48 protein-coding genes and 2 tRNA genes (1 of these 50 only partly in view) are annotated in these 56418 nt (G+C 71.6%); 29 read left to right on the top strand and 21 right to left on the bottom strand.

Annotated elements, in window-relative coordinates; translation table 11 throughout:
- On the bottom strand, window positions 1-933 hold the start of the coding sequence (locus ABZT49_RS08220) for a DUF4082 domain-containing protein (RefSeq protein WP_355285235.1). It extends 4248 nt beyond the left edge of the window; only the first 933 of its 5181 coding nucleotides appear in the window; its start codon is at window positions 931-933; its stop codon lies beyond the left edge, outside the window.
- A 952-nt stretch (window positions 934-1885) separates the two neighbouring features.
- On the opposite strand from ABZT49_RS08220, the gene ABZT49_RS08215 reads away from it, so the two are divergent.
- From ABZT49_RS08215 to trxA, 5 genes are all read left to right on the top strand, one after another.
- Window positions 1886-3160: a carbohydrate-binding domain-containing protein gene (locus tag ABZT49_RS08215; protein WP_355285233.1), complete on the top strand. Its 1275-nt coding sequence runs from the start codon at window positions 1886-1888 to the stop codon at window positions 3158-3160.
- 450 nt (window positions 3161-3610) lie between these two features.
- The gene (locus ABZT49_RS08210; protein WP_407943461.1) at window positions 3611-5350 is read left to right on the top strand and encodes a type I secretion system permease/ATPase; all 1740 of its coding nucleotides are present in this window, start codon (window positions 3611-3613) and stop codon (window positions 5348-5350) included.
- Complete coding sequence (locus ABZT49_RS08205; RefSeq protein WP_355285268.1) at window positions 5350-6657, top strand: HlyD family type I secretion periplasmic adaptor subunit; 1308 nt, start codon at window positions 5350-5352, stop codon at window positions 6655-6657. Before ABZT49_RS08210 ends, ABZT49_RS08205 begins: the two co-directional genes overlap by 1 nt.
- Before the next feature lie 449 nt (window positions 6658-7106).
- Complete coding sequence (addA, locus tag ABZT49_RS08200) at window positions 7107-10562, top strand: double-strand break repair helicase AddA (protein WP_355285229.1); 3456 nt, start codon at window positions 7107-7109, stop codon at window positions 10560-10562.
- Window positions 10563-10701: 139 nt separating this feature from the next.
- Window positions 10702-11022 carry a thioredoxin gene (gene trxA, locus ABZT49_RS08195; RefSeq protein WP_093564472.1) on the top strand — a complete coding sequence of 107 codons (321 nt, stop codon included), beginning with the start codon at window positions 10702-10704 and terminating at the stop codon, window positions 11020-11022.
- Between the two features lie 302 nt (window positions 11023-11324).
- On the opposite strand, the gene ABZT49_RS08190 is transcribed toward trxA, so the two are convergent.
- The 5 genes from ABZT49_RS08190 to ABZT49_RS08170 all read right to left on the bottom strand — a co-directional run bounded on the left by ABZT49_RS08190 (window position 11325) and on the right by ABZT49_RS08170 (window position 14450).
- Window positions 11325-11678: a hypothetical protein gene (locus tag ABZT49_RS08190; RefSeq protein ID WP_355285226.1), complete on the bottom strand. Its 354-nt coding sequence runs from the start codon at window positions 11676-11678 to the stop codon at window positions 11325-11327.
- A gap of 118 nt (window positions 11679-11796) precedes the next feature.
- Window positions 11797-12441: an alpha/beta fold hydrolase gene (locus ABZT49_RS08185; RefSeq protein ID WP_355285224.1), complete on the bottom strand. Its 645-nt coding sequence runs from the start codon at window positions 12439-12441 to the stop codon at window positions 11797-11799.
- Between the two features lie 59 nt (window positions 12442-12500).
- Window positions 12501-12576: transfer RNA gene (locus ABZT49_RS08180), tRNA-Lys, on the bottom strand.
- Between the two features lie 102 nt (window positions 12577-12678).
- Window positions 12679-12754, bottom strand: a tRNA-Lys gene (locus ABZT49_RS08175).
- Window positions 12755-12878: 124 nt separating this feature from the next.
- Window positions 12879-14450 (bottom strand): 2-isopropylmalate synthase, encoded by a 1572-nt coding sequence (locus tag ABZT49_RS08170; RefSeq protein ID WP_355285222.1) that lies wholly within the window; start codon window positions 14448-14450, stop codon window positions 12879-12881.
- Between the two features lie 386 nt (window positions 14451-14836).
- Here ABZT49_RS08170 and ABZT49_RS08165 point away from each other — a divergent pair, with 386 nt between their 5' ends.
- The gene (locus ABZT49_RS08165; protein WP_355285221.1) at window positions 14837-15166 is read left to right on the top strand and encodes a hypothetical protein; all 330 of its coding nucleotides are present in this window, start codon (window positions 14837-14839) and stop codon (window positions 15164-15166) included.
- A gap of 227 nt (window positions 15167-15393) precedes the next feature.
- Here ABZT49_RS08165 and ABZT49_RS08160 read toward each other — a convergent pair whose 3' ends face one another.
- Window positions 15394-16689, bottom strand: a complete 1296-nt coding sequence (locus ABZT49_RS08160) for a PLP-dependent transferase (protein ID WP_355285220.1) — start codon at window positions 16687-16689, stop codon at window positions 15394-15396.
- A gap of 173 nt (window positions 16690-16862) precedes the next feature.
- On the opposite strand from ABZT49_RS08160, the gene ABZT49_RS08155 reads away from it, so the two are divergent.
- Window positions 16863-17057: an Rmf/CrpP family protein gene (locus ABZT49_RS08155; RefSeq protein ID WP_355285218.1), complete on the top strand. Its 195-nt coding sequence runs from the start codon at window positions 16863-16865 to the stop codon at window positions 17055-17057.
- A gap of 9 nt (window positions 17058-17066) precedes the next feature.
- Entirely contained in the window at window positions 17067-18377 is a 1311-nt protein-coding gene (locus ABZT49_RS08150) for an MFS transporter (RefSeq protein ID WP_355285216.1), read from the top strand.
- Between the two features lie 209 nt (window positions 18378-18586).
- Here the strand turns inward: ABZT49_RS08150 and ABZT49_RS08145 are convergent, their stop codons facing one another.
- Window positions 18587-19588 carry an SDR family oxidoreductase gene (locus tag ABZT49_RS08145; RefSeq protein ID WP_355285214.1) on the bottom strand — a complete coding sequence of 334 codons (1002 nt, stop codon included), beginning with the start codon at window positions 19586-19588 and terminating at the stop codon, window positions 18587-18589.
- A 261-nt stretch (window positions 19589-19849) separates the two neighbouring features.
- Between ABZT49_RS08145 and ABZT49_RS08140 the strand changes: the two genes are divergently transcribed.
- From ABZT49_RS08140 to ABZT49_RS08120, 5 genes are all read left to right on the top strand, one after another.
- Window positions 19850-22855, top strand: a complete 3006-nt coding sequence (locus ABZT49_RS08140; RefSeq protein ID WP_355285213.1) for a response regulator — start codon at window positions 19850-19852, stop codon at window positions 22853-22855.
- A gap of 273 nt (window positions 22856-23128) precedes the next feature.
- Window positions 23129-24889: a hypothetical protein gene (locus ABZT49_RS08135; RefSeq protein ID WP_355285211.1), complete on the top strand. Its 1761-nt coding sequence runs from the start codon at window positions 23129-23131 to the stop codon at window positions 24887-24889.
- A 24-nt stretch (window positions 24890-24913) separates the two neighbouring features.
- Entirely contained in the window at window positions 24914-25480 is a 567-nt protein-coding gene (locus tag ABZT49_RS08130) for a histidine phosphatase family protein (protein ID WP_355285209.1), read from the top strand.
- 143 nt (window positions 25481-25623) lie between these two features.
- Window positions 25624-26679, top strand: a complete 1056-nt coding sequence (locus tag ABZT49_RS08125) for a patatin-like phospholipase family protein (RefSeq protein ID WP_355285208.1) — start codon at window positions 25624-25626, stop codon at window positions 26677-26679.
- A 248-nt stretch (window positions 26680-26927) separates the two neighbouring features.
- Window positions 26928-27080, top strand: coding sequence for a hypothetical protein (locus ABZT49_RS08120; protein WP_355285206.1), 153 nt, complete (start codon window positions 26928-26930; stop codon window positions 27078-27080).
- A gap of 187 nt (window positions 27081-27267) precedes the next feature.
- On the opposite strand, the gene ABZT49_RS08115 is transcribed toward ABZT49_RS08120, so the two are convergent.
- The 5 genes from ABZT49_RS08115 to ABZT49_RS08095 all read right to left on the bottom strand — a co-directional run bounded on the left by ABZT49_RS08115 (window position 27268) and on the right by ABZT49_RS08095 (window position 32927).
- A complete protein-coding gene (locus ABZT49_RS08115; protein ID WP_355285204.1) occupies window positions 27268-28563 on the bottom strand; it encodes a pitrilysin family protein in 1296 nt (431 codons plus the stop codon).
- Window positions 28560-29972: a threonine synthase gene (gene thrC, locus ABZT49_RS08110; RefSeq protein WP_355285267.1), complete on the bottom strand. Its 1413-nt coding sequence runs from the start codon at window positions 29970-29972 to the stop codon at window positions 28560-28562. Before thrC ends, ABZT49_RS08115 begins: the two co-directional genes overlap by 4 nt.
- A 76-nt stretch (window positions 29973-30048) precedes the next feature.
- Window positions 30049-30465: a DUF4864 domain-containing protein gene (locus ABZT49_RS08105; protein WP_355285203.1), complete on the bottom strand. Its 417-nt coding sequence runs from the start codon at window positions 30463-30465 to the stop codon at window positions 30049-30051.
- 253 nt (window positions 30466-30718) lie between these two features.
- Window positions 30719-32152, bottom strand: a complete 1434-nt coding sequence (pyk, locus tag ABZT49_RS08100; RefSeq protein ID WP_355285201.1) for a pyruvate kinase — start codon at window positions 32150-32152, stop codon at window positions 30719-30721.
- A gap of 25 nt (window positions 32153-32177) precedes the next feature.
- Window positions 32178-32927 (bottom strand): hypothetical protein, encoded by a 750-nt coding sequence (locus ABZT49_RS08095; protein ID WP_355285199.1) that lies wholly within the window; start codon window positions 32925-32927, stop codon window positions 32178-32180.
- Between the two features lie 188 nt (window positions 32928-33115).
- On the opposite strand from ABZT49_RS08095, the gene ABZT49_RS08090 reads away from it, so the two are divergent.
- Together ABZT49_RS08090 and ABZT49_RS08085 are read left to right on the top strand one after the other, a co-directional pair.
- Entirely contained in the window at window positions 33116-33520 is a 405-nt protein-coding gene (locus ABZT49_RS08090; RefSeq protein WP_355285197.1) for a hypothetical protein, read from the top strand.
- Between the two features lie 167 nt (window positions 33521-33687).
- Entirely contained in the window at window positions 33688-34203 is a 516-nt protein-coding gene (locus ABZT49_RS08085; RefSeq protein WP_355285196.1) for an ATP-binding protein, read from the top strand.
- A gap of 282 nt (window positions 34204-34485) precedes the next feature.
- Here the strand turns inward: ABZT49_RS08085 and ABZT49_RS08080 are convergent, their stop codons facing one another.
- Genes ABZT49_RS08080 through ABZT49_RS08065 form a run of 4 tightly spaced genes read right to left on the bottom strand, consistent with a single transcriptional unit; the run spans window position 34486 to window position 37208 of the window.
- Window positions 34486-35385 carry a VOC family protein gene (locus ABZT49_RS08080; RefSeq protein ID WP_355285194.1) on the bottom strand — a complete coding sequence of 300 codons (900 nt, stop codon included), beginning with the start codon at window positions 35383-35385 and terminating at the stop codon, window positions 34486-34488.
- Between the two features lie 2 nt (window positions 35386-35387).
- Window positions 35388-36290 (bottom strand): SMP-30/gluconolactonase/LRE family protein, encoded by a 903-nt coding sequence (locus ABZT49_RS08075; protein ID WP_355285192.1) that lies wholly within the window; start codon window positions 36288-36290, stop codon window positions 35388-35390.
- Window positions 36291-36294: 4 nt separating this feature from the next.
- A complete protein-coding gene (locus ABZT49_RS08070) occupies window positions 36295-36741 on the bottom strand; it encodes a cupin domain-containing protein (protein WP_355285191.1) in 447 nt (148 codons plus the stop codon).
- Window positions 36738-37208: a DoxX family protein gene (locus ABZT49_RS08065; RefSeq protein WP_355285189.1), complete on the bottom strand. Its 471-nt coding sequence runs from the start codon at window positions 37206-37208 to the stop codon at window positions 36738-36740. The genes ABZT49_RS08070 and ABZT49_RS08065 overlap by 4 nt, the downstream gene beginning before the upstream one ends.
- A 144-nt stretch (window positions 37209-37352) precedes the next feature.
- Here ABZT49_RS08065 and ABZT49_RS08060 point away from each other — a divergent pair, with 144 nt between their 5' ends.
- Together ABZT49_RS08060 and ABZT49_RS08055 are read left to right on the top strand one after the other, a co-directional pair.
- Window positions 37353-38924, top strand: a complete 1572-nt coding sequence (locus ABZT49_RS08060; RefSeq protein WP_355285188.1) for a GMC family oxidoreductase — start codon at window positions 37353-37355, stop codon at window positions 38922-38924.
- A 161-nt stretch (window positions 38925-39085) separates the two neighbouring features.
- Entirely contained in the window at window positions 39086-40372 is a 1287-nt protein-coding gene (locus tag ABZT49_RS08055) for an ArgE/DapE family deacylase (RefSeq protein WP_355285186.1), read from the top strand.
- A 201-nt stretch (window positions 40373-40573) separates the two neighbouring features.
- Here ABZT49_RS08055 and ABZT49_RS08050 read toward each other — a convergent pair whose 3' ends face one another.
- Complete coding sequence (locus ABZT49_RS08050) at window positions 40574-40942, bottom strand: hypothetical protein (protein WP_355285185.1); 369 nt, start codon at window positions 40940-40942, stop codon at window positions 40574-40576.
- Between the two features lie 145 nt (window positions 40943-41087).
- On the opposite strand from ABZT49_RS08050, the gene yciA reads away from it, so the two are divergent.
- From yciA to hemW, 4 genes are all read left to right on the top strand, one after another.
- Entirely contained in the window at window positions 41088-41507 is a 420-nt protein-coding gene (gene yciA, locus ABZT49_RS08045) for an acyl-CoA thioester hydrolase YciA (protein ID WP_355285183.1), read from the top strand.
- Window positions 41504-41815, top strand: coding sequence for a YkgJ family cysteine cluster protein (locus ABZT49_RS08040; protein WP_355285181.1), 312 nt, complete (start codon window positions 41504-41506; stop codon window positions 41813-41815). Before yciA ends, ABZT49_RS08040 begins: the two co-directional genes overlap by 4 nt.
- Before the next feature lie 363 nt (window positions 41816-42178).
- Window positions 42179-43459: an amidohydrolase/deacetylase family metallohydrolase gene (locus ABZT49_RS08035; protein ID WP_355285179.1), complete on the top strand. Its 1281-nt coding sequence runs from the start codon at window positions 42179-42181 to the stop codon at window positions 43457-43459.
- Between the two features lie 191 nt (window positions 43460-43650).
- On the top strand, window positions 43651-44814 hold the full coding sequence (hemW, locus tag ABZT49_RS08030) for a radical SAM family heme chaperone HemW (RefSeq protein WP_355285178.1): 1164 nt from the start codon (window positions 43651-43653) through the stop codon (window positions 44812-44814).
- Between the two features lie 229 nt (window positions 44815-45043).
- Here hemW and ABZT49_RS08025 read toward each other — a convergent pair whose 3' ends face one another.
- A complete protein-coding gene (locus tag ABZT49_RS08025; RefSeq protein WP_355285176.1) occupies window positions 45044-46255 on the bottom strand; it encodes a penicillin-binding protein activator in 1212 nt (403 codons plus the stop codon).
- A 163-nt stretch (window positions 46256-46418) separates the two neighbouring features.
- On the opposite strand from ABZT49_RS08025, the gene rsmI reads away from it, so the two are divergent.
- From rsmI to ABZT49_RS08010, 3 genes are all read left to right on the top strand, one after another.
- Window positions 46419-47384 carry a 16S rRNA (cytidine(1402)-2'-O)-methyltransferase gene (gene rsmI, locus ABZT49_RS08020; protein ID WP_355285174.1) on the top strand — a complete coding sequence of 322 codons (966 nt, stop codon included), beginning with the start codon at window positions 46419-46421 and terminating at the stop codon, window positions 47382-47384.
- Entirely contained in the window at window positions 47368-47754 is a 387-nt protein-coding gene (locus tag ABZT49_RS08015) for a YraN family protein (protein ID WP_355285173.1), read from the top strand. Before rsmI ends, ABZT49_RS08015 begins: the two co-directional genes overlap by 17 nt.
- 171 nt (window positions 47755-47925) lie before the next feature.
- Window positions 47926-48141: a hypothetical protein gene (locus ABZT49_RS08010; RefSeq protein ID WP_355285171.1), complete on the top strand. Its 216-nt coding sequence runs from the start codon at window positions 47926-47928 to the stop codon at window positions 48139-48141.
- A gap of 297 nt (window positions 48142-48438) precedes the next feature.
- On the opposite strand, the gene ABZT49_RS08005 is transcribed toward ABZT49_RS08010, so the two are convergent.
- Window positions 48439-48825, bottom strand: a complete 387-nt coding sequence (locus ABZT49_RS08005; RefSeq protein WP_093564427.1) for a response regulator — start codon at window positions 48823-48825, stop codon at window positions 48439-48441.
- Window positions 48826-49031: 206 nt separating this feature from the next.
- Here ABZT49_RS08005 and ABZT49_RS08000 point away from each other — a divergent pair, with 206 nt between their 5' ends.
- Genes ABZT49_RS08000 through ABZT49_RS07990 form a run of 3 tightly spaced genes read left to right on the top strand, consistent with a single transcriptional unit; the run spans window position 49032 to window position 51908 of the window.
- Window positions 49032-49964 carry a glycine betaine ABC transporter substrate-binding protein gene (locus tag ABZT49_RS08000; RefSeq protein ID WP_407943460.1) on the top strand — a complete coding sequence of 311 codons (933 nt, stop codon included), beginning with the start codon at window positions 49032-49034 and terminating at the stop codon, window positions 49962-49964.
- A gap of 55 nt (window positions 49965-50019) precedes the next feature.
- Complete coding sequence (locus tag ABZT49_RS07995) at window positions 50020-51156, top strand: ABC transporter permease subunit (protein WP_355285167.1); 1137 nt, start codon at window positions 50020-50022, stop codon at window positions 51154-51156.
- Window positions 51153-51908, top strand: a complete 756-nt coding sequence (locus tag ABZT49_RS07990) for an ABC transporter permease subunit (protein ID WP_355285165.1) — start codon at window positions 51153-51155, stop codon at window positions 51906-51908. Before ABZT49_RS07995 ends, ABZT49_RS07990 begins: the two co-directional genes overlap by 4 nt.
- 2 nt (window positions 51909-51910) lie before the next feature.
- Here ABZT49_RS07990 and ABZT49_RS07985 read toward each other — a convergent pair whose 3' ends face one another.
- Window positions 51911-53968 (bottom strand): M3 family metallopeptidase, encoded by a 2058-nt coding sequence (locus tag ABZT49_RS07985; RefSeq protein ID WP_355285164.1) that lies wholly within the window; start codon window positions 53966-53968, stop codon window positions 51911-51913.
- 146 nt (window positions 53969-54114) lie between these two features.
- On the opposite strand from ABZT49_RS07985, the gene ABZT49_RS07980 reads away from it, so the two are divergent.
- Both ABZT49_RS07980 and ABZT49_RS07975 read left to right on the top strand, forming a co-directional pair.
- Window positions 54115-54993 (top strand): extensin family protein, encoded by an 879-nt coding sequence (locus ABZT49_RS07980; protein ID WP_407943458.1) that lies wholly within the window; start codon window positions 54115-54117, stop codon window positions 54991-54993.
- 77 nt (window positions 54994-55070) lie between these two features.
- A complete protein-coding gene (locus ABZT49_RS07975; protein ID WP_355285162.1) occupies window positions 55071-56156 on the top strand; it encodes a L,D-transpeptidase family protein in 1086 nt (361 codons plus the stop codon).
- Window positions 56157-56418: the final 262 nt, after the last annotated feature.

Raw genomic sequence — 56418 nt, 5'->3', positions numbered from 1 at the left:
CTCGCCCGCCACGCCGTCCTGGCGCGTCAGCTTGGCGATGTAGACGCCCGAGACCGCATCCGTCGGGACGTTCCACGAGGCCGAGATCGACCAGTTGCCGGCATCGACCATCCCGGTCGCGGCGTCGCGCAAGGGGTTCGGCTGGTTCTGCACCCCGGTATGCTGGATCGTATCGATCTTGCGCGCGCCCAAGCCCCCGTAATAGCCGAGCCGGTAGATGTCGATCCGGTAGTTGTTCGAGTTCGTATTGATCTTGAAGTTGACGGTCTTGCCTATATTCGTGCTGATGTCGGTGGCGAAGCCCTCGATGTTGTCGTCGCCCGAACCGTCGATGCCCCACTCGCTGACCGGGTTGCCGACCTTCTGGTTCTCCAGGACGATCTTGTTGGTGGTCGAGGCCGTCGCGGTGGTGCTGAGCGAGCTGGCGGCCAGGGAATTGGCGGTCAGGGTGTTCGTGCCGGACTTCGACGGCGCGACGGCCGTCGTGATCGGGCCGCTCAGCTTGGCGATCTGGGGCTTGCTCGGGCCGGTCGTGGCGGTCTCGGCCCCGCCGGGCAGGGTGGTGACGGCGCCCAGCGGCGCGCTGCTGCCGTAGCCGGGCAATTGCCCGCTCGCCGACAGGATGGTGCTCGACGGCAGGTCGAGAATCCGCGACGGGCAGTTCACGTAGCCGCAGGTCCCGCAGCAGAAGATCGCGTTCGAGGCCGCCGACGGGGCGGACGTCGCCGCAGGATTCTGGAGGATCTGGGCCGCCGCCGGATCGGGTGCGCCGCTCGATCCGACCGGGCTCGCGCTGAGCAGGGTGGCGACCTTGCTCGCAGAGGCCGGATCCTCGACTCCGGAAGTCGAGGACGAGGCCGGAGACGAGGCATTATCGCCGGTCTGGACGGGATTGAGGACCGGATCGACGGTCGTCTCGTCGGAATAGAGCATGGCGTCTGCTTTCGACAAGAAAGATTCGCGTTGAACGGCACTGTCACACCCTGGCCTGGATTGTGGAAGGAGCCATAGGCCGGCTGCGCACACAGCCTTTCGGTGCCGACGACAACTGTCGCCTACGCCTTTCGAGGGTGCTTCACGATTGATCCGTGCGATGCTTGTGTCGCCGGTAAACCGGACCGGGACAGATCTGCTGGCCGTTAAGGATAGGGCGGTTGTCGCAAGTCGTAACAGGTATCGTTTTGCGGATGATCTTGCCTCTGCAAGATGCCGCACTCGCTCCGATTGCGGGCGAGTCCGGCCTGATCTGCGGGTGTTACGGGCGCCGCACAATCGACGGGCAGCTTCGCGGTCTTCAACATCCGCTCTCGTCGCCGGCCGCCAAGCCATGTCCCATTTCAGGACGATCATTCATCTTATGTACGGCGTCAGATACGGATCGTCCGACAGCTGTACGAACCAATCCGCCTGCACTTAATACGGCTACGTTGCTGCGCTGCATCATGGTGCCGAGAGTTGTCGCCGCCGATCTCTTGCCGCCGCGACCTCCGGGTGCCGCATGGATCCCAATTCACTGCGAAAATGTCGCCGACGAGAATCGGCGAATCGCCACCCCGTCCTGAATCGGGATCGAATTATTTGATGAAGTATCGACAAGACTACATTTATTAACACAGGCTTGACAGGGAAACGTTGCTACTTATTGTCCGCCTCGCACATCGGATCGAGCCCCTGACGGGCGCTGATCTTCTCACGATGACGCATCCCTGCCGCCGCGTCCTGCGGCCCGGCACCCGTTCCACAGATCTGGAAGTGATACATGGCTTTTCAAACGGTCGCGCAGCCTTTTGCGCCGAGCAGCATTTGGAACACCCCGATTGGGTCGAACGCCCAGTTCCAGTCTGCATCCGGAGCGCAGACCGCCTCCATCCAGCACCAGGCTGGGGTGAACACCTGGATCGGCCAGGACGCGATTCCGATCTACCAGGCCAAGTCGACCGATCCGATGGCGACCTGGAGCTACGACAGCCGCGGCACCAACGCCGACTGGACCTTCGGCAACACCTCGTCGATGAACGGCACGTTCCAGATGCGGACGCCGACCGACGTGCAGTTCAAGACCGGCGACGGCTGGGCGATCATCGTCTCGGAGGACGGCCAGCACTACATCGAGACCTGGCTCGGCTCGAAGACCGGCAGCAACGCCTACCACGCCAACTACGTCGTCGAGAACACCGTGACGGGTGACGGCATCGCCGACGTGCCCGGCGCGCACGAGGGCATCCGCGCCGCCGGCATGTCGCTGATGGGCGGCGTGGTGCAGAAGGCGGACCTCGACGCGGGCCACATCGACCACGCCGTGGCGATGGCGATCTCGACCACCCAGGCCGGCTCCGCCAAGACCCCCTACGTCTGGCCGGCGACCTCCGCCGACAGCTTCAGCGGCAGCTACTCGGGCTCGATCCCGCTCGGCTCGCTGTTCGCGATCCCGAATGACGTCGACCTGACCAAGATCGGCATCACGACCGCCGAGGGCATGGCGCTGGCCAAGGCCTACCAGAACTACGGCGGCTACGTCACCGACACCGCCGGCCCGAACACCCTGCAGCTCGCCTACCTCGAGAAGGGCGTGAGCCAGACCCAGGTCGACAACCTGTTCAAGGACATGGCCGCCATCCGCTCGCATATCGAGCTGGTGACGAACAACACCGCCGCGACCCCGGCGGGCGGCGGCGACCACAGCGTGCCGAGCACGCCTGTCACGACAACCCCGGTCACCACCGCGCCGGTCACGACGCCGTCCACCACGCCCGTGACGACGCCCGTCGCCACCCCGTCGACCGGCAGCACCGCGCAGCCGAGCGTCACCCTCGGCAGCGGCTCCGACCAGCTGCTGCTCAAGATCAGCCAGGACGCCTATAACGGCAACGCGCAGTACACCATCTCGGTGGACGGCAAGCAGATCGGCGGCGTGCAGACCGCGAAGTCCCTGCACAGCGCCGGCCAGTCCGACCTGATCTCGGTGCGCGGCGACTGGGGCCAGGGCGACCACGACGTGGCGGTCAAGTTCCTCAACGACGCCTGGGGCGGGACCGACGCGAAGGACCGCAACCTCTTCGTCGACAGCGCCACCTACCACGACCAGGACGTCTCGGGCGCCCACCTGACGCTGGCGACCAACGGCGCCAAGCACTTCACCTTCCACGACTACCTCGTCTGAGGATCGTGACGCCCCGCCCGCCGGCCGGCGGGCGGGGCTCCTCGCGTCTCGTGCGATTTCCGTGGGATCCGATCAAATAAAGATAAAGCGTATCTCCCCTCTCCCAAACGGGAGAGGGGATCCCGCCTTTGATCTTTATCTGAACGGATCAAGTGGAACTCGTCTCACTCGCATCCGCTGCGCCGCCTGCCCCGATCCGGGCCCGTTGCCGCGCGCCGTCGAACGGAGCCCAGCCACCCCGTGACATCCTTCGCTTCCCGCCTTCCGGGCACCGGCGCCGCCCGGCGCGCCCGCGACGCCGCCCAGAGGCTCGCCGCACCGGCCCTGCACCGGATGCGCGACACCGTCGCCGCCCCTGCCGGCGACCGCGAGACCCGTGACGACGGCCTTCGCCAGGACGCCCTGACGGCCTTCGGCCTCGGCCGGTCCCGGGCCGCCTCGGCACCGCCGATGGTGGCAGCCCTGGCGCGGCTGCGCCACGTCGTCATCGGCGTCGCGGTGCTCAGCGGCGCGGTCAACCTGCTGGCGCTCGCCGGCTCGTTCTACATGCTCGAAGTCTACGACCGGGTGATCCCGAGCCGCAGCGTGCCGACGCTGGTGGGCCTGAGCCTGATCGTGCTGGTGCTCTATCTCGGCCAGGGCTACTTCGACCTGATCCGCTCGCGCCTGCTCCTGCGGGCGGGCCGCGCCTTCGACGAATCCCTGAGCCGGCAGGTCTTCCGCGCCGTCGTCACCCTGCCGCTCCGCGGGCGGGCGGAAGCCGACGGCCTGCGCCCGATGCGCGACCTCGACCAGATCCGCGGGGCGCTCGCCGGCGGCGGTCCCGGCGCGCTGTTCGACCTGCCGTGGATCCCGGTCTATCTTGGCCTGCTCTTCGCTTTCCACGTCTGGATCGGGATGACCGCGCTCCTCGGCGCCCTGGCCCTCGTCGGTCTGACGATCCTCGCCGAGATCCTCACCCGCCACCACGCCCGCGACGCCCGCGAGGCCTCCGCCGCCCGCGGCTTCGTCGCCGAGGCGAGCCGGCGCAACGCCGAGACCGTGCGGGCGATGGGCATGGAGCCCGACCTCGCCGGCCTGTGGTCGAAGGTCAACGCCGCCTCGCACGCCACGCAGGAGCGCACCTCCGAGATCACGGGGGCGATCCACAACACCTCGAAGGTGCTGCGGGTGGTGCTGCAATCGGCGGTGCTCGGCGTCGGCGCCTTCCTGGTGATCCGCCAGGAAGCCACGGCCGGCGTCATCATCGCCGGCTCGATCCTGAGCGCCCGGGCGCTTGCGCCGATCGACCAGGCCATCGGCTACTGGAAGACCTTCTCCGCCGCCCGCGAGTGCTGGCGCCATCTCGGCAGCGCCCTCTCGGCCGCGGGCCCCGAGCCGGAGGGCCTGACCCTGCCGGCGCCGCGCGACAGCCTCACCGTCGAGCAGGCGAGCGTCGGCCCGCCCGGCGGCCAGCGCCTCACCGCCCTCGACGTCAGCCTGACGCTGCGGCCGGGGCAGGGGCTCGGCATCGTCGGCCACAGCGCCTCCGGCAAGTCGTCGCTCGCGCGTCTCCTCGTCGGCATCTGGCCCGCCGATCGCGGCGCGGTGCGCCTCGACGGCGCCCGCCTCGACCAGTGGCGGCCGCAGGATCTCGGCCGCCATGTCGGCTACCTGCCGCAGGAGGTCGAGCTGTTTCCCGGCACGGTCGCGGCCAACATCGCGCGCTTCCGGCCCGGCGCCGAGGCCGAGGGCATCATCGCGGCGGCCAGGGCCGCGCGGGTCCACGACCTGATCCTCGCCCTGCCGGACGGCTACCAGACCCAGATCGGCGAGCGCGGCGCGCTGCTCTCCGCCGGCCAGCGCCAGCGCCTGGCGCTCGCCCGCGCCCTCTACGGCGAGCCCTTCCTGGTGGTGCTCGACGAGCCCAACTCGAACCTCGACCAGGAGGGCGAGGCCGCGCTCACCGAGGCGATCGCCGGGGTGCGGGCGCGCCGCGGCATCGTGGTGGTGATCGCCCACCGGCCGAGCGCCCTCGCAGCGGTCGACCAGGTGATGGTGATGGCCCATGGCCGCGTCCAGGCGCTCGGCCCCCGCGACGAGGTGCTGCCCGCCCTCAACCGGCCGCGCCCGATGCAGCCGATGCATGCCGGCTCGGCGAGCTTCGCGCCCGGCTTCTCCCTCAAGGTCGCCCAGGGAGGGCGCGCATGATGAATCCGATCACCCCCGAAACCCAGGCGTCGATCCGCCGTCATCTGCTCGCCGGCGTGGTCGGCGGCCTCCTCCTGTTCGTCGGCGCCGGCGGCTGGGCGGCGCTCGCCGAGTTCTCCGGCGCCGTCGTCACCGCCGGCTCGCTCGTGGTCGAGTCCGACGTCAAGAAGGTGCAGCACCCGACCGGCGGCGTCGTCGGCGAGTTGCGGGTGAAGAACGGCGACCGGGTCGCCGCCGGCGACGTGCTCCTGCGCCTCGACGAGACGGTGCTGCAAGCCAACCTCGCCATCGTCACCCGCTCGATCGACGAATCGACCGCGCGTCGCGCCCGCCTTGAGGCCGAGCGCGACGGCACCGCCGACGTCGCCTTCCCGGGCGAGCTGATCGGGCGGACCGCCGATCCGGTGGTGGCCGGGCTGATGACCGGCGAGCGCCGCCTGTTCCAGACGCGGGGGAGCGCCCGCGAGGGCCAGAAGTCCCAGCTCGCCGAGCGGGTCGGCCAGCTCGCCGAGCAGATCCGCGGCCTCGACGAGCAGATCGCCGCCAAGGCCCGGGAGATCGTCCTGATCGAGCGGGAGCTCGGCGGGGTGCGCGATCTCTGGGAGAAGAAGCTGGTGCCGATCCAGCGGGTGAGCGCCCTCGAGCGCGATCTCGCCCGCCTGGAGGGCGAGAAGGGGACGCTGATCTCCACCATCGCCCAGGTGCGCGGGCGCATCACCGAGACGCGGCTGCAGATCCTGCAGATCGACCAGGACCTGCGCACCGAGGTGGGCAAGGAACTGGCCGAGATCCGCAGCAAGATGTCTGAATACGCCGAGCGGCGCATCGCCGCCGAGGACCAGCTCAAGCGCGTCGATATCCGGGCGCCCCAGGATGGGCTCGTGCACCAGCTCGCGGTCCACACGGTGGGCGGCGTCGTGGCGCCCGGCGCCGAGATCATGCAGATCGTGCCGACCGCCGATCACCTCACCGTCGAGGCCAAGCTCGCGCCGCAGGACATCGACCAGGTCCATGTCGGCCAGGCGGCGACCTTGCGGTTCTCGGCGTTCAACCAGCGCACCACGCCGGTGATCATGGGCACGGTCTCGCGGATCTCCCCCGATCTCACCACCGACCCGCGTACCGGTCAGAGCGCCTACACCACCCGGGTCGCGGTGGCGGAATCCGAGCTGAAGCGCCTCGGCACGGTGCGGCTCACCCCCGGCATGCCGGTCGAGGCCTTCATCCAGACGCAGTCGCGCACGGTGATGAGCTTCTTCGTCAAGCCGCTGTCCGACCAGGTCGCCCGGGCGTTCCGGGAGAAGTAAGAGAAAAGGCCCGCCCCCGTCGGGAGCGGGCCCTCATTGTCCCTTAGCCGCCGATGACGCCGGAGGCGCCGACAACGGCCACCATCAGCCCGCAGGCCAGGACGCCGATCATCGCGTAGGTGATGGTCTTGAGCATCGAGGATCTCGCTGTGCCGGGTTGGTCGATGCCCGCCGCGGACCGCCCGCGCGGCCGGCGGGCGGCTCCTGGGTCAAACGACGGACGCTGCGGAAAGTTCACCGCACTGCATCAATCCCGTTGCCCCGATTGAGACGGGGGCGTCGGGATGTGCGCCGACGCACCTCGCCGGCCTTCGGGGCCGAGCGGCGTCTGTGCCCCCGCCGCCACGCTCCCCGAAATCCCTGTGCGTCGCTCCCTGACGCCGCTTGAGGCAACGGCCCGTTGAGTGCGACCGCGGCAGGATGGCCGCCTGGCCGCAGCGGGAGTTCGGATGGGTATCGAGGGGTTCGTCGTCGACGGCCTGACGCAGGCGGCGCAGCGGCGGGCGGCGGATCCGCGGGCCTCGGCCTGGGTGTCGGCCAATGCGGGGGCGGGCAAGACCAAGGTGCTCACCGACCGGGTGGTGCGCCTGCTGCTGCACGGCGCGGCCCCGGCCAAGATCCTCTGCCTCACCTTCACCAAGGCCGCCGCCGCCAACATGGCGATCCGGGTGTTCGAGCGGCTCGGCCGCTGGGTCACCCTCGACGAGGCGGCGCTCCGCGTGGAACTGACGGCGCTGGAGGGCGAGGCGCCGGACGGCGCGACCTTGCGTCGGGCGCGGCGCCTGTTCGCCCGGGCGGTGGAGACGCCGGGGGGGCTCAAGATCGAGACCCTGCACGCGCTCTGCGAGCGCCTGCTCCACCTCGTGCCGTTCGAGGCCAACGTGCCGGCCCGCTTCGTGGTGCTGGACGAGGCCCAGACCCGCGAGGCGATCGACCGGACCATCGACAACGTGCTCGCCGACGCGGTCGACGAGCGGCACCCGGCTCTCGCCGCGGCGCTGAGCCTGGTCGCCCCCGAGGCGGCGGGCGAGGCCTTGCGCCGGGCGATGACGGCGGCGGTGCAGCATCGCGGCCTGATCGGGCACAAGGACGGTCTGCCCGCCCGCCTCGACGCCCTGCGCGGTGCCCTGGGCCTCGCCCCCGGCGAGACCCTGGCGGAAATCGAGGCGCGGATGCTCGATGGCGGGCCCGATCTCGCCGGTTTGATCGAGGCCCTGCGGACGGCCAAGGCCACCGACGAGAAGCGCGCCGACGCCCTGGCGCTCGCCGTCGCCGCGACCGGCCCGGCCCGGCTGACGCTCCTGCTCGCGGCCTTCTTCAAGGACGAGGGCGAGGGCGACGCTTACGCCGCCTCGTCGCTCGGCACGAAGTCGGTTCCGGCCGCCGCGAAGGAGGCGCTCCTCGCCGAGCAGGCGCGGCTCGCCGGCCTTCGCGACCGCCTCAAGGCCGCCCGGGCCTATGCCCGCACCGAGGCCCTGTTCACGCTGGCGGCCGAGATCCACCGCCGGATGGAGGCGCAGAAGGCGCGCCTCGGCGCCCTCGATTTCGACGACCTGATCCACAAGACCTTGGACCTGCTGACCCGGGTCGATTCGGCCTGGGTGCTGTACAAGCTCGACCGCGGCGTCGACCACGTGCTGATCGACGAGGCGCAGGACACCAACCCGCAGCAATGGGAGATCCTGCGCCGGATCACCGAGGATTTCTGCGCCGGCGAAGGGGCCCGCGAGGCGGGCAACGGCCTGTCCCGCACGCGCTTCGCCGTCGGCGACCCGAAGCAGTCGATCTACAGCTTCCAGGGAGCCGCGCCGGAGGAGTTCGAGACCACGCGGCGGGCCTGGCGGCGCGATGCGGAAGGCGCCGGCCTGCCCTTCGCCGATGTCGGCCTCACCCTGTCGTTCCGCTCGGCGATCGGGGTGCTGCGGGCGGTCGATGCCACCTTCGGGATCGAGGACCATTACCGCGGCCTGTCATTCGGCGACATGGCGATCGGCACCGTGCACTCCACCGCCCGGGTGCGGGCGCCGGGCCTGGTCGAGCTGTGGCCGGTCGAGCGACCGGGCGCCGAGGAGGAGCCCGACGCCTGGACCCACCCGGTCGACGCGATCGAGGCCGGCGCGCCGGCGCTCGTCGCGGCGCGCCGGGTCGCGAAGGCGGTGCGGCTCTGGACCACGACCGGCGACGAATCCGGCCGGGTCTGGCGGCCGGGCGAGGTCCTGATCCTGGTGCGCAAGCGCTCGGCGGCCTTCGAGGGGGTGATCCGGGCGCTCAAGGCCGAGGGCGTGCCGGTGGCGGGCCAGGACCGCCTCGACATCGCCGCCCATATCGCGGTCCTCGACCTCGTGGCGGCGGGCCGCGCCGCCCTGTTGCCGCAGGACGACCTGACCCTCGCGACTGCCCTCAAGACGCCGCTCGTCGGCCTCACCGACGACGACCTCGTCGGCATCGCGGCCGGTCGCGACCCGGCGGAGTCGCTGGTGGCGGCTCTGCGCCGCCGGGCGGAGGCCGGCGACCCGGCGGCCCTGCGCGGCGTCACGGCGCTCGACGGCTGGGCGGCGCTCGCCCGGGCGCACGGGCCGTTCGGCTTCTACGCCGAGCTGCTCGGCCCCCGCGGCGGCCGCGCCCTGCTGGTGCAGCGCCTCGGCGGCGAGGCGGGCGACGCCATCGACGTCTTTCTCATAGCCGCCGCCCAGGCCGAGGCCGGGCCCGACGCGCCCTCGCTCACCGGCTTCCTCTCCCGCTATGCCCCGAGCGGCGGGCGCGATGCCGGCGGCCACACGGTGAAGCGCGACCTCGATTCCGCCCGCGACGAGGTGCGGGTGATGACGGTGCATGGCGCCAAGGGCCTGGAGGCGCCGCTGGTGCTGGTGCTCGACGGCTGCGACGCGCTCGGCCGCGATCCGCCGCTGATCCCGATGCGGCTGCCCGACGGCAGCACCGTGCCGGTCTGGTCGAGCGCCAAGGCCCATGACTCTCCGGCGGTCGGGACCGCCCGCGACGCGCTGCACGCCAAGGCCGGCGAGGAGCACAACCGCCTGCTCTACGTCGCGATGACCCGGGCCAAGGACCGGCTGGTGGTCGCGCCGTACGCGAACAACGACAAGGAGACACCGGCCGAGGCCTGGTGCGAGATGATCCGCCGCGGCCTCGTCGCGTCCTTCGGCGGCGTCGAGGTGGCGGAGATGCCCTACGGCCCGGCCGAGAGCTGGCGCGAGGGTGCCGCGCTGCCGGAAACTCCCGCCAAGCCCGACGGCGTGGAGGTGCCCGAAACCGTGCCGGACTGGCTGCACCGCCCGGTCGTGCCCGAGGCCGAGCCGCTGCCTCCCTTGCGCCCCTCGGGCCTCGGTGCCGCCGACGAGCCGCGCCGCTCGGATGCCCGCTCCAGCGACCCGGCCGCCCGCCGCCGCGGCGTCCTGGTCCACGCCCTGCTGGAGCATCTCCCCAGTCTCGCGCCCGAGCGGCGTCCGAGTGCCGCCGAGGCCTTCGTCGCCGCCCGCGCCCCGGGCCTCGACGCGGCGAGGCGCGCCGCCATCGCCGCGGAGGCTTTGCGGCTCCTCGACGACCCCGACCTCGCGGTGCTGTTCGGGCCGCAGGCTCAGGCCGAGGTGACGCTCGCCGGCAGCGTTTCGGTCGGCGGCGCGTTGCGCCCGGTGCATGGCCGGGTCGACCGGATCGCGGTGACGGAGGAGGCGGTCTGGCTCGTCGATTTCAAGACCGGCCGCCCGCCGGCACCAGGCGCGCCGACGCCGCGGGGCCAGGCGGCGCAGGTGGCGCTCTACGCCCGCCTCCTCGGCACGATCTATCCCGGGCGCGCCCTGGTGCCGCTCCTGGTCTGGACCGCGGGACCGGTGGTCCGCCGCCTGACGCCGGAGGAGTGCGACGCCGCCCTCGGCACCCTGGCGTGACCCGAGGTGCGGGAGCACACGGACAGAGTGGGGATGGCGCTGCCGCCAAGCTTGATCGGCCCCGATCCGGTTCTTACCTTCCCACTCACGCGAACCGGTCCGCGCCGTCGGCCGGCTTCATGACGAAAGGAATTTGGCGATGGCAACCGTGAAGGTGACCGACGCGAGCTTCGAGCAGGACGTGCTGCAATCGGCCGAGCCCGTCGTGGTCGATTTCTGGGCCGAGTGGTGCGGCCCCTGCCGGGCGATCGGCCCGGCCCTGGAAGAGATCTCCAGCGAGATGAACGGCCGGGTGAAGATCGCCAAGGTCAACGTGGACGAGAATCCGGGCATCGCCTCCCAGTACGGCATCCGCTCGATCCCGACCCTGATGATCTTCAAGGGCGGCGAGCTCGCCGGCCAGAAGGTCGGCGCTGCCCCGAAGGGCGACCTGTTCCGCTGGATCCAGGCCAGCGCCTGAGCCGTTCGGGATGATTGATGACTGAGGAGCCCGGCCGCGAGGCCGGGCTTTCTTGTGTCCGAACGAGTGGTGGTCCTGTCGGCTGCCTGCCGAATGACCTTATCGGCTTCCACCTCTCAGGGTCATCCCGGGGCTCGTCAGAGACGAGAACCCGGGATCCATAACCGCCGAGATCAAAGAACAAGGCGGACCGTGTTCCGCCTCATCCTGAACCGTCAGCGGTTATGGATCCCAGGTTCCGCTGCGCGGCCCCAGGATGACATGGAGGGTGTCAGCTTCGCCGGGAGCGACGAACGGGCGCCTCACCCCCGCCGCAGCAACTGCAGCTGGCTCCCGGGCCCGTACGCCACCCAGATCGCCTCGCAGGCCGCCTGCTTGTCGCTCCGCAAGCGGCCGTCGAGGTCGTCGAGGGCGGCCTGGAGGCGGACGGAGCGGGGCTTCTGGAAGAAGTCGGCGTGGTTGAGCTGGACCTGCGACGAGAAGGCCCGGAAATGCTCGGCGTCGATCCGCACGCCGTCGCAGCGGCGGCTGGCGAGGTCCGCCTCGATGCCGGACAACAGCACCGGATCCTGGGGCGAAACCTGCTCCCGGTGCGGCTGGGCGGTGAAGCAGAAGGCTGCCCAAGCGGCAGCGACGATGAGAGGCCGGATAATCATGGCAGCGCTCGTGCAAGGGCACGGGGTGATCCTGCGCCGGAAAATCGTCGGTGCCGACCTGCGTTCCCGCTCCTGGGCCCCGTCATGTGCGCGAGCGCACGAAGCGTCGACGGCAAGATCAGCCCGCCCGGCCGTCCGGGGGCGACCAGGACGCCACGGCGCCCAGCACCGCCGCCACCGCGCCGGGATGGTTCATCAGCCAGGTGTGATGGGCCGGCACGGCGTGCCAGCGCTCGCCGGCGCCGAACCGCGCGCTCTCCACGCTGACCAGGCCGTCATGCGGGCGCGGGATGCGGGTGCGGAACAACGGGATCAGCGCCCGCGTGCCGGCGATCGCGGCCATCGGGCAGGCCGGCATCGGGATCGCCCCGGCGGCGTCGGTGCGCAGATCGTGGAGGGCCGGGCCGAACACGGCCCGCCCGAGTCGGAGGGTCGAAACGCAATCGGCCGCCTCGCTGCCGCGGCTCGGCGTGCCCAGCATCACGAGGCCGGCCGCCAGGGCGGGATCGGCCGCGGCGAGGTGCCGGGCGACGAGGCCGCCCATGGAATGTCCGACGAGGACGACCGGAACCCCAGCCCGGGCCCGGATCGCCGCGACGGCGGGTTGCAGGTGTACGGCGCAGGCCGCGACGCCGAGGCGGCGGGACGGGTAGCCGAGGGTCTCGACGTGGTGGCCGGCCGCGGCGAGGCGGGAGGCGAGCCGCGCCATGCTGCGCCGCGTGCGTCCGAGGCCGTGCAGCAGCACGACGGTCATGTGCGGCATGAGCTTGCGTGGCGTCGCCGAAGCCGCCGCTTCGCTTGACGATCCATCGGGGAGGGGAGTGGTGGGCGCACTAGGGCTCGAACCTAGGACCCGCTGATTAAGAGTCAGCTGCTCTACCAACTGAGCTATGCGCCCGTCGCTCGCGAGAGCGAAAGGGGAACGGCCACCAACCGTTCCTGCGGTGCCGGCTATCCTGAGATATCCGGATCAAGTTACCACGAGAGTAACTGGGTTTTGTGGTGGGCGCACTAGGGCTCGAACCTAGGACCCGCTGATTAAGAGTCAGCTGCTCTACCAACTGAGCTATGCGCCCGCTCTCACAAGAGCGCCTCCGGGGAAGCCACCAAACCGCCCCGGCGGTGAGGGTCGTTTAAGGGGCCGGCGGCGGGCTGTCCAGCCCCGATGCCGCCGACCTGTCGATTTTTTGCCGGCGCCCCTTACTCGGCGGCGGCGTGCTGGGCGTGCAGGCGGCTGGCGCCGGCGATCAGCTTGTTCAGTGCGGCGAGGTAGGCCTTGGCCGAGGCGACCAGGGTGTCCGGATCGGCGCCGCGGGCGGTGACGATGCGGTCGTCCTGGCGCAGGCGCACCGAGACGTCGGCTTGGGCATCGCTGCCGCCGGTCACCGCGTGGACGTCGTAGAGCTCCAGCGACGCCTCGTGCGGCACCAGGGCCTGGATGGCGTTGAACACCGCGTCGACCGGGCCGTTGCCGTCGACCTCCTCGGTGACGACCTTGCCGTCGATGTCGAGCTTCATCGTCGCCCGCTGCGGGCCGCGGGTGCCGGCGACCACAGTGAGCGAGACCAGCCGGATGCGGTCGTGGGCGGTGGCCAGGTTCTCGTCGACCAGGGCCTCGATGTCCTCGTCGTAGACGTGCTTCTTGCGGTCGGCCAGCGCCTTGAACCGCTCGAAGGCGTCCTGGAACTGGTTGTCGGACAGCCGGTAGCCCATGTCGTCGAGCTTGGAGCGGAAGGCGGCCCGGCCCGAATGCTTGCCCATCACCAGCGAGGTCTTGTGCACGCCGACCGATTCCGGCGTCATGATCTCGTAGGTGGTCTGGTTCTTCAGCATCCCGTCCTGGTGAATGCCGCTTTCGTGGGCGAAGGCGTTCCGGCCGACGATCGCCTTGTTGTACTGCACGGGGAAGTGGGTCGCGCCGGCCACCAGCTTCGAGGCACGCACGAGCTGGGTGGTGTCGATGCTGGTGGCGTAGGGCAGCACGTCGGCGCGGGTCTTGATCGCCATCACGATCTCCTCCAGCGCCGCGTTGCCGGCCCGCTCGCCGATGCCGTTGATGGTGCACTCGATCTGGCGCGCGCCCCCCTCGATGCCGGCGAGCGAGTTCGCCACCGCCAACCCCAGGTCGTTGTGGCAATGGACCGAGAACACCGCCTTGTCGGAGTTCGGCACCCGCTCGCGCACGGCCCGGAACATCGCCCGGTACTCCTCGGGCGTGGCGTAGCCGACCGTGTCGGGCAGGTTGATGGTGGTGGCGCCCATCCGGATCGCCGCCTCGACGCAGCGGCACAGGTAGTCGATCGGCGTGCGGGTCGCGTCCATCGCCGACCACTCGACGTCCTCGACGAGGTCGCGGGCCTGGGCCACGGTGGTCAGGATGATCTCCAGGACCTCGTCCTCGGTCTTTCGCATCTGGTGGGCCAGATGGATCGGTGAGGTCGACACGAAGGTGTGGATGCGCCCGCGCTTGGCAAAGCGCACCGCCTCGCCGGCCCGGGCGATGTCGGCGGGAATCGCACGCGCCAGCCCCGCGATCACCGCGGACTTGGAGCGCCGGGCGATCTCGGCCACCGCCTCGAAGTCGCCGTTGGAGGCGATCGGGAAGCCGGCCTCGATGATGTCGACGCCCATCGCGTCGAGCATCTCGGCCACCGCCAGCTTCTCCTCCAGGGTCATCGTAGCGCCGGGGCACTGCTCGCCGTCGCGCAGGGTGGTGTCGAAGATCAGCACGCGCTCGGCCGGGGAGGGAGTGCGGGCGGTCTGGTCGGTCATGGTCTGGAATCCTGGTTCGCCCGGGATCAGGGGTCGCGCGGGCGCGGCATTTGGGAAGGTGTCTCGGTCCTCAAGCTCCCCCAAGGGCCCAGGCGCGCGCCCGGACGGCCCTCAGGGGCTGATAAGGAGGAGAAGGCCGCCGAGGAGGAGCGCGCGCGCCCGCGCCGCCGAAAGGGCGGTCGTCGGAAGCGTCAGCGGGGAGCCGGCATGAGCCACGGCTCGCGTCTCCTGAAGGGTGTGAACCCGGTGCGAGGGACGCCTGTGTACCGGCCTGCGGGCACGATGACAAGCCGTCGCAGACGTGGGCCCGTCCCGTGATTGACCGCCCCGCCGGTGCTTGCCACAAGCTTGGCCGCAGGTGCTCACGTCAGGATGGAGCTGACCCCGTGTCGTATCGGAAGCCCGGGCTCGCCCTCGCGGCCCTTTTCGCCCTCGCCGCCTGCCAGTCGAAGCCGGCCGTCCCGCCGCCGGCCGCGCTCGGCCCGGTCGCTGCGCTCCCCGCCGGCGCGCTGCCCGCCGGCACCGGCTGCGGCCCGGCCATCGCCCGCACCCAGGCCGTCGTCGAGAGCGACGTCGCCACCGGCAACCTCAACGCCCCGGTCGGCAAGCGCTTCTCGGCCGACCTCGCCAACGCGTCGAGCGCCTGCGCGGCCGGCCGGGACGGCGAGGCGATGCGCCTGCTGGCGGCGGCGAAGGCCCGCTACGGCTACCCGTAGGGTCTTTCGAGACTGATTTGATTGGACCCTGCAGAATCGGCACCCTCCGAGTCATTCCGGGGCCGCGAAGCGGAGCCCGGAATCCAGAGCCTCGGATGGTTCAGGATCAAGCGGAGTGCTCTCCGCCTCATTCTGATCGACTTGAGGTTCTGGATTCCGGGCTCCGCTTCGCGGCCCCGGAATGACATGCACGGTGTCAACTCTGTGGGCTCCAATCAAACAGGCTCTCAATCAAGCGTCCCGCGCGCGGCCTGGTCGAGGTCCGCGACCAGATCCTCGGCCTCCTCAAGCCCGGCATTGAAGCGGAACATCGCGCCCTTCGGCAGACTCGCTGGGTCTCTGCGCGGAGGCACCGGCAGCACCAGCGAGACGTGGCCGCCCCAGCTCTCGGCGACGCGAAACAACAGCAGCGCGTCGACGAAGGCGTGGACCCGCTCGGCCGACACGCTGTCGTCGAAGGCGACCGTGAACAGGCTGTTGCCGGCGCCGAAATACTGCCGGAACCGGGCGTGATAGGGACTGTCCTCCCGGGTGGGACTGAGGATCTCGGCGGTGAAGGGCCGGCTCTCGAACCACCGCATCAGGCCTGCGGCGGTGGCGACGTGCCGGTCCAGGCGCTCGTGCGCGCTGTCGACCCGGTGGAACAGGCGGGCGCAGGTCTGGGGCGAGACCGCGCCGTGGCCGCTGATCCGGAGCTGCCGCCGCAGGCGGGCGAGGTCGCCCGCGTCGCGCGCCACCACGATGCCGCTCGGCGTGTCGCCGTAGCCGCCCTCGTATTTCGTCGTCGCCTGGATCGCGAGGTCGATGCCGTGGTCGAGCGGCCGGAAGCGCACGTGGCTCGCCCAGGTGTTGTCCATCACGGTGCGCAAGCCCGCCCGCCGCGCCTCGGCGACGATGCCGGCGATGTCCGGGATCTCGAAGGTGCCGCTCGCCGGCGCCTCGAGGTAGACCATCGTGTCGGCGGGGGCGAAATGCCGGCCCGCCTCTCGGATCAGGGCCCCGACCTCCTCCCCCGACGCGCCGGCCGGATAGGTGAGGAGCGCGGCGCGGCCGGTCTCGGAGAGGTAGCGCCAGGCCGGGAAGTACAGGGCGTCCGGGATTAGCACGGCCTTCGGGGCGAAGGCGTCGAGCGTGATCGCGATCGCCGCGAGGCCCGACGCGCAGACGATCGCGCCGGCGCCGCCGTGCAGCGTCGCGAACTTCGCGCAGACCGCCTCGGCCTCCGGGGAGAGGACGACGCCGTACTCGGCGCCGCCATAGACCGCGCGGCCGGCCGCATCGGCCTGCTCGTAGTCGCCGAGGCTGTCGAAGCCGACGCTGCTCTGCCCGAGCGAGCCGAGATCGGAGAAGGCACGGGCCCGCCCGAGGCCGCGGGGATTGAGGTGGCCGCGCGAGGCGGCGAGGTCGACGATCGGCGCGTGGATCCGGCGCGTCGCCGGCCGGCACCCGGCGAGGAAGGCCGCGCGCCGCTCGGGCTTGAGGCCGGCCTCGATCGGCGACGGAGCGGGCGGGGAGTGGGACAATGCGGCATCTCCTGCGGGGCGCGGGCGGCGTGTCGTATAGGCCCGTCCCGCCCGGTCCGCCACGCCGCTCGCATCCATCGGCCGCCCGCCGGGAACGTCCGGCCCCGCCGGCGGTTCGGGTTCTCGGCCGTGCGTCGTCTCCCGCACCGCCCGACAGGAGCCCGGCCGCGCCGATGCAATCCCCACCCGACAACCTCGACGCCCATGCTTTGGGCCGCGCCGCTCCCGAGAAGGGCCTCGCCCGCGAGGCCTGCCCCTATGCCGAGGGTACGCAGGCGCGGGAGCGCTGGCTGTCCGGCTACGACGAGGCCGTGGCGGCTGGCGTCGCGCCGGTGACCGGCGGCCTCAAGCGCGAACCGGGCCGCTGACCTCATCGCATGGACGCGCGCAATCCGGTCCGTCCCGGCCTCGACCGCAAGGCGGTCGGCGCCGTGGTGCTCGGCAACGCCCTCGAATTCTACGACTTCACCGTCTACGCCTTCTTCGCCAAGGCGATCGGCCAGGCGTTCTTCCCGGCCTCCGACGCGAGCCACAGCCTGCTCGCCTCGCTCGCCCTGTTCGGCGTCGGCTACGTCATGCGGCCGATCGGCGGCGCGCTGATCGGGGCGCTGGCCGACCGGGCCGGGCGCAAGCCCGCCATGCTCATCACCATCGCCCTGATGGCGGTCGGCATGCTGATGCTCGCCGCCTGCCCGGGCTACGCGCAGATCGGCGGATGGGCGCAAGCCATCGTCATCGCCGGCCGGCTGATCCAGGGACTGGCGCTGGGCGGCGAGGTCGGCCCCTCGACCGCCTACCTGCTGGAGGCGGCACCGCCGGAACACCGCGGCTTCGTCACTAGCTGGCAGATCGCCAGCCAGGGCTGCGCGGCCCTGTTCGCCGGGCTGCTGGCGACGAGCCTGGCCCTCGTCGTCGGCGACGCCGCGATGGCGGAATGGGGCTGGCGGGTGATGTTCCTCGTTGGCCTCGCGGTGGTGCCGGTCGGCCTCGTCATCCGCAGCCACCTGCCGGAAACCGCGGGCACCGGGGAGGATCCCGACGCCGCCGCCTCGACCGGGGCGGTCATCGGCCGGTTGCTGCGCGAGCACGGCCGCCTGCTCGGGCTGACCTTCCTGGTCATCGCCGCCTCGACGGTCTCGAACGCCGTCGGCACCAACATGCCGGTCTATGCCGGCGCGACCCTGGGTCTGTCCGAGACCGCCGCGACCGCTGTGCCGATCGCGCTCGGCCTCGCCTCGGTCGCCTTCCCGCTGCTCGGCGGAGGCCTGGCGGATCGCTACGGCCGGCGGCCGGTGATGATCTGGCCCCGCGCCCTGATCCTGCTCCTGGCGGTTCCCGCCTTCGCCTGGCTCCTGCGGGCGCCGGGACCGGCGGCGGTCTACGCCGTGACCTTCCTGCTCTCGGCCCTGTCCTCGATCAACGCGGCGGCGATCATCGTCGGCATCCCGGAATCGCTGCCGCGGGCGGTGCGCAGCTCGGGGCTTGCCATCGTGTATGCGCTCGCGGTCTCGGTGTTCGGCGGCAGCACCAACTACGTCATCAACTGGCTGATCGCGGCCACCGGCGACCGGATGGCGCCGGCCTACTACCTCGCCGCCTTCAGCCTGATCGGCACGGTGGCGGCGTGGCGGCTGCCGGAGACGCGGGGGCGGGACTTGGAGGAGGGGGGGCGCTCAGGGCCTGCTTGAGTGCGCCGACCTTGTTTCCACCCTTGATGTCATCCCGGGGCCGCGAAAGCGGAACCCGGGATCCATAACCGCTGATGGTGCCGAACGAGGCGACAAGCGTTCCGCTTTGTCCTGCATCGTCAGCGGTTATGGATCCCGGGTTCTCGCCTGCGGCGAGCCCCGGGATGACACGGAGGGTGCCAGTCGCGCAGAGGATCTACTTGAAGCCGTCATAACAGCCGCCGGCCCCGCGCCATTCTCCCGATCACGACCGCTGCCGTCGCGGCCAGTCCCGCGGCGACGCCGGCGCTCGCCAGCGGGTGCAGGGTCGCCCGCGTGTAGGCGCTGGTGCGCATCACCGGGACCGGCGGGTCGCCGCGCTCCTCGCCGGCCCGCACCGGGGCATGGAGGGCGCCCGCGGGATCGCGCGGCTTCTCCCCGCGCTTCTGCAGGGCGATGATCGCGGGGGCGAGCTCGTCATAGGCGCCGGGCGCGAAGTCCTTGCCCATCACGAACAGCTTGCCGCCGCCGCCGACGACGATGTCGCGCTGCGGATGCACCGCGGCGTGCAGGATCGCGTGCGCGACCTCCTGCGGCGGGTAGATCGGCGGCGGCAGGGTCGGCTGGCGGTCCATGTAGTTGCGGGCCCGGTTCGGCAGCGGCGTGTCGACGGAGGCCGGCTTCACCAGGGTGACCGAGACCGGGGCGCCCTCGGCGATCAGCTCCATGCGCAGCGTGTCGGTGAACCCCTTCACCGCGTGCTTGGAGGCGGCGTAGAGGCCCTGGAACGGGAAGGCGAGGTCGGAGGCGATGCTGCCGACATTGACCAGCGCGCCGCCCCGCTCGCGCAGGTGCTCGGCGGCGACGAGGGAGCCGTTCACCGTGCCCCAGAAATTGGTGCGGATCAGCCGCTCGTGGTCCTCCTGGGTGATCTCGCGCAAGGGCCCGTAGACGGTGAGCCCGGCGACGTTGACCCAGGTGTCGAAGCCGCCGAAGGTCGCGATCGCCGTCTCGGCGACCGCCTCGACCTGCGCCCGGTCCCCGACATCGGCGGTGGCGACGACGGCCCGGGCGCCGATCTCCGCGGCTAGCCGCGCGAGCACGTCGCCGCTGCGGGCCGCTAGCACCACCCGGGCGCCGCCCTCGGCGGCCATGCGGGCGGTGGCGAGCCCAATCCCGCTCGACGCGCCGGTGATCACCATGACCTGCTCGCGCAGCGGCTTGTGTCGCATCATACTCACCCTGAGTTTCTCGGCCCCGAGGTGACGTGCGAGGGACGGCAATGTTTCACCCTGTGCGGCTTTCGCGCACCCCGCCTCGCGTCGGAGGCCGAGCCCGCTCCCTTTCGCCCTTGCGTTCGCGGGCAAGCTTCGGCTCCAGTCTCGAGAAAATCCAATCCCAAGAAAATTCGGCCGCCGGCCTGGCGGGCGATGCCGGGCACTGGGCGTTTCATGACGGACGCGCCGCCGCCGGGGCCGCGAGAGCAAGGTGACATGAGTAGCAAGACCGCCTCCACCCAGCGCTGGCGCTTCCTCGCCCCCGGCCGGCGCTTGCCGGGGTCGCCCCTGGCCTTCCTCCTCCTCGTCGTCGCGGTGGCGGCGGGCGGCTGGAACACCGTCGAGGGGGCGCGCAGCCGGGCGGAGGCCGAGCGGCTCGGGCGCGTCATGGCGCTGAGCGAGCGGGTGCTGTCGAGCCTGAAGGACCTCGAGACCGGCCAGCGCGGCTTCGTCCTGACCGGCCGCGAGGATTACCTCGATCCCTATACGGCGGCTTTGGCCCGGATCGACGGCGAGCTCGCCGCCCTCGACGGCGTCACCCCCGACCGGGGATTGCGTGAGCGGCGCCGGGGCGTGATCGCGGCTGAGACGGATTACGCCGCCCGGGTCGTCGCCGCGCGCCGGGCCGGCGGCCAGGAGGCTGCGCTCGCGCTGATCCAGACTGGGGAGGGCAAGCGCACCATGGACGCCGTGCGCGACGTGACGCGGGAGGTCCAGGACCGGGCCGCGGGCGACCTGCGCCGCCTCGCCGCGGCCGACGCCTTTCGCACCCCGCTCCTGCCCCTCGTCACGCTCGCCGCCGCCCTGGCGGCGGTCGGGCTGCTGGCGCGCCTCGCCCTGGTGCGCCGCCGCGAGAGCCAGCGCATGGCCGACCTCCTGGAGAGCGTCCTGGAGAACGCCCCCGTCGGCCTCGGCTTTCTCGACCGCGACCTCAACCTCCGGCACATGAACCGGGCGCTGGGCAACATGAGCGAGCGCGGCTTCGGCGCCGATCTCGGCGCGCCGATCTGGGCGCTACTGCCCTCGTTGCGCGACGCGCTCGGGCCGAAGCTCGCGGCGGCGCGCGACAGCGGGCTCGTCACCGCCAACGTCGCGGTCGCGGTGCCGGCCCCGAGCGCGCCGGGCGGGACCCGGCACTTCGAGGCGAGCTTCTTCCCCCTGCGCCGCCGCGGCCGCGGCCCCGAGGCCGAGCGGGCCGACGGCGTCGGCATCGTCATGGCCGACGTGACCCTGGGCAAGCTCGCCGAGCGCCGCCTCGTCGACAGCGAGGAGCGGTTCCGCTCCCTCACCGAGGCGACCTCGGCCATCGTCTGGACCACCACGCCGGACGGCGCCTTCCGGCAGGCCGCCTCGGAATGGACCCGCTTCACCGGCCAGGCGCCCGCCGAGGCCGCCGGCCAGGGCTTCCTGGCGGCGGTCCATCCCGACGACCGGGAGGCGACGCGGGACGCCTGGGAGCGGGCGGTCACCACGCGCACGCTCTACGCCATCGAGCACCGTCTGCGCCGCCAGGACGGGGTGTGGCGCCACATGGAGGGCCGCGCCGTCCCGATCCTGGAGGAGGACGGGCGGGTGCGCGAATGGGTCGGGGCGCATGCCGACGTCACCGCCCGCAAGGAGGCCGAATTGGCGCTCGAAGCCGCCAAGGAGGCGGCGGAGGAAGCCAACCGCGCCAAGAGCCAGTTCCTCGCCAACATGAGCCACGAATTGCGTACGCCGCTTTCGGCGGTGATCGGCTACGCGGAGATGCTGCAGGAGGAGATGGAGGATCTCGGCGAGGAGAGCCTGCTCGCGGACATGCGCAAGATCGAGGCGAATGCCCGCCACCTCCTCGGCCTGATCAACGACGTGCTCGACCTCTCGAAGATCGAGGCCGAGCGGATGGAGGTCTATGCCGAGGATCTCGACGTCGCCGAGACGGTGCGGGAGGTCGCCACCACCGTCGACGCCCTGGTGGAGAAGAAAGACAACTCCCTGACCCTGGCCCTCGGCGATCACCTCGGGCGGGCGCATACCGACGCGACGAAGCTGCGGCAGTGCCTGATCAACCTCCTGAGTAACGCCGCCAAGTTCACGGAGGGCGGCACGATCACGCTGACCGCCGCGCGCGCGCACCGGGAGGGCGGCGACCGGCTGGTCTTCACCGTCGCCGACACCGGCATCGGCATGAGCGAGGAGCAGCAGGCCCGGCTGTTCCAGCGCTTCACCCAGGCCGACGCCTCGACCACCCGCCGCTTCGGCGGCACCGGGCTCGGGCTGGCCATCACCCGGGCCTTCGCCCACATGCTCGGCGGCGAGATCACCGTGGCGAGCCGGCTCGGCGAGGGCACCACCTTCACCCTGGACCTGCCGGCGCTCTACGAGGAGCGCGACCCGGCCGAGCCCGCCGGAGAGAGCCTGCCCGAGGCGCCGGCCGCCGTCGCGGCCCGGCCCGATCCCGGCTCCAACCTCGTCCTCGTCGTCGACGACGATCCGGCCACCCGCGACCTCCTCGCCCGCTTCCTGCGCCGCGATGGGTTCACGGTCGCGACCGCCCCGGACGGCCGCGCCGGGCTGGAGGCGGCGCGGCGCTTACGTCCCCGCGTCGTCCTCCTCGACGTAACGATGCCGCGCATGGACGGCTGGGCGGTGCTGCGGGCCCTACGCGCCGACCCAGATTTCGGCGCGACGCCGGTGATCATGGTCACGGTGCTCGACGAGCAGAACCTCGCCTTCTCGCTCGGCGCCACCGACTACCTGCACAAGCCGGTCGAGTGGGGGGCGCTGAAGGAGGCGATGGAGCGCTTCCGGCCCGCCATCCACGAGGGGCCGGTGCTGGTGGTCGACGACGACCCGGACGTGCGCGAGCGCATGACCACCATGCTGACCCGCGAGGGCTGGCGGGTGGCGAGCGCCGAGAACGGGCTCGCCGGCCTGGAGGCGGTCGGCGTGCGCAAGCCGGGCCTGATCCTCCTCGACCTGATGATGCCGGAGCTCGACGGCTTCGGCTTCCTGCGCGCCTTGCGCGACCGGCCGGACTGGCGCGACATCCCGGTCGTCGTGCTGACCGCCAAGGACGTCACCGCGGAGGACCGCCGCCGCCTCGCCGGCCGGGCCGACCGCATCCTGCCGAAGGCCGGCCTCGGCATGGCCGACCTCGCGGCGACCCTGCGCGGGCTGATGAGCCCGGGGGCGGGGGGCGAGGCGGTGGTGGAGGCGCCAGATCGGGCGGTGGCGCCGTGAGGGTGTGCGTGCTGGGAATAGTCGGGACGGAGTTCCAACCCTCCATCGTCATTCCGGGGCCGCGCAGCGGAGCTTGAATCCAGAGCCGCTGAATGTTCGGGATAGAGCGGACAGCATTCCGCCTTGATCTGCATCGTGAGCGGTTCTGGATCCCGGGCTCTCGCCTTCGGCGAGCCCCGGGATGACCCTGTGAGGTGGAAGCCTGGGCGAGAAGCGATCGACCGGGAAGTCGAAGCGTCCGCCCTTTGACCCCGACTGCGAGACCTTCCGACCATGCTCGTCTACGGCGACGTTCGACGCCAAGCCCATCCCGACGACGAGGTCGCCCGCCTCCTCGACGCCGTGGAGACTGCGCGCGGGCTCGGTCCCGGCCTCGCACGGCACGCCGCGCTGGTGGCGGCGCTGATCGTGGCGGGCGAACTCGTGCAGGGCGTGGCCGATGCAGCGTTCCGGGAGACCGGCCGGGACGCGCACGAGGGCGCGACGGCCCGGCTCACCGGCCTGCTGGTGCGCCTCGCCGGGGCCGTCTGGGGCTCGTGGCGCGGCGGTTTCGCGGTTGGCGCGGTTGCCGATCGAGCTGAGATCGACCGGGCCTGCGCCGGGCTCGGCCCCGCCCCGCTGGAAATCCGCCTGCCCGAAGGCTTCGCCTTCTACGCCGTCTACCCGGAGGCCTATGCCGCCTCCGCCGCCGCCTCCGGGGGAGGGGCCGGCACGACGGTGATCGGGTTGCGCAGCATCGGGACGAGCCTCGGCGCGATGGTCGCGGCCGGCCTCGGGTCTGCCGACCTCGTGACCGTCCGGCCGACCGGCCACCCGTTCCGGCGCGAACTGCGCCTGTCGGGCGGTCTGCGCGACCTGTTCGGTCCGGGCGGCGGTGTCGCCGTCGCCGACGAGGGACCGGGGCTCTCGGGCAGCTCCTTCGGGGCGGTGTTGCGCGAGCTGGAGGACAGGGGGATCGTGGCGGGCCGCGTCGCGCTGTTCCCGAGCCATGCCGGGGCGCCGGGACACGCCGCAAGCGAGGAGACGCGCCGGCTCTTCGGGCAGGCGCAGCGCCACGTTCTCACCTTCGACGACCTCGTGCTCAGGGCCGAGCGGCCGGAGCACCGCCTGGAGGCCTGGCTCGCCCCGCTCGTCGGGCCCTTGAGCGCGCCGCTGGACGAGGTCTCGGGGGGCGCCTGGCGGGCGCGGTCGTTCGTCGATCGCGCCGCCTGGCCGCCGGCCAACCCGATGCAGGAGCGCCGCAAGTTCCTGGCCCGGACTGCCGGCGGAACCTGGCTCGCCAAGTTCGTCGGCCTGGGGGCGGAGGGCGAGCGGAAGGTCGCGCGCGCTCAGGGTTTGCACGCCGCCGGATTCTCCCCGGAGGTGGCCGGCTTCTGCCACGGCTTCCTGGTCGAGCGCTGGATCGAGGGGGCGACGCCGCTCGCGCGCGGCCGCGTCGACCCGCTGCGCCTCGTCGAACGGGTCGGCGACTATCTCGGCTTTCGCGCCGCGGCCTTCGCCTGCGAGCCCGGACGCGGCGCCTCCCTTGACGCCCTGTGGGAGATGGCCCGCCACAACGCCGCCGAGGCGCTCGGCGATGCGGCGGTCCGGGCGATCGAGGGCTACCGCGACGCCCTTCCGCGCCTCGCCGCGGGGCTGCGTCCGGTCGAGACCGACAACCGCCTGCACCCTTGGGAATGGCTCGTTCGGCCGGACGGCTCGATCCTGAAGACCGACGCGGTCGACCACCACGCCGCCCACGACCTCGTCGGCTGCCAGGACATCGCCTGGGACCTCGCCGGGGCCGCGATCGAGCTCGGGCTGGAGGGTTCGGCGGGGCGGCGTCTGCGCGCGGTCGTCGCCCGGCGGACTGGCCACGAGCCGGATCCGGATCTGATCGCTTGGCTGGAGATCGCCTACGCCGCGTTCCAGCTCGGCGCCGCGACGATGGCGGGTCATTCCGCCGAGCCCGAGGAGCGGGCGCGGCTCGCGGTGGAGGCCAGGCGCTATCGCCGGCACCTCGCGGCGCGGCTGCGCGTCGCGAGCCCAAGTTGAAGCTCCCGCCCTATCTCTCCCGCCATGATCCTGCTTCGCCATGGCCAGAGCCAGTTCAACCTCCACCATCACGCCACGGGCCTCGATCCCGGGATCGTCGATGCGCCGCTGACGCCGCTCGGCCACGAGCAAGCGGAGGCCGCCGCCCGCGCGCTCGCGGGGGAGGGTCTGCGGCGCATCCTGTGTTCGCCGCTCACCCGCGCGCTCCAGACCGCAGCCCCAGTCGCCGCCCGCCTGGACCTGCCCGTCCTGGTCACGCCGGCGGTGCGGGAGCGCCGGGGCGCGAGCTGCGACGTCGGTACCTGCCGGACCGACCTCGCCCGCGCCTGGCCCCATCTCGACATGGGTCACCTGGACGAGGTCTGGTGGCGCGAGGCCGACGACGAGGCGGAGCACGAGCCCGACCACCTGTTCGCGGCGCGCATCGCCGCCTTCGGCACCGGGATGGCCGAGGATCCCGACTGGGCCCATACCCTGGTCGTGTGCCATTTCGGGTTCATCCACGCCGTCACCGGCCGCACCCTCGCCAACGGCGAGTGGGTCCGCTGCCGGATGGACGAAGGCGGGCGGCTGCTGGCGGTGGAGCGTTAACCTGCGTCAAGGCGGCGGGGTGGCCGTTCCCGCATTCACCAAGTGCAAGGCTGCCTACGAGCCAATCCTTCAAAGATCAGACGCGGGATCCCCTCTCCCACACGGGAGAGGGGGGATTCTGCGCCTCTACTTCGCCGGACAGCATGATCAATTCCTCGCCCGACCGACCGGCCGCGTCCCCGGACCCACGGCCGCACGACACGGCCCTCGTCCTCGCCGGGGGCAACGCCCTCGGGGCCTATCACGCCGGCGGTTACGAGGCGCTGCAAGCAAGCGGGATCGAGCCCGGCTGGGTCGTCGGCGCCTCGATCGGCGCGGTCACGGCCGCGATCATCGCCGGCAACGCGCCGGAGCACCGGGTCGAGCGGCTGCGGCAATTCTGGGACGAGGCGACCCAGCACACCGCGCCCAGCACCACGGAGATGCTCAAGCCGCGCCAAGTCTATAACGGCCTGCACGCGCTCCTGACCCTGGCCTGGGGCCGCCCCAACATCTTCCGCCATCGCCTGCCCGGCCTGTGGTCGGCGCTGCCGTGGGTGCCGAACGACGTGGCGTTGTTCGACCACTCGCCCCTGCTCGACACCCTCGCGCGGCTCGTCGATTTCGACCGTCTGAACCGCGGCGGCATCCGCGTCACGATCGGCTGCGTCGACATCACCACCGGGGAGGAGGTGTACATCGACACCGCGCACCAGGAAGTCCGCCCCGAGCACGTCCTGGCCTCGACCGCGATCATCCCGGCCTTCGCGCCGGTGGAGGTGGACGGCCGCCTGCTCTGCGACGCCGGCTACACCAACAACCTGCCGCTCGATCCGCTCTTCGCGGCCGAGCCGCCGCGGGACCTCGTCTGCATCGCCCTCGACCTGTTCGGCCTCGAGGCGCCCCGCCCGGCCTCCCTCGACGCCGTCCTGGAACGGGCGAACGACCTGATCTTCGCCAGCGCCGGCCGGCGCGCCATCGCGGGGCTGGAGCGGGAATACGCTCTGCGCCAGCAGCTCGACCCGCACGGGCCGGCCGTTACGCTCCTGCACCTCGTCCACCGGGCCGAGGCCGACCAGCTCGCGGCCAAGAGCTTCGACTTCTCGCCCTCCTCGATCCGCGATCGCTGGCAGGCGGGCAGCCGCGACGCCGGCCGCGTCGCCGACTGGCTCGCCGGCCGCGCGGAACCTCGACGCCGCTTCACCTATGTCAAGATCTAACGACCTGGACCGTCTCTCTTCATCCGGATGAGGGTGGGGCGCGCCGCGCGACCAGTCCTTTCGGTCATCACCCACGCAATACTGGCGCAACAAACCTCCGCCACACTGCGAGGTGGAAGCTGGAAGATCGAATTTGCCTCTTATTTGATGTATTGAACATGCATCATTGTGATGAGACAGGTTCGTTTCCGCACTGTAACGATAGCGTCGACGTAGCGGTTTTCCCAGTCTCGAGAAGGGTCAACGCGATGACGGTTCAGGTACGGCGCATGGTCGACTTTTCGGAGAGCGCCACGACCGCGTCCGGCGAGGAGATCCGGGCGCATGTCAGGGCGCAGCTCGACAGGCTCGTCTCCGCCCTGAAGGCGGAGGGAGCAAGCGCCCGGCTCGACGCGGCCTGAACCCCGCCTTTCGCCCGTCGGAACGGATCGGCAACGCTCGGCCGGAGCCGGCGGTCGGCCTTCGGCAGGTGCAAGGCCGCGACATCCGGATTGGCGCTGCCCGGCACGGCGACGTATGCAATCGCCCTCTCCCAACCCAAGTCGGGCTCGCCCGACTCGGATACAGCGACGCGCGCCGGGGGGCCGCTCACCCCGCCTTGAGTATTGTGCCCACGGCCTCGAGGCTCTGCAGCTTCTTGATCGGCCCGATCGCCGCGATCGTCGGCGCCCCGGCGATCAGTGCGCGACCCGCCGCCCGCACGTCGTCGGGGGTCACGGCATCGACCTTGGCGATCACCTCGGCCGCCGGGATCACCCGGCCCCAGGCCAGGAGCTGGCGCGCCGTGCGCTCGATACGCCCGCCCGGCGTCTCCAGCGCCGAGAGCAGGGCCACCTTGAGCTGCGCCTTCGCCCGGGCGAGTTCGACGGAATCCACCGTGTCGGCCGCCTCGCGCAGGCAGGCGAGCGTCACCTCGACGAGGCCCGGCAGGTCGCTGCCCGCGGTGCCGGCGCCGATGCCGAACAGGCCGCAATCGCTGAACGGCCAGTGGAAGGCGTGGATCTCGTAGGCGAGGCCGCGGGTCTCGCGCACCTCGTGCCACAGCCGCGAGGTCAGCCCGCCGCCGAGCACCTGCGCGAAGAGATGCGTGGCGTAGTAGGACTCGTCCCGGAACGACAGGCCGGGCAAGCCGAGCACCAGGTTGGCCTGTTCGAGCTTGCGCGGCATCCGGCGCTCGCCGCCGCGATACTGTCCGGGCACCGAATCGGGCGCGGACGCCGCCGGCATCGCCCCGAAATGCTTCTCGGCCGCGGCGACGATTGCCTCGTGCTCGACGGCGCCGGCCGCCGCCAGCACCATCCGGCCAGGGGTGTATTCGCGGGCGAGGTAGGCTTCGATCGCGGCCTTGTCGAAGCTCTTGATCGTCTCCGGGCGCCCGAGGATCGGCCGGCCGATCGGCTGGTCGGGGAAGGCGGCCTCGGTGAAGGCGTCGTAGACGACGTCGTCGGGGGTGTCCTCGACGGCGGCGTATTCCTGGAGGATCACGCCCTTCTCGCGGGCGAGCTCGCCGGCCTCGAAGGCCGAGCGGGTGAGGATGTCGCCGAGCACGTCGAGGGCGACCTCGGCATCCTCGCCCAGCACCCGGGCGGTGTAGCTCGTCTGCTCGACGCTGGTAGCGGCGTTGATCTCGCCGCCGACATTCTCGATGTCCTCGGCGATCTGGCGGGCGGAGCGCGTCGCCGTGCCCTTGAACGCCATATGCTCGATCAGGTGGCTGAGCCCGTGCTCCTCCGGCCGCTCGTTGCGCGAGCCGGCGCCGATCCAGACCCCGAGGGTCGCGGTGGCGACCCCGGGCATCGCCTCGGTGGCGACGGTGAGCCCGTTGGAGAGCCGCGTGATCTTGAGGTCCGGCGAGGCGCCGAGCGTCGCGAAATGCTGGTTCATGCGGCGTGTCCCAGGATGCGGGCGCGCTCGCGGATCGCCCGTTCGACCGCCGCCTCGTCGTTCGGCAGCACGGTGAAGCGCTCGCGGCGCTCCAGGAGGTCGGCGAGGTGGGGCGGCAGGGCCGGGCGGATGCCGGTTGCGGCCTCGACCGCGTCCGGGAACTTCGCCGCATGCGCGGTGGCGAGCGCCACCACCGGCGTGGCCGGATCCTCGGCGACCAGCTTGCGGGCGGCGCGCACGCCGATGGCGCTGTGCGGATCGATGATCTGGCCGGTGCCCTTGTAGACGTCGCGGATCTCGGCCACGACCTCGTCCTCGGGCACCGCGCTCGCGTCGAACTCGGCCCGGATCCGTGCGAGCGTCGCGGGGTCGAGCGTGAAGGCGCCGGACTGCTTGAGGCCGGCCATCAGCCGGTTCACGGCGGAGGCGTCGCGATCGAGGGTCTCGAACAGCAGGCGCTCGAAGTTCGACGAGACCTGGATGTCCATCGACGGCGAGGTGGTCGGCGCCACGCCCCGGACCTCGTACGACCCCGTCGCCAGCGTGCGCGCCAGGATGTCGTTGGCGTTGGTGGCGATCATCAGCCGGCCGACCGGCAGGCCCATGCGCTTGGCGGCCCAGCCGGCGAGGATGTCGCCGAAATTGCCGGTCGGCACCGAGAACGAGACCGGGCGGTGCGGGCTGCCGAGCGCCACCGCGCTGGTGAAGTAGTAGACCGCCTGCGCCGCGACCCGGGCCCAGTTGATCGAGTTGACGCCTGACAGGCGCACGTCCTCGGCGAAGCGCGGGTGCTGGAACAGCGCCTTCACGATCGCCTGGCAATCGTCGAAGGTGCCCTCGACCGCGAGCGCGTGGATGTTGTGCGCGTCGACCGTGGTCATCTGTCGGCGCTGCACCTCCGACACCCGGCCGTGGGGGTAGAGGATGAACACATCGACGTTGTCGAGGCCGCGGAACGCCTCGACGGCGGCGCTGCCGGTATCGCCCGAGGTGGCGCCGACGATCGTCGCCCGGCTGCCCTTGGCCTTGAGCGCGTGGTCCATCAGCCGGCCGAGTAGCTGCATCGCCACGTCCTTGAAGGCGAGCGTCGGGCCGTGGTGGAGTTCGAGCAGGAACAGGTTGTCGCCGAGCTGGGTCAGCGGGCAGACCGCCGGATGCCGGAAGGTGGCGTAGGCCTCGTCGATCATCCGGTCGAAATCAGCCTGCGCGATCTCGCCGTCGACGAGGGGCGACAGCACGGTCCTGGCGGCCTCCGCGTAGGGGCGGCCCGCGAGGCCCGCGATCGTCTCGTGCGAGATCTGCGGCCAGGCCTGCGGGATGTACAGGCCGCCGTCGCGGGCGAGGCCGGCGAGGAGCGCGTCGGTGAAGGTCAGCGGCGCGGCGGCGCCGCGGGTCGAAACATGGAGCACGGTCATCAGTCCTGAGGCTGCCGCAGGCCCTACACGAATCCGGCGCGCGCGTCAGCCGTGCGTGCGGGCAGGCCGATCAGGCGCTGGCGCCCGGCGCCTTGCGCAGGCGGCAGCCGGTGATCCGCCACGCCCCGTCCGCGTCGCGCTCCAGGGTGTAGAGCGCCTCCCAGTCGGTGCCGTCCTGGTCCTGAATGCGCACCCCTTGCGCGAGGCTGCCGTCGGGCAGTTCCTCGTCGGTGCCGAACTCGAAGCGGCGGTTGCGGTAGATGGGGGCGTAAACCTGCCGCACCATGCCGATGAAGGACTCGGGGCTCCCGAAGATCGACCGGATGGCGGGGGCCGCCTCGGCGTAGGCGGCGGCCGCATCGTCGTGCCGGAACGCGTCCTGCTGGCGCAGGATCACTGCACGCATCGCATCCCGGTCGCCGCTGCCGGCGGGGAGGGCGCCCTGGCCGACGGCCAGCAGGGTCATCAGGGCGACGAGGGTGCGCATGGGCGTCAGGCCCTCCCGGGACGATCGGTTTCGTCCGGATGCCGCAGCGTAGCAGGCCGATCCGGTGGGCACAACTTGAAGTCGTCCGAACCTTTTGGGGGTGACGGAGGATCGCGGGGAAGGGAGGGCAGCACTCCGGGTGGACTTTGCCTCGTGCGCGAGAGCGATCCTACCACCCTCCACGTCATTCCGGGGCCGCGAAGCGGAACCCGGGATGACCCTGCGGGTACGAAACCCGTCGAGAGACGAGCGCCTACACCCCGCTCGCCTTCCGCCCCAGCTCCACCACCCGCAGGTTGTTGGTGGTGCCGGCCCGGCCGAACGGGATGCCGGCCACCGCCACCACCAGGTCCGGCGCCTGCGCGAAGCCTTCCTGGGCCGCGACCTCGGCGGCGCGGTCGACCATCGCCTCGTAGGAGTCGATCTCCGGGCCGAGCACGGAATGCGCGCCCCAGTACAGGCTGAGGCGGCGCGACACCGCCGTGTCGGAGGTGGCGGCGAGGATCGGCACGTTGGGGCGCTTGCGGGCGATGCGGGCGGCGGTGGTGCCGCTCGACGTGAAGGCGACGATCGCCGCCGCCTCGATCGCGTCGGCGAGGGTCGCGGCCGCGGCGGCCACGGCGTGGGGCGGGCTGTCCTCGACCTCCGGCTCGCTCGCGCGCACCAGCGAGCGGTAGAGCCGGTGCTGCTCGGTGCGGCGGATGATCCGGTCCATGATCGAGACCGCCTCGATCGGGTAGCGCCCCGCCGCCGACTCGGCCGAGAGCATCACCGCGTCGGCGCCGTCGTAGACGGCGGTCGCGACGTCCGAGGCCTCCGCCCGGGTCGGCGAGGGCGCCGAGACCATCGATTCGAGCATCTGCGTCGCGACGATCACCGGCTTCACCGCCCGGCGGCAGGCCCGCACCAGCTCCTTCTGGCGTCCCGGCACGTCCTCGGGCGGCAGTTCGACGCCGAGATCGCCGCGGGCCACCATGATCCCGTCGGCGATGCGGATGATGTCCTCGATGTGATCGAGCGCCGAGGGCTTCTCGATCTTGGCGATCAGCCCGGCCCGGCCGGCGATCAGGCCGCGCGCCTCCATCACGTCGGAGGGGGTCTGGACGAAGGAGAGCGCTACCCAGTCGACCCCGAGCGAGAGCCCGAAATCGAGGTCGCGCCGGTCCTTCTCGGTCAGCGGCGAGAGGGCCAGCACCGTGCCGGGCAGGTTGACGCCCTTGCGGTCGGAGATCGGCCCGCCCACCACCACGTCGGCGTCGATCGCCGCGTCGTCGACGCCGACGACCCGCACCCGGACCCGGCCGTCGTCGATGAGCAGCTCCTGGCCCGGCGCCACCGCGGCGAAGATCTCCGGGTGGGGCAGGGGGATCGCGTCGGTTCCGCCCTCCCGGCCCTCGCGCACGAAGCGGATCCTGTCGCCGGTAGCAAGCTCCGCCTTGCCGCCCCGCAGGGTGCCGATGCGGATCTTCGGCCCCTGGAGGTCTTGCAGGATGCCGATCGGCCGGCCAGTCTCCTGTTCGAGCGCCCGGATCGCGGCGTGGACCTTGGCGTGGTCGTCGTGGGTGCCGTGGGAGAAGTTCAGCCGGAAGGTGTCGACCCCGGCGAGAAAGAGGGCCTTCAGCCGCTCCGGCGTGTTGCTGGCCGGGCCGACGGTGGCGACGATCTTGGCGTGGCGGTGGCGGCGCATCGGGGTCGCTCCTGGCTGATCCGGATCAGGGCTTGGTGCGGCGATAGACATTGGCGAAGGTGACGTTCAGGCCGCCGCAGGCGCTGTTGTCCTCGGCGAGCAGGAACGGCGGCAGCAGCTGCAGGCGCAGGCGGCAATCGGTCGGCGCGCCGGCCGTGAAGGGAAGCGTGCCCTTGTCCCCCATGGTGAAGGCGAGGGTGTGACCGTTCGGCGCTGCCTCGCCCGAAACGCTGCCCGTGTTGACGGCGCCGCGACGGACCCGGTCGGGATCGAGAGCGCCGTAGGTCGCGTCGCCCTCGACCGCGAGGGTGCCCGCAACCTTGCCCGGACGGATCCTGATCGTCTGCTCCGGCGCCGTCCAGGTGCCGGTCCAGTCCTTCGCTACGGGCGCCGGCGGGGTCGGCTCCCGCGCCACCGCACTCTCCGGCAGCCAGCCGGCGCGGACCGCGCCCTTCTGCCCGACATAGGTGGCGCAGACGAAGCCGGGCACGGTGCCGCCGAGGATCACGGTGTTGCCCGGCACCAGGAAGGCCTTCTCGCGGCAGGCCGGATCCGCCCCGGGGCAGCCCTTGCGGCCGGACGCGCCTTGCACGAACGGCACCCGCGCCGCGCCGGGCTTGATCGTGCCGAGGCTCGGACCGGAGCCGGCGCCGAGCGCGCCGTAATCGAAGCAGTCGCCCTCGGCGGCGAGCGCGCTTCCAGCGCTCGCGATCAGCGTCAGCGCGATCAGACCCGAAACGGCCTGTTCCCGGTCGCACCGCATCCCGCTCAGCATCGTCGAAATTCCTTGGCCGTTGCCTCACCGCCGCGGAAGCTAGGGCATCTTGGACCAAAGGAGCACCCGTCGGCTCCCGAATAGCATCGCCTGCCGCAACGCCGTGCACTTGACGGCGGTTATGCTGCATCGCACCCTGTCGCTCGCTAACCATTCGGCGACACGACGTCAGGGGGGTATCGACGGTCATGCTGTTCCAGCCGCCCGTCTTCGAGACGATCTTCCGCATCCCCGTCGAGCATCGCCTGGTGATCCGGGGCTCGCGCAGCCGCGGCGCTCCGACCGACGGCGTATGCTGGTACCACGACGAGTTCGACGCCGCCGGCACGCTCGTCGCCCGCTACGAGACCTACGACGAGAACGACGAACACGGCCGGGAGCGCTGCGGCTGGCGCCGCTACGACGCCGCCGGCCGGCTCGTGGCGCGGCACGAGGTGGCGATGCGCTGGTCGGGCCTCGTCGCCCTGAAGCAGTCGCGCCGCGGCGCCGAGCTCGCGCTGCAGCGCCACGGCGGGCACGTCACCCCCGCACCGCTCGCCCGCCGGGTCCAGCCCGCCGGATCCTGGCGACCCGACATCGTCCCGGCCGCTTGACCCTGGGACAAGACGCGATCACGATCGCCCCATGACCTTCCCGCGTCCCGTCGCACTGCAACGCCGAATTACCCCCCCGGCCTGATCCGTCGGGCCGGGTCTTCGGCTGTCCGCATCCTCCGTGACGCTCGCGGCGCTCCTGTGGCGCCCCTGGAAGGTCTTGTCCCATGTCCGTCCCCGACGCGGTGCTGCACCTCCTGTGCGGCAAGATCTCGGCTGGAAAATCGACGCTCGCCGCGGCGCTGGCCGCGCGGCCCGGCACGATCCTGGTCCGCGAGGACCAGTGGCTCGCCGGGCTCTATCCGGGCGAGCAAACGACCCTCGCCGATTACGTCCGCAACAGCCGGCGCCTGCGCGCCACGATCGGGCCGCACCTCGTCGCGCTGCTGCGGGCCGGCCTGTCCGTGGTGCTCGATTTCCCCGCCAACACGCCGGAGAGCCGGGCCTGGATGCGGACGCTGTTTCGCGAGGCGGAGGTGGCGCACCAGCTGCACTCCCTTGAGGCCGACGACGCCCTGTGCAAGGCGCGCCTGCGCCGTCGCAACGCGGCCGGGACGCACGAATTCACCGTGAGCGACGAGGAGTTCGATTTGTTCACGCGCTACTTCGTGCCGCCGGCGGAGGAGGAGGGGTTCACGGTGGTGCGGCATCGACAGGTCGAGGAGGGAGGGATGTCGGGTTGAGCCGGTGAGCGTAGACGCGTGCCTGTTCTGACACGTGTGTCGCCTCGATCGACGGTGATGTTGCCCTCTTAGTCATCCCGGGGCCGCGAAGCGGAACCCGGGATCCATAACCGCTGACGCTCCAGGATGAGGAGGGACGCGATCCGCCTCATTGTCTTCCGCCAGCGGTTATGGATCCCGGGTTCTCGCTTGCAGCGAGCCCCGGGATGACACGGAGAATATTCGGTTTATCGCGACTGCGATTTACGCGCCTTGGACCTCTACAGGTGATCAGCTAGTTTTCTACTCCACCGTCAGCCACACCAGATGCCCGTCCGGGTCGCGTAGCAGCGCATCCGCACCGCCGTCGGATCGCGGGCCGACTCCGCCGGAGACCAATCGCCCGGCATGCGCAGCGCAGGCCGCCGCCAGAGCCTTCTCATCCGGCATCGCGATCACCAGCCGGGTCGCCGCAACGTCGTTCACCGCGAGGTCGGAGGCCGGCCGGGGGAGATCCCCGCGGTAGCACAGCAACTCGACATGAGGCGGTCGCCCGTCCGGGAAGCCGAGACCCGTCACCTCGACCGTCGGATCGGCGACGGCATCAAGGCGGGCCTGTTCCGCTCCGGTATTGAGCGAGCTCGACGCGACACTGAGCCCGAGCGACTCGTAGAACGCGACGCTGCGGGCGGTGTCGGCGACCGAGATCGCCGAGTGATCGAGGCCGAGGCAGGGATCGGACGCATCCGGCCGCCGCCACGCCTCGGGCGTCGCTGCCGGCGGGAAGGCCAAGAATTCGAGAGGATGGCCCTCGGGGTCGCGGAACTTGAACGCGGTCACGCCGCCGGACGAGGCGGGCAGCCGCACCGGTCCGTCGGTCGAGATCTGGCGCCAGCCCGGATGGGCCGACAGGCGGGCCTGGGCCGCCGCCATGTCAGACACGATGATGGCGCAGTGCTGGAACAGCGGGCTGAATCCCAGCACGTCGCCCGGATAGGGCCGGCCCGGCGGCGTCATCGCGACGAGGTCGAGGCGCTGGCCGCCGAGGCGAAGCGGCACGGCCCGTGTCCCGGCCACGCCCGGATCCGGCGGCGCCTCGGCATCGGTGAAGCCCAGAGCCCCGCGGTAGAACCCCGCCAGCGCGTCCGGATTGCCAGAGACGAGGACGATGCCGGCGAGGCGCAGGGCCCGAGGTGAAGGCACCGTCACGGCGTCTGCACCCCGCGGCGGTCGAGGAAGATCGAATAGAGCGTGTGCGAGCCGCCGATGAACAGGCGGTTCTTGGTCGGCCCGCCGAAGGTGATGTTCGAGACCGTGTAGGGCACCAGGATCTTGCCCATCAGCTTGCCCTCCGGGCTGAGGCAATGCACCCCGTCGCCCGCGCTCGACCAGACGTTGCCGTCCTCGTCGACCCGCATCCCGTCGCAATAGCCCGGCTCGATCTTATGGAAGATGTCGCCCCTCGACAGTGCGCCGTCGGGCGCGACGTCGAAGACCCGGATGTACTGGCGCGGGTTCGGCTTCGACTGGTCGCCGGTCTCCGCCACGTAGAGCCGGCGCTCGTCGGGCGAGAAGGCGAGGCCGTTCGGGCCGTCGAAGTCGCCGGCCATCACCGTGATCTCGTTCGTCGCGGGATCGAAGCGGTAGAGCGCCGGCGGCTGCTCGGAGGTCTGGCGTCCGCCCTCGTAGTCGTTCGCGATGCCGTAGACCGGATCGCTGAACCAGATCGTGCCGTCGGACTTCACCACCACGTCGTTCGGGGAGTTCAAGCGCTTCCCGGCATGGCGCTCGACCAGCGTCGTGACCGTGCCGTCGTACTCGGTGCGGTACAGGCAGCGGCCGCGATGCGAGCAGCCGATCAGCCGGCCCTGCCGGTCGCGGGTCTGGCCGTTGGCGTAGTTCGAGGGCGCGCGGTAGACCGAGAAGCCGGCCCCCTCGATCCACCGCATCGTGCGGTTGCGCGGCAGGTCCTGGAACAGCAGGCAATCGGCGTCGCCCATCCAGACCGGGCCCTCGATCCAGCGGAAGCCGGAGCCCAGTTCCTCGAGCGGGGCGTTGCCCAGGATGTAGTGCTTGAAGCGCTCGTCGTGGATCTCGAACCCGTCCATGGCGTCACCGGAACCGGCAGGCCGCGCCGGTGGTCGGGGGCTTGTCGTATTGGACGATCATCAGCACCGCCGGCTCGTCCCCGATCGTGCCGGAGCGGTGGCCCTTCTTGCCGTCGACCTCGCGCACATTCTGGTCCTCGCCGAACGAGATCTCGCCCGGGCCCATCTCGATCCGCGTGCCGTCCATCGATTCGACGAACCAGCGGCCGGAGAGCGGGATGATCCATTGCGGCTTCGGGTTCGGGTGCCAATCGCCGGTCCAGCCGACCGGCTGCACGGTGACGAAGACCGTGGCGCCGTCATGGGTCTTCTGCCCCTGCCATTGCGGCGGGGCCGGCGGCGACATCGACTTCTCCTCGAACTCGGTGAAGGCGCACCGGGTCTGGTGGCTGATCCCGTCCGCGTCGGCCCAGAGGTGCCAGTAGGGGATTTTTGGCTTATCGTCGCTCATCGGGCGGTCTCGCTGACGCTGTAGGGCTTCGACGAGGCGAAGGGGTCGGAGAAAAACGTCTCGACCGTGCTCGCCCCGGTGCCGAAGGTGACGAGCAGAAACCCGCCGGCGAGCGCGAGGTTCTTCCAGAAATCCCAGAAAAGCTCGCGCCCCTTGCCGCCGGACCAGAAATCGCCCGGCTTCCAGAACTGCTTCCACAGGAGCGCGGTGACGCCGCAATAGCCGGCGAGCACGAAGGCGGCGAAGCGGTCGGCGATGCCGGTGAGGATGCCGAGCGACATCACGATCTCGACGAACAGGCCGGCGAGGATCAGCGCCGTAGCGGGTGCGGTGGCGTGCACCGCCTGTTTCGCCTGGCCCACCGCCCCACGAAAATTCAGGATCTTGTCGAGGGCGCTGAACGGCAGGAACAGCATCACCAGGAGGAGCCGGACCCCGAAGGCGATCACGATGCTGAAGCTGGCCATCGTTCAAGGATCCCCGCTGCCGTGTTTCGCAGTGCGAAAAGCTAACTGGGGCGGGTCGACGTTCGCGCCAGCCCCGCCATATCCGCCTCGCACGACCGAGCGGCCCGGATCATCCCGTGCCTGCCGCAGGAGGGACGACCGCCGATGAGCGAGAACCGGCACTACGACGTCGTCATCATCGGCTCGGGGCCGGGCGGCGGCACCATGGCGTGGCGGCTGGCCCAGACCGGCAAGCGCATCCTGCTGCTCGAGCGCGGCGACTACCTGCCCCGCGAGCGCGAGAACTGGGACAGCCAGGCGGTCTTCGTCGAGGCCCGCTACCAGGCGCCGGAGACCTGGTACGGTGCCGACGGCTCCAGCTTCCATCCCGGCCTGCACTACTTCGTCGGCGGCAACAGCAAGGTCTACGGCTCGGTCCTGCTCCGCCTGCGCGAGAAGGATTTTTATCAAGTCCGCCACCCGGACGGCATCTCGCCGGAATGGCCGCTGAAATACGACGTGTTCGAGCCCTATTACCAGGCGGCGGAGGAGCTTTATTACGTCCACGGCCTGCGCGGCGAGGACCCGACCGAGCCGCCCGCCGCGAAACCCTACGCCTACCCGCCGATCACCCACGAGCCCCGGATCCAGGAGCTGTTCGACGGCCTGAAGCGCGAGGGCCACCACCCGTTCCACCTGCCGGTCGGCGTGCGGCTGGAGGAGCGGGACGGCAAGCCGCTGCCGCACTCGGCCTGCATTCGCTGCGACGCCTTCGACGGCTATCCCTGCATCACCAACGGCAAGGCCGACGCACAGATCGCCTGCGTCGACCCGGCCCTGGCCACGCATCCGAACCTGACCCTCAAGACCCATTCCTACGTCGACCGGCTGCTGACCGACCCGTCCGGGCGGACGGTGACCGGCGTCGAGGTGAAGCGCGGTAGCGCGACCGAGACTTTCACCGGTGACATCGTGGTGGTGGCCTGCGGCGCCCTGTCCTCGGCGCTGCTGCTGCTGCGCTCCGCCAGCGACGCCCACCCGCAGGGGCTGGCGAACCGCTCAGGCCAGGTCGGCCGCAACTACATGCGGCACAACAACTCGACGGTGCTGGCGATCTCCCGCACCCCGAACCCGACCAAGTTCCAGAAGACGCTCGGCCTCAACGACTTCTACTTCGGCGCCGACGACTGGGAGTTTCCGCTCGGCCACATCCAGATGGTCGGCAAGTCCGACGGGGTGCAGATCCACGGCGAGGGCCTGCCCAGCTTCCTGCAATGGTTCCCGGAGAAGCCGTTCGACTGGCTCGCCAAGCACTCGCTGGATTTCTGGCTCACCACCGAGGATCTGCCGATCCCGGAGAACCGGATCTTCTACGACGGCGACAAGGTGCGGCTCGACTTGAAGCAGACCAACGAGGAGGCGCTGCACCGGCTCAAGGCCAAGCTGCGCGATCTCTGCGGGAAGCTCGACATCCATCCGCACCTGTTCGACCGCTCGCTCTACCTCGGCAAGGACGTGCCGATCGGCGGCACCGCCCACCAGGCCGGGACTTTGCGCTTCGGTCCCGACCCGGCGACCTCGGTCCTCGACCTCGACTGCAAGGCGCACGAGCTCGACAACCTCTACGTGACCGATGCGAGCTTCTTCCCGTCGATCGGCGCCGTGAACCCGACGCTGACGATCATCGCCAACGCGCTGCGCGTGGCGGACCACATCATCGGGCGGTTGGGGGCGTGACATCTCCCCTTTCCCGGATCTCCTTCCGCTTCGCTTCAGTCGTCCGGGAAAGGGCGGGGAGGGTGGAGAGATCGCCGCATGCAAGCTGGCGCGTCTCCAGCGCATAGGTGCCGCACCCCCCGACGGGCTATGACGGGACGCCCGCCTCGAAGGAGCCCCCGATGCCCCTGGACCCCGCCCTGCGCGACCGCATCATCACGGCCGTCGCCGACGGTTTTTCCGACCAGATCGCCCACACCCAGGCGCTGATCCGCTTCCCCTCGACCCGCGGGCAGGAGCAGGCGATCCAGGATTTCGTGTTCCGTGAGTATCGCGCGCGCGGCTACGCCATGGACCGCTTCGCGATGGACCGCGAGCAGATCGAGGCGCATCCGGGCGGAGCCACGTTCAGCCCGGAGCATTCCGAAGCGCCGATCGTCGTCGGCATCCACCGGCCGCGGGAGGAGACGGGGCGCTCGCTGATCCTCCAGGCCCATGTCGACGTGGTGCCGGCCGGCCCCGCCGACCTCTGGACCCACCCGCCCTTCGAGCCGGTGGTGGAGGGCGACTGGCTCTACGGCCGCGGCGGCGCCGACATGAAGGCGGGCCACGCCGCCAACCTGTTCGCCCTCGATGCGCTTCGCCGTATCGGCCTCCAGCCCGCCGCCACCGTGACGCTGCAATCGGTGGTGGAAGAGGAATCGACCGGCAACGGCGCCCTGATGACCCATCTGCGCGGCTACCGCGCCGACGCGGTGCTGATCCCCGAGCCCGAGGAGGAGATGCTGGTGCGCGCCAATACCGGCGTCCTGTGGTTCCAGGTCGAGGTCCGGGGCCGGCCGGTCCATGTGCGCGAGATGGGCACGGGGGCCAACGCCATCGACGCCGCCTACCGGGTGATCGGGGCGTTGCGCGGGATCGAGGCGCGCTGGAACGAGGACAAGGCCGGGCGCCCGCATTTCGAGGGCGAGGCGCACCCGATCAACCTCAATATCGGGCGGATCGAGGGCGGCGACTGGGCCTCCTCGGTGCCGGCCTGGTGCCGGATCGACTGCCGCATCGCGATCTACCCGGGCACCAGCGCCGCGGAAGCGGCCCGCGAGATCGAGGCGGCGGTGGCGGCCTTCGCCCGGGACGACGCCTTCCTGTCGAACAGCCCGCCGAGCGTCACCTTCCACGGCTTCTTCGCCGAGGGCTACGTGCTCGACGAGGGCTCTGACGCCGAGGCCGTGCTCGGCCGGGCGCACGAGGCGGCTACCGGCAGCGCGCTCAGGAGCTTCATGACCGCGGGCTACCTCGATACCCGGGTCCACGCCCTCTACGACCGGGTGCCGGCGCTCTGCTACGGCCCGAAGAGCGAGAACATCCACGGCTTCGACGAGCGGGTGAGTCTCGCCTCGCTCAAGCGCATCACCACCGCGATGGCGCTGTTCGTCGCCGAGTGGTGCGGGACCGAGGCGAACTCGTAATCTCGATCCGCTCCACGACCTCATCCTGAGGTGCACGCGAAGCGTGCCTCGAAGGAGGCCTCCAGACATCTCCGCGGATTCTGGAGGTCTCCTTCGAGGTCAGTCGATCACGATCGACTGACACCTCAGGATGAGGTCGCGGGTGGGATAATGAGTTTTATCGAGTTGATCGGAGAGAGGCCCGATCACAGCTGCAATTGTTCAATCGAAGCTGCGCTTGGCGCCCGACCCGCCGAGGCTGATCTTGCGGGTCTGGGGTGCCGCCGGGGCGGCCTGGACGGGCTTGGGCGGCGGCAGGTGGGCCTGGCCGTGGACCACGGCGCCGATCTCGCCGAGCGCCTTCACCAGGTCGTCCTTGCCGCAGGTGCGGGCGACGGTGAGGCCGAGCTTGTGGGTGTGGCTCTTGGCGTAGAGGTAGCCCGCGAGCTTGGCGCGGGTCTCCACCGGCAGGGCCTCGAGGAGGTCCGGCAGGTCCTCCGGCTCGGCCCGGTAGATCTCCCCGAGGGTCGCGAGGGGAACCGGGCAGTCGCGGTCGGCTTCGGCGCCGCTGGTGGGATGGCCCTGGATCATGATGCGTCCTCCGGCTGATGGCGTGGCGCCGACACTAGGGCCGTGCGCGGGAGGAAGAAACCGCGTGGCTCTCGAATCGGGGCGCTCGCGCTCCGGCGCCTCGATGCCCTATGCTCGCCCGGGAGACCAGGGGGGCGTCACCATCATGACCACGGACACGGCGACCGACGCGGCGCGGCCGCAGGGCGAGCTGACAGTGCGGACCATCGCCATGCCGGCCGACACCAACGCCAACGGCGACATCTTCGGCGGCTGGGTGATGTCGCAGATGGACCAGGCCGGCGGCATCGCCGGGGTCGAGCGGGCGCAGGGCCGCGTCGTCACGGTGGCGGTCGAGGGCATGACCTTCCTGCGCCCGGTCCGGGTCGGCGACGTGCTCTGCGTCTACACTCATGTGGTGTCGACCGGCCGCACCTCGATGCGGCTCCAGATCGAGGCCTGGGCCCGGCGCTTCCGCACCCAGACCCGCGAGAAGGTGACGGAGGGCGTGTTCACCTTCGTGGCGATCGACGATGACGGCCGCCCGCGCCCGATCCCGCCGGCGGCGCCGGGCCTGTCGCCGTGAGCCCGGCTCACGCCGATCCAGCCACCTTCGCCTGTCAGGAATGCGGGGCCTGCTGCGCCTACTCGGCCGAGTGGCCGCGCTTCAGCATCGAGGACGATGCCGACATCGCCCGGATCCCGGAGATCTACGTCGATGATCCGGCCGGGCGGATGCGCTGCGAGGGCGAGCGCTGCTCCGCCCTCGACGGCCGGGTCGGCGAGCGCGTGGCGTGCAAGGTCTACGCGGTCCGCCCCGAGGTCTGCCGCACCTGCGAGCCCGGCGATCCGGAATGCCTGATCGCCCGGCGGCATCATGGGTTGCCGGTCTAGGACCCGTCGTGACGTGATTTCCTCGCAGGGTCGCGGAAGCAGTGGATGGGGTGGCCACGGTCGGCCACGCCCCGCTGGGTTGAGTCCATCCGGGGACATCCGGGAGATGGTCGAGCGACGGGGAGGTGCGGCAGCGTCCGCGTCGAGCCTCCTCTCGCGCTCCGCGGCACCCTGTCGCATCTCATCATCCGTCCCACGCGTCGGTCGCGGCGCGAATCCTCACCGAACGCCTTGACGGCCGATGCTCGAACACATCTTCTGTGCAACTTGAACGATGCTGAGATGATCAGGTTATTTTTCAGCATCGTCGTGACGGACCACAGATGACGTGAATGCCGAAGAGCATTCCGCGAGGGGGGATCGATGAGTGACCTGACGCGCCGGGCGTGGCTCGGGGGCCTCTCCGCGACCGGATTCCTGGCCGCGACCGGGGCCGTCGATGCCGCGATGGGGCCGAACGACAAGTTCGACCTCGTCATCAAGGGCGGCGAGGTCATCGATCCGAGCCAGTCGCTGCGCGCCAAGCGCGACGTCGGCATCCGCTTCGGCCTCGTCGCGGCACTCGATCCCGACATCCCGGCGACCCGCGCTCAGCGCGTGCTCGACGCGTCGGGCAAGCTCGTCCTGCCGGGCCTCGTCGATCTCCATGCCCACACCTACCCCTATGGATCGGCCATCGGCATTCCGGCCGACGAGACGGTGCCGTATTCCGGGGTGACCACCGTGGTCTCGGCCGGGGATGCGGGGGCCAACAACCTCGCGGCCCTGCGCCGGCACATCGCCGCCCAGACCCGCACGCGCATGTTCGCCTTCGTGCACATCGCGAATAACGGCCTGTCGGCCTTCCCGGTCGCGGAACTCTACAACATCGACAACGCCCAGGTGGAGGCCTGCGCGCTGGCGCTCGCGGAGAACCCGGACTTCGTGATCGGCGTGAAGGTGCGCATGTCCGAGAACGTGATCTTCAAGCACGGCGTCGAACCGCTGAAACGGGCGGTCCAGGCCTGCGAGATGTCCGGGCGGCCGGCGAAGATCATGGTCCATATCGGGGGCGTCGAGACCGCCGAGCTGATGAGCCGGATCCTCGACCTGCTGCGGCCCGGCGATATCCTCACCCATTGCTTCTCCGGCGCGCCGAATATCGGCGGCCAGTTCACGAACATCGTTCAGGACGGCAAGCTGCTGCCGGCCGCCCTCGAGGCCAAGCGGCGCGGCGTGGTGTTCGACATCGGCCATGGCGGCGGCTCGTTCGACTTCACGGTGGCGGAGGCGGCGATCGCCCAGGGCGCCCCGCCGGACACGATCTCCTCCGACCTCCACGTCGTCTCGGGCAATACGGCGGGCATGCCGTTCCTGCCCTGGGTGATGAGCAAGTTCCTGCCGCTCGGCTTCAGCCTGGAGCAGGTCGTGGCGATGACGACCTCGGCCCCGGCCCGGGTGATCGACCGCGGCGCCAAGCTCGGCACGCTCCAGGTCGGCGCACCGGGCGACGTCTCGGTGATGGAATGGGTGGAGAGGCCGGTCAGCTTCGTCGACACCCGCAACAACACCCGCAGCGGGACCGCCTATCTGAAGCCGGTGCAGACGGTGAACACCGGCGTGCCGTTCGGGCGACCGTTCCAGGCGCCCTTCGCGGTCCGGTAGCGATTATCCGAGCCATCCCGGACGACTTTGCCTGAGGGCCGGTTCTCCGGTTCAGGGAACGTCCCTGCGCTCGCACCCTGTCGGCGAACGCGCTCGTGACCCCTTCGTGGGAGCCTGCGCGCGAGGTGCCGCACCCTCTTGTGCCGTGCGTACCCCTTGCGCCGCGAGCCCAAGGTCGGCACATCCGCCGGATGATCGATCATCCGACCCGGGACGTCGGCTTCGGGGTCTACCTGCACTGGCCCTTCTGCGCCGCGAAGTGCCCCTACTGCGACTTCAACAGCCATGTCCGCCACGGACGCCTCGACCAGGCGCGGTGGCGGGCCGCCTTCGCGCGGGAGATCGCCCACGCGGCGTCGCTCGCGCCGGGGCGGACGGTCACCAGCATCTTCCTCGGCGGCGGCACGCCCTCGCTGATGGAGCCCGAGACGGTAGGGGCGCTCCTCGACGCGGTGGCGGGGGCCTGGAGCGTGGCGCCGGACGTCGAGGTGACGCTGGAAGCCAACCCCACCAGCGTCGAGGCCGGCCGCTTCCGCGGCTACCGGGCGGCGGGGGTCAACCGGGTCTCGCTCGGGGTGCAGGCCCTCGACAACGCCTCGCTCAAAAAACTCGGCCGGCTTCACAGCACCGCGGAGGCGATGCGGGCGGTCGAGACCGCCGCCGCGCATTTCGAGCGCTATTCCTTCGACCTGATCTACGCCCGCCCCGACCAGACGCCGGAGGCCTGGGCCGCGGAACTGCGCGAGGCGATCGCCCGGGCGGCGGAGCACCTGTCGCTCTACCAGCTCACCATCGAGGAGGGGACGCCGTTCTACGGCCTCGCCGCCGCCGGCAAGCTCACCGTGCCGGACGACGACACGGCGCGGATCCTCTACGACGTGACGCAGGAGGTCTGCTCAGGCGCAGGCCTGCCGGCCTACGAGATCTCGAACCACGCCCGGCCCGGCGCCGAATCGCGCCACAACCTGCTCTACTGGCGCTACGGCGAGTATGCGGGCATCGGCCCCGGCGCCCATGGCCGCCTGGTCCTGCCCGAGGGCCGCATCGGCACCTCGACCGAGCGTAACCCGGAGGCCTGGCTCGCCCGGGCCGAGGGCGAGGGGCACGGCATCGTCGAGACGGAGCGCTTGAGCGCGAGCGACCAGGCCGACGAGCTCCTGATGATGGGCCTGCGCCTGCGCGAGGGCATCGACCCCGCCCGCTACGCGGCGCTCAAGGGCCGGCCCCTCGATCCGGATCGCGTCGCCGGGCTCGTCGCGGCCGGGTTGGTCGCCCGGACGCCGGATGCGCGGCTGGCCGCGACGCCGAAGGGGGCCCCGGTGCTCAACGCGGTGGTGGCGGAGCTTGCGGCGTGAGGTGATCCGGGGTGTGAGCCCCCGCCGGAAGCCGCAATCTCCCACACACGACCTCATCCTGAGGTGCGAACGAAGTGAGCCTCGAAGGAGGCTTCCAGAGATCGCAGCGGCATCTGGAGGCCTCCTTCGAGGCCGCTACGCGGCACCTCAGGATGAGGTCGTAGGTGGGATTTCGCGGAATCGATCCGGATCAGATCCCGATCGAGAGTGCCCGGCGCCAACTGGCCGCTCACGTCCCCGACGGACCCAGCGCCCGCGGCGCCGGGCTGACGATCGTCGCGCTCCCGCCGCGGATCTCGAACACCGCGAGCGTCCGGTCGCTGGTCCCCTCCGGGCGGAACCGGAAGGTGCCATCGATCCCGGCGAAGCCCGAGGGGTTGGTGAGGGTGGTGTCGGCGAAGCGCTGCGACCCGTACTGGCGGTTCAGCGCCGCGGCGAGGGACACGGCGTCGTAGGAGAGCGTCGCGACCCGTACCGGGTCCGAGCCGAACCTCGCCCGGTAGCGCTGGCTGAAGCCGGTGAAGCCCGCCGGATCCGCGGCGGCGAACCAGCCGCCCTGGAAGGCCGGCAGCGCGAAGACCCGCGGGTCGTTCCAGACCGCCGTCCCGACCGGCTTGACCCGGGCCGGGCTGAAGCCCGCGCGGGTCAGCGCCGCGCCGGCGGCGGCGAGGCCCTCCGGCGTATCGGGCAGGAACAGCGCGTCGGCCTGCGGCGCCGGGCCGGAGATCAGTGGGGCGAGGCGCCCGACCGAGGCGGCGGGGTTGCCGGCGGGGTAGCGCTCGATCGCCACCACGCGGCCGCCACGGCGGGCCACTGCCTCGCGGAACTGCGCCTCGACGACGTGGCCGTAGGTCGAATCCGGGATCAGGGCGGCGAAGGAGCGCCGCCCCGCCGCCGTGGTCTCGTCGATGATCCGGTCGACCTCCGTCTGCGGCAGGAAGCTCAAGAGGTAGACGCCGCGCGCCGCGACGCTGGTATCGGTCGAGAAGGCGATCACCGGCTTGCCGCTGGGCCGTACCGTGGCGGCGGCCGATTGCACCGTGGCGGAGAAGAGCGGGCCGATCACCAGCTCCGCCCCCTCGGCGAGCGCCGCCGCCGCGGCCTCCCGGGCGCCGTCCGGCGTGCCGCGGTCGTCCTTCACCAGGATCGTCAGGTCGGGGCTCTGCGATTCCTGCAGCGCGAGGTCGGCGGCGTTGCGCAGGGCCGCACCCACGGACGCGCCGGGGCCCGAGAGCGGCAGGATCAGCGCGACCTTGACGCTGCCGGCGCCGAGCGTCGTCCCCTCGCCGGACGGGGCGGCCGGCGCCTCGACGACCGGTGCCGTGCGGGTGACGACGACCGGGCTGTCGACCCCGCCGCAGGCGGCGAGCCCGAGGAAGCCGGCGAGTGCCAGGGCGCCCCGTCCGAAGCGCCTCACAGTGTCGAGGCCGATGCCCCCCATCGCCCGCTCCCCCAGTCCGGCCGCCCTGCGCCGCGAATCGGCGCCGGCAACCCGGCAGCAACATCCGTGCCCGGTGCATAAAGTCTGCCGCCGAAAAGTAAACGACCGCTCCCGTCCGCCCGGTTGTGGCGCTGCGCAACCGAGCCGTGGCATTGTGGCGGCGATGACCCAGCGCAGCGACGATTCCCGCCCACGTTCCTCCGGCCGCGCGACCGGTCGGGGACCGGCCGTCTACACCGCCTTCGGCCTCGCCGCCGAGGCCGAGCCCCTGTCCCCCGGCCTGCACGTCGTGGCGACCCCGATCGGCAACCTGAAGGACGTGACCTTCCGGGCGCTCTCGACGCTCGCCGCCGCCGACGCGGTGCTGGCGGAGGATACGCGGGTCACCCGCACCCTTCTCGCCCATTACGGCATCACCACCCCTCTCGTCGCCTATCACGAGCATTCGGGGGAGGGGGTGCGCGAGCGGATGATTGCCCGCATGCGGGACGGGGAGGCCCTGGCGCTGGTCTCGGATGCCGGCACGCCGCTGGTCTCGGATCCGGGCTTCAAGCTGGTTCAGGCCGCGATCGAGGCCGGCCTCGCCGTCACCCCGATCCCCGGCCCCTCGGCGGCGATCACCGCGCTCGTCGCCGCCGGCCTGCCGACCGACCGGTTCTTCTTCGAGGGGTTCCTGCCGCAGAAGAGCGGGGCGCGGCGCAACCGGCTCGCGGTGCTCGCCGGCGTGCCGGGGACGCTGGTGCTGTTCGAGGCGCCCCACCGCCTGCCCGAGATGCTCGCCGACGCCGCCGAGGTTCTGGGCGGGACGCGCTCCGCCGCGGTGGCGCGCGAATTGACCAAGCTGTTCGAGACCGTGCGCCGGGGCGACCTCGCGGGCCTCGCCGCCGATTACGCCGCGTCGGGCCCGCCGAAGGGCGAGGTGGTGGTGGTGATCGGCACCGCGCCCGAGGACGCGCCGGGGCCGGAACACGATGCCGACCTCGATGCCCGGATCGAGGCGGCGCTCGCCCGCCACTCGATCAAGGACGCCGCCAGCCTCGTCGCCGACGAGACCGGCCTCAAGCGGCGCGAGGTCTATGCCCGCGCCCTGGTGCTTGCCCGCCGCGCCGACGATGCCGGCGACGCCTGACGCCGCGCGCCGCCGGCTCCATCTCGCCCGCGGCCGGCGGGCGGAGCTCCTGGCGGCTTTCGCCCTCCTGCTCAAGGGCTACCGGCCGCTGGCCTGGCGCGTGTCCCTCGGCGGCGGCGAGATCGACCTGATCGTGCGCCGCGGCAGCACGGTCGCCTTCGTGGAGGTCAAGGCGCGGTCGACCCTCGACGCGGCGCAAGACGCGATCGACGCGCGCAAGCGCCGCCTGTTCTCCCGCGCCGCCCGGGCTTGGACTGCCCGCGCGCCCTGGAGTGCCGGCCTCACCCTCAGGGCCGACGCGGTGCTCGTGGCACCGGGCCGCTGGCCCCGCCACGTCGTCTCGGCCTTCGAGCTGGAGATGGGCCGTTAAGTGTCTCTCACAAAACTCCCGGTCGCCGGCGTCGTTCGATGCGGCCGCGTCGGCGCTGCGGGAGTTTTGTGAGGTGCACTCCCCCGGATTCTGGGAATCCGTTCATCTCGCGTGCAGCGCAGCATGCTTAAGCTCGCAGTCGCGATGAGGTCGGGAGCAGGGGGGCACGAGATGCGCAGCGGTTTCGGATGCGAGTCCTGCGGCTCGCCGGGGGTTCGTTTGCCGGCCGACCTCACCGACGACGCGATGATCCAGTGCGACGGCTGCGGCTGCACGCTGATGGCCTGGGGCGCGTTCAAGCGCCGCGTCGAGGCGCAGGAGGCGGCCGACGCGCGTGAGCCGGCGGAGCGGCGGGTCGTGGGTGCGGCGCAGCGGGTCGGGCGTTGAGGCCGAAGGCGATGGGAATGAGGGCCAAGTCGGTGGCGCCGAATCGTCCGCCTCTCCACGTCATTCCGGGGCCGCACAGCGTCGCCCGGAGTGCCGGAGGCACGCCCAGACACGCAGGTCATTCAGAATGACACTGTGAGCATCCCGCTTGATCCTGAACCATCCGCGGCTCTGGATTCCGGGCTCCGCTACGCGGCCCCGGAATGACCGAGGGGGTTATTCGGTCAGTCGGGAGTTTGAGGCGCATCGGTCTTATCGTCGCGCCGCTTCGGAGACGCAGCCCTTCGGGCCCGCCCCTCAGCCCCCCGCCGCGATCGCGGCGATCAGGGTGCGCTTGAGGTCCTGCTGGCTGAACGGCTTCTGCACCACCGGGCGATCGCGGAACGGCTCGCGGATGCCGGCGCCGCCGTAGCCGGTGGAGAATACGAGCGGCAGGCCACGGCGCACGATCGCCTCGGCGACGGGGTAGATCGGCTCGCCGGCGACGTTGACGTCGAGGATCGCGACGACGAAGCTCTCGCTCTCGGCCATCTCGAGCGCCTTGCTCAGCCGGGCCGCCGGACCCACGACCTCGCAGCCGAAATCGAGCAGCATGTCTTCCAGCAGCATCGAGATCGCCGCCTCGTCCTCCACCACGAGGACGCGGGCACCGTTCAGGAGGTCTTCGCTTGTGTCCGTGCCCACGCCGGAGTTCTTTCCCTCAACGCCCCGTATCGAGGCCCGATCGATTTGTCCCTGCCGCGGCGGCACCCGCGCGACCGTCAGGGGTTTCATCCGCCCGCAACCCAGGCGGGTCCGCACCGGCCGCCAGGATTTGCACCGGCAGGACTTGCGCCGGTGAGCCGTCGCCCGGAAAGCCAGACATGTCAAGCGCACGGACCTGGGACGCGATGCAGCGGCCGCCAGATACTCCCCACCCCTTGAATCGGAGGGGTCTGATCGCGGGGGGGCTCGCCGGCTTGGCGCTGTCCACGGCAGCCTGGGCCGACCGGCCGGTCGTCGTCGCCTCGAAGGTCGACGGGGAGGGCGCGCTCCTCGGCAACCTGATGGTGATGGTCCTCACCCGCCTCGGCGTGCCCGTGACGGCCCGGCTCCAGCTCGGCCCGACCCGCATCGTCCGCACGGCGCTCACCGCCGGCGAGATCGACGCCTACCCGGAATATACCGGCAACGCCGGCTTCTTCTCCGGCACCGATGCCGATCCGCGCTGGCGCCGGGCCGACACCGCCTACGCGGCGGCCAAGGCCTTCGATGCCGGGCGGGGCCTCACCTGGCTGAAGCCCGCGCCGGCGAACAACACCTGGCAGATCGCCGTGAAGGGCGACCTCGCCCGGGCCGAGCGCCTCGCCACGATGACGGATTTCGCCGGCGCGGTCCGCCGCGACCTGATCGAGCTCTGCGCCTCGGCGGAATTCGTCGAGAGCCCGGCGGCCCTGCCGTCCTTCGAACGCGCCTACGATTTCGTGATGCCGCGGGAGCGGATCGTGATGCTGCCGGGCGGCGATACCGCCGTCACCCTGCGGGCGGCGGCGCAGGGCATCAGCGGGGTCAATGCCGGCATGGTCTACGGCACCGACGGGGCGATCGCCGCCCTCGACATCGCGGTGATGAGCGATCCGGCCGGGGCGCAGATGGTCTACGAGCCGGCGCCGGTCGTCCGCACCGCAATCCTCGACCGCTATCCCCAGATCGTCCCCGCCCTCGGCCGTCTCTTCACCGGCCTCGACCTCGCGACCCTGCGGCGGCTGAACGCCCAGGTGGCGGTGGACGGCGACACCCCGGAGGCGGTCGCCCGCCGCTACCTCGGATCCCTCGCGCCATGACTCTCGCGCCATGAATCTCGGTACCCTGACGTCCGGCACTCTCACGGGCAGGACGATGACGCGGTCCGTCGCCTGGCTGCCCGCGGCGGCGGCCGGCCTCGCGATCGCGAGCCTCGCCGGTCTGCCGTTCCTCACCCTGGCGCCGAACCGCCTCGTGCCGGGCAGCCCCGTCGGCGGCGGCCTCGCCGGGGCGGCGGCGGGCGCCCTCGCGATCGGTGCGGCCGTGCTGCTCGCCGGTCCCCGGCGGCCGTGGCGGACCTGGGCCGCCCTCGCGGCGGCGCTCGCCGCCTGGTGCGCGCTGCTGCTCGGGGCCGGGCAGGGGGCGGCCGGGCTCCTCGCGGGCAAGCCGTTGGCGGCCCGCGCCGCCCTCGGGTCCGGGGCGTGGCTCGCGCTCCTGGCGCTCGCGGGCCTCGCGGCGGACGCGGCCAGGGCCGCCCTGCCGCGCCGGGGCGGCCTCGTCGGCGCCCTGCTGCTCGCCGGCCTCGCGCTGATGATCGCGGGGGCGGGCCTCCTCGATTCGCTCTCGCTCGCGGTCGAGTACCGGGCGCGGGCGGGCGCCGTGGCGGCGGCCTTCGTGCAGCATCTCGGGCTCGCCTCCGCCTCGCTCCTGCTGGCGCTCGCGGCGTCCATCCCCCTGGCGCTCCTGCGCCTGCGCGACGGGCCGGCCTCGCGCCTCGTCGACGGGCTCGTCGGCGGGATCCAGGTCGTGCCGGCGCTCGCGCTCTTCGCCGCCCTGGTGGCCGGGCTCTCCGGCCTGCTCGCCCTGGTGCCGGCCCTGCGCGGCCTCGGCCTCTCCGCCATCGGGCCGGTGCCGGCGGTGATCGGCACCGCCGCCTACCTCGCCCTGCCGCTGGTGAGCGGGATCGCCGCCGGTCTCGCGGCGGTCGATCCCGACGTGCTCGCCGCCGCCCGGGCGATCGGCCTCACGCCGCGCGAGACGCTGCTGCGGGTGCGCCTGCCGCTCGGGGCGCCGTTGCTGGTCGGGGCCTTGCGGGTCGCGGCGGTGCAGAGCGTGGGGCTTTCCACCCTCGGCGGCCTCGTCGGGGCCGGCGGGCTCGGGGCGCTGGTCTTCGAGGGGATGGCGCAGTTCGCCCAGGACCTGATCCTGCTCAGCGCGCTGCCGGTGATCGGCCTCGCGCTCGCGGTCGATGCCGGGCTCGCGCTCCTCGCCGGCGGGAGGGAGCCGGCATGAACCGCACGAACCGGAGCCGCGCGATCTCTTCCCGCGCCCTCCTGCCCCTGCTGCTGGGGCTCGGCCTCGCCGCGTTGAGCCTGCCGGAGGTCGCCGGGTTCGTCGTCCGGACCCTCGGCCTCCAGGCGGGCACGCCGGTGCCGGCCGGGCGCCTCGCCTGGCTCGCGCGCCAGCACCTCGTCCTGGCGCTCGCGGGCTTCGGCCTCGCCGGTGGGGCTGGGCTCGGCCTCGGCATCCTGGCGACCCGCACCGCCGGTGCGCCCTTGCGCGCCACCCTCGACATCCTGGCCGCCGCCGCCCAGGCCGCGCCGCCGGTGGTGGTGGTGGCCCTGGCGCTGCCGGTCCTCGGCTTCGGGGCGCCGCCGATCCTGCTGGCGCTCGCCGCCTACGGGCTGATGCCGGTGATGCGCGGCACGGTGGGGGCGCTCGCCACCGTGCCGGAGGAGGTGCGCCGGGCGGCGACCGGGATGGGGCTCACGCCGTCGCAGATGCTCCTGCGGGTCGAGCTGCCGCTCGCCGCCGGGCCGATCCTGGAATCCTTGCGCGTGGTGCTGGTTCTCGCGGTGGCGACCGCCGCGGTCGGGGCGCTCGCCGGCGCCCAGACCCTCGGCACCCCGATCGTGGTCGGGCTGCAGACCCAGAACAACCTGGCGCTGATCCAGGGCGCGGCGGCGGCGGCGGCGCTCGCCTTCCTGACCGAGGCGGCGTGGCTCGCCGCCGCGGCGTGTGTGGGCCGGCTGCTGCGGCGGTAGGGTTAGGCCGCCAGCCCGCGCTTGCGCAGCAGCGGCCCGGTGCTCGGCAGCCGCCCGCGGAAGGCCGTGTAGGCGCTGCGGGCGTCGCGCAGGTTGCCGGCGCCGTAGACGTAGGTCCGCAGCCGCTCGGCGGTGGCGGGATCGAAGATGTTTCCGGCCTCCCGGAAGGCGTCGAAAGCGTCGGCGTCCAGCACCTCCGACCAGAGGTAGCTGTAATAGCCCGCCGCGTAGCCTTCCCCGGCGAAGATGTGCTGGAAGTGCGGCGTGCGGTGGCGCATCGCGATCTCGGCCGGCATGCCGATGCGGCGCAAGGATTCCGCCTCGAAGGCCAGCGGGTCGATGCCGGTCTCGGCCTCGGACGAAAGGTGCAGGTCGAGGTCGACGATGGCCGAGGCCGTGTACTCCACCGTGGCGAAGCCTTGGTTGAAGGTGCGGGCGGCGAGCAGCCGGGCCAGCAGGTCCTCGGGCATCGTTTCGCCGGTGCGGTAGTGGCGGGCATGGGCCCGCAACACCTCCGGCTGCTCCAGCCAGTGCTCGTAGAGCTGCGAGGGCAATTCGACGAAGTCGCCCGCCACCGCGGTGCCGGCGAGCATTGGGTAGGTCACGTTCGAGAGGAGCCCGTGCAGGGCGTGGCCGAATTCATGGAACAGCGTGCGGGCATCGTCGAAGGAGAGGAGCGCCGGCTCGCCCTCGCCCCCCTTGGCGAAGTTCATCACGTTGACGATGATCGGCGTGACCTCGTTGGTCAGGCGCTCCTGCGAGCGGAAGCCGCTCATCCAGGCGCCCGAGCGCTTGCTCGGCCGCGCGAAGTAATCGCCGAGGAAGAGGCCGATCACCCGCCCGTCCCGGTCGGTGACCTCCCAGGCGCGCACCTCCGGGTGGTAGCGCGGCACGTCCGGCAGTTCCCGGAAGGAGAGGCCGAACAGGCGGTGCGCCGTGTCGAAGGCCGCCTGGATCATGCCCTCGAGGGCGAGGTACGGCTTGATCTCGCCCTCGTCGAGGGCGTGGTCGCGCCGACGCAGGCGCTCGGCGTAGTGGCGCCAGTCCCACGGCGCGAGGTCGAAGGTGTGGCCGTCCTCGCGGGCGAGCGCCTGGAGCCGGTCGCGCTCGGCCTCCGCCCGGCGGCGGGCCGGCGACCAGACCTCTTCCAGGAGACCCACGGCGGCCTCGGCGCTGCCGGCCATCGTGTCGTCGAGGCGGTAGGCGGCGTAGCTCGGATAGCCCAGCAGGCGCGCCCGCTCGGCGCGCAGTCGCAGGGTCTCGGTGATGATCGCCCGGTTGTCGGTCTCGCCGCCATTCTCGCCGCGGCGGATCCAGGCGGCGTAGGCGCGCTCGCGCAAGGCGCGGTTGGTCGAGAAGACCAGGAACGGGTCGATCAGCGAGCGCGACAGGGTGACGACGTGGCTGCCCTTCAGCCCGCGCTCCTCGGCGGCCCGGCTGGCGGCGGCGCGCAGGAAGGGCGGCAGGCCGGCGAGATCGTCCTCGCCGGTCAGTTCCAGCGCGAAGGCGCCCTCGTCGGCGAGCAGGTTCTGGCTGAACTGCGTGCCGAGCTCGGCGAGCCGCGCGGCGATCGCTGCCATCCGCTCCTTGGCCTCGGGCGCGAGCTCGGCGCCGGCGCGGCGGAAGCGCAGGCGGTAGCGCTCGCGCACCCGCTTCGCCTCGTCGGAGAGACCCTCCTCACCGATGGCGGAGACCCGCGCCCACAGGTCGGGGTTGACGTAGATCGCGCTGCCGTGGCGGGCGAGCCGCGGCGCCACCGCCCGCTCCACCGCCTGGAGGTCCGGGTTGGTGTGGCTGCCGGTGAGGTTGAAGAAGGTCGAGGAGACCCGCCGCAGGGCCTGGCCGGAGCGCTCCAGCGCCTCGATGGTGTTGGCGAAGGTCGGCGGCTCGGGATTGCCAGCGATCGCCTCGATCTCGGCGACGTGCTGGGCGAGCGCCCGCTCGAAGGCCGGCTCGTAATGCGCGGGGACGATGCGCTCGAAGGGCGGCAGCCCGTGCGGCGTGGTCCAGGCCGGCTCGGAGAAGGGGTTGGGCTCGTGCTCCGCCGTGACGCCGCGCATGCTGGTCCTCTCGCTGATTGGGCGGGCGACGATAGACCCTGGGGCGGGGGGCGCAAGCGGGGCCGGGATCGCGCGAGCGCGGCATGGTGCGCTGGAACGGTCACGCTTGCCGACCCGTTGAGGGGCGGGACTCTGGGGAGGGCGGGATGCCGGGGATGATCGTGAAGCGGATCCTCGCCGCGCTGGCGGGGGCGGTCGTCGTTGCAGGCCCGGCGGTAGGCCAGACATCGGCGGCCTCACCGCCGCTGAGCCGGGTTCCTTCCGAGCAGGTGCCCTTGCCGCCGCCGCGGCCCGATGAGGCGAAAGTCCCGGCGACCACCGAGCCGGCGGCCAAGGAGGGGTCTCCCAAGGAGATCGCCAAGGATTCCGCCAAGGACGCGGCCAAGGACGCGCCGGCCGGCCCGATCCCCGCACCGGCACCGCTGCCGCCCGAGCGGCCCGCCGACGTGCCCTCCGGCCCGGCGCCGACCCCCGCCACGTTGGTGCCCGACGACACCGCCTGCCTGCGCCGGCTCGAACGCCTGGGCGTCAAGGCCGAGCCGGTGGCGCCCCTCTCCGACGGGATGTGCGGGGCGGCCAAGCCCCTGCGGGTGACCGCCCTGCCCGACGGCGTCGCCCTCGCGCCCGCCGCCACGCTCACCTGCGTCGCCGCCGAGGCCCTGGGCCGCTGGAGCACCGAGGTGCGGGTGATCGCCGAGCAGACCCTCGGCAAGGCGCCGCATTCCTTCCAGATCGGCGGCTCCTACGAGTGCCGCGGCCAGAACCATGATCCGAGCGCCAAGCTCAGCGAGCACGCCTACGCCAACGGGGTCGACGTGATGGGCTTCACGTTCGAGGGACGGGCGCCGGTGGCGGTGGGGACGGCGCGCGAGGGGACCCCGGAGGCGGCGTTCGTGGCCGCAATCCGGGCCCGCGCCTGCGGCTTCTTCCGCACCGTGCTCGGGCCGGGCTCGGATGCCGCCCACGCCAACCACCTTCACCTCGACGAGCGCGAGCGCCCGGCCGGCCACCGCCTGTGCCAGTGAGCGCGGAAAATCCGGGAACGGGACGGGGCATCCGGCGCTTTTAGGCCGTGCTGGTTTGAGATGCGGGAGAGGGTCTGATGCGCAGGACGGCGAGGCTCGGGGTGGCTCTGCTGGTGTTGGGGCTGTCGGGCGCGGCCGGCGCCGCGGAGAATTCCCTGACCGCGGAGGCGATCAACCAGGCGCAGTTCGGCGCCGGAACGCCCGACAGCCAGGTGAAGAGCCAGGAGAACAGCAAAGAGAAGGGCAGGGAGGCCGGCAAGGAGACGAAGTCTTCGAAGGCCGCCGACCCGCTGACCATTCGGGTCCAGGTGCTCCTCGACCGGGCCGGCTTCTCGCCCGGCGCCATCGACGGGCGCGACGGCGACAACCTGCGCGGGGCGCTCGCCGGTTTCGCCAAGGCTAAGGGCCTGGCCGCCTCGAAAGAGTTCGACGCGCCCTTGTGGCAGGCCCTGTCCGGCACGAGCCAGGATCCGGCGGTGACGCAGTACACGCTGACCGAGCAGGACGTCTCCGGCCCATATGTGGAGGAGATCCCGCCGAAGATGGAGGAGCAGGCCGACCTGAAGGCGCTCTCCTACACCTCGCCGGCCGAGATGCTGGCCGAGCGCTTCCACATGAGCAAAGGGCTTCTGAACGCCCTCAACCCCGGCGCGGCCCTGACCAAGGCCGGCACGGTGATCACGGTCGCGGCGGTGCCGCCCCTGGAAACCGGTCGGATCCCGGCGAAGGAACTGCCGGAAGCCCCGAAGGTCACCCGCATCGAGGTCGACAAGGACGCGCTCCAGGTCCGCGCCTATGGCGAGGACGGGGCGATGATCCACCTGTACCCGGCCTCGATCGGCAGCGAGGAGAAGCCGGCGCCGAGCGGCGTTCTGAAGGTCGAGGGCGTCGCCTTCGATCCGACCTACACCTACAATCCGAAGTATGAGTTCAAGGGCGTCGAGGCCAAGCGCAAGTTCACCATCAAGCCCGGCCCGAACAACCCGGTCGGCGTGGTCTGGATCGATCTCTCGGGCAATGACGGCTACGGCATTCACGGCACGCCCGAGCCGGAGAAGGTCGGCAAGACCGAGTCGCATGGCTGCGTCCGGCTGACGAACTGGGACGCGCGGGATCTCGCGAAACACGTCGCGAAGGGCGCGACGGTGGATTTCGGGAAGTGAGGAACGCTTGACCGAATGAATTCAGGAAGTCGCGGGATCCCCTCTCCCGTGTGGGAGAGGGGTAGGGGTGAGGGTGGAGACGATGCCGAATATAGCTGCGATCGTTCCGCTACCCGGCTCAGCGTTCAGAGTTCAATCCTGACACCGAGCCACCCTCACCCCTGACCCCTCTCCCACACGGGAGAGGGGGATCGCGTTATACTTCAGAACGTCGGAGCCTATCGAGCTGGGCCCGGTCACCCCCCCTCGACCTCCCCGCCAT

The sequence above is a fragment of the Methylobacterium sp. EM32 genome (assembly GCF_040593685.1).
GTDB lineage: Bacteria > Pseudomonadota > Alphaproteobacteria > Rhizobiales > Beijerinckiaceae > Methylobacterium.
This window is presented reverse-complemented; position numbering and strand designations above follow the sequence as displayed.

What these genes read in the sequence shown, in the direction of transcription:
- ABZT49_RS08185 (WP_355285224.1), bottom strand. Translation starts at nt 12,441, where the DNA reads ATGCCGCACATGACCGTCGTGCTGCTGCACGGCCTCGGACGCACGCGG.
- ABZT49_RS07975 (WP_355285162.1), top strand. Translation starts at nt 55,071, where the DNA reads ATGCGCAGGACGGCGAGGCTCGGGGTGGCTCTGCTGGTGTTGGGGCTG.
- ABZT49_RS08075 (WP_355285192.1), bottom strand. Translation starts at nt 36,290, where the DNA reads ATGGACGGGTTCGAGATCCACGACGAGCGCTTCAAGCACTACATCCTG.
- ABZT49_RS08120 (WP_355285206.1), top strand. Translation starts at nt 26,928, where the DNA reads ATGACGGTTCAGGTACGGCGCATGGTCGACTTTTCGGAGAGCGCCACG.
- rsmI (WP_355285174.1), top strand. Translation starts at nt 46,419, where the DNA reads ATGACCCAGCGCAGCGACGATTCCCGCCCACGTTCCTCCGGCCGCGCG.
- hemW (WP_355285178.1), top strand. Translation starts at nt 43,651, where the DNA reads ATGATCGATCATCCGACCCGGGACGTCGGCTTCGGGGTCTACCTGCAC.
- ABZT49_RS08210 (WP_407943461.1), top strand. Translation starts at nt 3,611, where the DNA reads ATGGTGGCAGCCCTGGCGCGGCTGCGCCACGTCGTCATCGGCGTCGCG.
- ABZT49_RS08000 (WP_407943460.1), top strand. Translation starts at nt 49,032, where the DNA reads ATGCAGCGGCCGCCAGATACTCCCCACCCCTTGAATCGGAGGGGTCTG.
- ABZT49_RS08050 (WP_355285185.1), bottom strand. Translation starts at nt 40,942, where the DNA reads ATGATCCAGGGCCATCCCACCAGCGGCGCCGAAGCCGACCGCGACTGC.
- pyk (WP_355285201.1), bottom strand. Translation starts at nt 32,152, where the DNA reads ATGCGCCGCCACCGCCACGCCAAGATCGTCGCCACCGTCGGCCCGGCC.
- ABZT49_RS08025 (WP_355285176.1), bottom strand. Translation starts at nt 46,255, where the DNA reads ATGGGGGGCATCGGCCTCGACACTGTGAGGCGCTTCGGACGGGGCGCC.
- ABZT49_RS08150 (WP_355285216.1), top strand. Translation starts at nt 17,067, where the DNA reads ATGGACGCGCGCAATCCGGTCCGTCCCGGCCTCGACCGCAAGGCGGTC.
- yciA (WP_355285183.1), top strand. Translation starts at nt 41,088, where the DNA reads ATGACCACGGACACGGCGACCGACGCGGCGCGGCCGCAGGGCGAGCTG.
- ABZT49_RS08190 (WP_355285226.1), bottom strand. Translation starts at nt 11,678, where the DNA reads ATGATTATCCGGCCTCTCATCGTCGCTGCCGCTTGGGCAGCCTTCTGC.
- ABZT49_RS08065 (WP_355285189.1), bottom strand. Translation starts at nt 37,208, where the DNA reads ATGGCCAGCTTCAGCATCGTGATCGCCTTCGGGGTCCGGCTCCTCCTG.
- ABZT49_RS08010 (WP_355285171.1), top strand. Translation starts at nt 47,926, where the DNA reads ATGCGCAGCGGTTTCGGATGCGAGTCCTGCGGCTCGCCGGGGGTTCGT.
- ABZT49_RS08125 (WP_355285208.1), top strand. Translation starts at nt 25,624, where the DNA reads ATGATCAATTCCTCGCCCGACCGACCGGCCGCGTCCCCGGACCCACGG.
- ABZT49_RS08115 (WP_355285204.1), bottom strand. Translation starts at nt 28,563, where the DNA reads ATGAACCAGCATTTCGCGACGCTCGGCGCCTCGCCGGACCTCAAGATC.
- ABZT49_RS08015 (WP_355285173.1), top strand. Translation starts at nt 47,368, where the DNA reads ATGCCGGCGACGCCTGACGCCGCGCGCCGCCGGCTCCATCTCGCCCGC.
- ABZT49_RS08140 (WP_355285213.1), top strand. Translation starts at nt 19,850, where the DNA reads ATGAGTAGCAAGACCGCCTCCACCCAGCGCTGGCGCTTCCTCGCCCCC.
- ABZT49_RS08145 (WP_355285214.1), bottom strand. Translation starts at nt 19,588, where the DNA reads ATGCGACACAAGCCGCTGCGCGAGCAGGTCATGGTGATCACCGGCGCG.
- addA (WP_355285229.1), top strand. Translation starts at nt 7,107, where the DNA reads ATGGGTATCGAGGGGTTCGTCGTCGACGGCCTGACGCAGGCGGCGCAG.
- ABZT49_RS07985 (WP_355285164.1), bottom strand. Translation starts at nt 53,968, where the DNA reads ATGCGCGGCGTCACGGCGGAGCACGAGCCCAACCCCTTCTCCGAGCCG.
- ABZT49_RS08205 (WP_355285268.1), top strand. Translation starts at nt 5,350, where the DNA reads ATGAATCCGATCACCCCCGAAACCCAGGCGTCGATCCGCCGTCATCTG.
- ABZT49_RS08135 (WP_355285211.1), top strand. Translation starts at nt 23,129, where the DNA reads ATGCTCGTCTACGGCGACGTTCGACGCCAAGCCCATCCCGACGACGAG.
- ABZT49_RS07980 (WP_407943458.1), top strand. Translation starts at nt 54,115, where the DNA reads ATGCCGGGGATGATCGTGAAGCGGATCCTCGCCGCGCTGGCGGGGGCG.
- ABZT49_RS08060 (WP_355285188.1), top strand. Translation starts at nt 37,353, where the DNA reads ATGAGCGAGAACCGGCACTACGACGTCGTCATCATCGGCTCGGGGCCG.
- ABZT49_RS08105 (WP_355285203.1), bottom strand. Translation starts at nt 30,465, where the DNA reads ATGCGCACCCTCGTCGCCCTGATGACCCTGCTGGCCGTCGGCCAGGGC.
- ABZT49_RS08130 (WP_355285209.1), top strand. Translation starts at nt 24,914, where the DNA reads ATGATCCTGCTTCGCCATGGCCAGAGCCAGTTCAACCTCCACCATCAC.
- ABZT49_RS08085 (WP_355285196.1), top strand. Translation starts at nt 33,688, where the DNA reads ATGTCCGTCCCCGACGCGGTGCTGCACCTCCTGTGCGGCAAGATCTCG.
- ABZT49_RS08170 (WP_355285222.1), bottom strand. Translation starts at nt 14,450, where the DNA reads ATGACCGACCAGACCGCCCGCACTCCCTCCCCGGCCGAGCGCGTGCTG.
- ABZT49_RS08155 (WP_355285218.1), top strand. Translation starts at nt 16,863, where the DNA reads ATGCAATCCCCACCCGACAACCTCGACGCCCATGCTTTGGGCCGCGCC.
- ABZT49_RS07990 (WP_355285165.1), top strand. Translation starts at nt 51,153, where the DNA reads ATGAACCGCACGAACCGGAGCCGCGCGATCTCTTCCCGCGCCCTCCTG.
- trxA (WP_093564472.1), top strand. Translation starts at nt 10,702, where the DNA reads ATGGCAACCGTGAAGGTGACCGACGCGAGCTTCGAGCAGGACGTGCTG.
- ABZT49_RS08095 (WP_355285199.1), bottom strand. Translation starts at nt 32,927, where the DNA reads ATGCTGAGCGGGATGCGGTGCGACCGGGAACAGGCCGTTTCGGGTCTG.
- ABZT49_RS07995 (WP_355285167.1), top strand. Translation starts at nt 50,020, where the DNA reads ATGACGCGGTCCGTCGCCTGGCTGCCCGCGGCGGCGGCCGGCCTCGCG.
- ABZT49_RS08070 (WP_355285191.1), bottom strand. Translation starts at nt 36,741, where the DNA reads ATGAGCGACGATAAGCCAAAAATCCCCTACTGGCACCTCTGGGCCGAC.
- ABZT49_RS08035 (WP_355285179.1), top strand. Translation starts at nt 42,179, where the DNA reads ATGAGTGACCTGACGCGCCGGGCGTGGCTCGGGGGCCTCTCCGCGACC.
- ABZT49_RS08055 (WP_355285186.1), top strand. Translation starts at nt 39,086, where the DNA reads ATGCCCCTGGACCCCGCCCTGCGCGACCGCATCATCACGGCCGTCGCC.
- ABZT49_RS08090 (WP_355285197.1), top strand. Translation starts at nt 33,116, where the DNA reads ATGCTGTTCCAGCCGCCCGTCTTCGAGACGATCTTCCGCATCCCCGTC.